The organism is Staphylococcus sp. AS1337 (genome assembly GCF_051408735.1).
GTDB classification, from domain to species: domain Bacteria; phylum Bacillota; class Bacilli; order Staphylococcales; family Staphylococcaceae; genus Staphylococcus; species Staphylococcus xylosus_B.
Genome location: NZ_JBOIHZ010000001.1, coordinates 1 through 57,671, shown reverse-complemented (window position 1 = coordinate 57,671; position 57,671 = coordinate 1). Strand labels below are relative to the sequence as shown.

Here is a 57,671-nt window from a genome sequence, read left to right as displayed (position 1 = left end):
TATGTATCAAAGGTTGAAATTAGCATTAACAGATAATAATCCAATCGTCCCATCATTCAATCAAGAGGAATGGGTAGAATTGGAAGATAGTTCAGCTCCCATTGAATATTCTCTTCACATGTTAGATGGGATTAATGCACGCATTGTAGCATTAGGGAATCATATTGATAAAGATCAATTAGAACGTAAATTCACGCTTAAAGGTAGTGGTGAAATCACAGTTGCTACAAAATTAGCTAAATTGGCATGGCATGAAAACCACCATTTAGCACATATTGAAATTGCGTTATCGAGATAAGTATCACTTTCAATTTCAGGCTAATCATCGGTGGATCAATTAATTAGTAACTAGTATTTATATTGTTACATTTAGCACGAAAAAGCGCTACGGAATCAATTAACTAAGTTGATTTCGTAGCTTTTTTGTGTGCATTTGTTTAAACACGATTAGATAAGTAGTTGTTACTTAATTGATTAGAACTATAGATGTTTATGATGTTATTTAAATCTTAATTGAAATTTTCGCTATATTTAAGAATGAGTTAAGAAACGTTAATAATCAGTTAATGTTAAATGATTTATTTTCGCCGTATTATAAAGCTATGAAAAAATAAATTGAAAGTAGGTATATATTATGAACATAAAAACATTATTTATTTCGGGCACGGTAGCGACATCATTATTACTAGGAGCATGTAATAATATGGACAATAAGAAAGAAGATATGAAAGAAGAAACAAAATCCGAGTCAAAAATGGATAACAAAGACATGAGTGAAAGTAAAAGTATGAAAGAAGGTATGTTTAAAGGAGAAAATAAAGAAAAAGTAGAAGGTAAGGCGATGATTCATGATAATAAATTGATGTTAAAAGACTTTAAATCATCTAAAGGTCCAGATTTACATGTATACCTCACTAAAGATAGCAATATTAAAAAAGGGAATAAAATAGATAAAGTTGATTATGATAAATCAGAGCAAACATTTGATTTGAAAAACATAAATACCGATGAATATAACACCGTAACAATATACTGCGACAAAGCTCATGTAATCTTTGGTTCAGCAGAACTAAAATAATAATCAATTAGCACGTGGATTGACTTCTAGATTATAAGTTGGGTCAATCCACATTATATTATAAAGGAGTGGATTAACAGGATGATATCGAAAATTATATTGCTGATTATTCGATTAGGGTCTGGTTTTTATATGCTATTTCAAGGTTATGAAAAATTAACAGGTGGTTTTGCGATAGATGGTTTAGTATCAGTAATTAAAGAAAACCAGGATTCCCCAGCTTGGTTTAAATTTTTCTTTGAAGCAGTTGTAGCGAATAATCTAGAAATATTTAAATGGATGGTGCAGCTTGGAGAGATCGCTATAGGACTTAGTTTGATTCTTGGTGTGCTTTCTTATACAGCAAGTTTTTTTGGTGTTTTTATAATGTTAAATTACATTCTTGCAGATATGATTTTCACATACCCAATTCAATTGTTTTTCTTTATAATTATATTAATGAATAAAGAGATAATAAATTCAATAAGCTTAAATCATTTTATAAAAAGAAAACAATTAAGGAATGATGAAAATGCCCCACATATTTATAGCGGATGATGAAAAAGATATTAGAGAAATCTGTAAAACCTATTTTGAATTTGAGGGTTATCAAGTAACCCTTGCCGAAAATGGTAAAGAAGCACTTGGGTTCTTAGATGAATCTATAGATTTAATGGTGTTAGACATCATGATGCCTGAAGTAGATGGCTATGACGTGGTCAAAGAAATGAAAGCACAGCAATTAGATATTCCATACATTTATTTAACGGCTAAAACAAGTGAATCAGACACAATTTTTGGGCTAATGTTAGGCGCAGATGATTATGTAAAAAAACCATTTAGCCCAAGAGAACTAGTGATACGAGCGAAAAATTTGTTGGATAGAGTAGCAAAGAAACCTAAAAATCATGAAGTTATCAGTTGTGGTAATCTTAAATTGAATAATATTACTAAAATAGTAGAAATTAACGGTGAAGCTGTACCATTTCGTATTAAAGAGTTTGAGTTACTTTGGTATTTTATGACGCATGAAGATGAAGCTATTTCAAAAACTTCATTAATAGAAGAAGTTTGGGGTTATGAATTTTACGAAGATGTCAATTCACTTAATGTCCACATTCATCGTATTAGAGAGAAATTGGAAAGTAATCATTTTAATGAATATACAATTTCGACAGTTTGGGGACTTGGTTATAAGTTTCAAAGAGGTGTTTAAATGACGATTCGTAAGCAATTAATTTATTCATTTATGGGGTCATTATTTATAACGACGCTTTTGGTTTTTATATTATACAAATTAATGTGGTTCGATGTTCATCAAACTATATTACTTACACTTTGTTCTTTTGTATCAAGCATGATGACAATGGCTATCGCGATATTTTTCTCTGTTCCAACGATTCATAAAATTGAGAGATTAAATGATCGCACTGACCAAATTGCTAAAGGGAATTATAAAGTAGAAGATTTAAATATTCAATCACCGAAAGAATTAAAAGAATTAAGTGATGCCTTTAACCAAATGACTATAAGAATCGATAACCAAATGAATCAAATTAAAGCAGAACAAGATGAAAAATTATATATGGTTCAGAATTTAGCGCATGACTTAAAAACACCGTTAGCTAGTATTAAGTCATATTCAGAAGGGCTTAATGATGGCATGATTTATACTGAATTAGCTAAGCAAGATGCCTATCAAGTGCTTATTAGACAAGCAGACCGTTTAAGTCAAATGTTTGATGATTTAACAGATGTCATGTCTGTAAATAATAAGCGTTCCGATACGCGAATAAATATCGATCAATTATTGATGCCTATTCTAGAATCATATCAACAGTGTTTGAAAAAGGACAAGAGACAATTAGAAGTTAATATTCCACTTAATATAAAGGCTTTCTATCAAGATAAGATCGCATTGGAACGAATTGTTACGAATTTTATAGATAATGCATTAAAATTTTCAGATGCTGATAAAATAGTGACAATTACAGTATTTGAAGATGAACGTAATATGTTAGGAATTTCAGTAAAAGATGGAGGCATAGGTATAAAGGGAGTACATTTAAGATATATTTTTGATAGAACTTATAGAGTAGATAACTCAAGAAATAAAGAAACTGGTGGATCTGGGTTAGGATTATATATTGCGTCGACATTAGCTAAACAAATAGGTGGTAAAATTTCTGTTGATAGCACATTTGGAGAAGGCACGACGATGACAGTGTATTTCCCGAAAAATTAAACGGTTTGATTCATATGATTATTGTATAAAAGGTATGTTGTTTGGGTAATCCAAATTAATGTACCTTTTATTACGTTTGTTTAAATTTAAATCAATAATTAGTAGATAAAGAGCAGAATTTTCGCACTAATTACATTAATGTTACAAAGATTTGAATTGATAGATAAACTATAGAGACTTTCATGACAGTTTTAAAAAAGGGTTTTGTAATAAAAATAACTAGATTGTATGTAATTGGGATGTAAAAAAGACGTCGGTTATTTTAATTTCATTGTAACCTACAAGAGTTTTATGAATGTTATAGTACTATTTGTGAATTAATTGAAGCAGTAAATTATCTATGTGTTTTAGATAATTGAAATTCAATAACAATTTAAAAATAAAATCGAAAATTATCTTCTGGGAGGATTATTAATAATGAAAAAAACAGTAGTAGCATCAACATTAGCAGTAGGATTAGGTGTAACAGGTTTCGCAGCAGGAAATTCAGCAGACGCTTCAGAGCAAGGTGTAGATAAAGCACAATTAGCTCAACAAGCACAAACTAATCCAGAATCATTAAACGAAGCGCCAGTACAAAAAGGTGCTTATAACATTAACTTTAATCATGATAATTTAAACTATAGCTTCCAATCAGACGGCCAATATTGGACTTGGAGCTATGGACAAGGTAATGCTTCAGCAGAGCAACCAACTCAAGAAGCTCAACCACAACAAACAGAGCAAGCATCAACTGAGCAACCAGCTCAACAAGCTGCTCCACAAACTGAACAAACTCAGCAACCAAAACAAGAAACAACTGAACAAACTCAACAACCAAAACAAGAAACAACTGAACAAACTCAACAACCAAAACAAGAAACAACTACAGAAGCTTCAACTTCTTCAAATGAATCAAGTTCAAGTGAAGCTTCAGAAGGTTCATCAGGTGTGAACGCACACTTACAACAAATCGCGCAACGTGAATCAGGTGGCGATATTCATGCTACAAACCCATCATCAGGCGCTTCAGGTAAGTTCCAATTCTTACAAAGCACATGGGATTCAGTAGCACCATCTGAATATCAAGGTCAACCAGCTGGTAATGCACCAGAAGCAGTACAAGACGCTGCAGCACAAAAATTATATGATGAAGTTGGCGCTTCACAATGGGTAACTGCATAATATAATAGAAATTCAAATTTTAATTATATGAATTTTAAGAGGCTAGGACATTAATAAATGTTCTAGCCTCTTATTTGTTATGTTTAATCCTTTTATGTGAACTTAATAAGTTAGCTAATATTAATATTGTTTAAATTGTGCGTAATAAGATTATTAACTATAAAATTTTTTTATTTGGAGTTTGGAAATTAGATAAAGGTATACTTTGTTAGATAGTAATATATAAATATAATTCTGTAATAGCTTAAATGGAATATTTTAGCTATTGATATATTCTAGGTTGCTCTTTTAAATGTGTGAAAAATAAGATCTATGTGTGTATTATTTTCACACTAATTACAAGCATGTTACACAACTAAAAAGTGTACAAATACACTTTTTGCCTCTGTGAAAGTTTTAAGTAGTAATATATGTATAGATAACGTACTTTTTAACGTAATGATGATGTAAAAAATCGATTGCTTTTTTAATTTGGCTGTAACCTACGAGCTTTTTATGGGTGTTATAGTAGTAATTACAAATTAGTTGTAAAAAGTAAACATCTTCGTTTGTTGGAATTGCAATCTAATTTTTAAATCTAAAATATGGAAATTATCTCTTAGGAGGATTATTAATAATGAAAAAAACAGTAATTGCATCAACATTAGCAGTAGGATTAGGTGTTACAGGATTAGCAGCAGGAAATTCAGCGGATGCCTCAGAACAAAATATTGATCAATCAAATTTAGCACAACAAGCTCAAAATAACCCAGAACAATTAAATGAATCAGCATTACATGATGGTTCATATAACTATAATTTTAATCAAAACGGAGTAAACTACAACTTTACTTCAGATGGTGAAAACTTTAGCTGGAACTATGGTGAAGGATCAGGAGAAGGTTCAACTAGCTCATCAGCACAAAATACAGATAATAGTGAACAACAAAGTGAACAAGCGGCACAAACTGAACAAGCTTCAAGTGGACAATCTGAACAAGCACAACAATCAACTCAACAAAGTGCACCACAACAAGAGTCAACTCAACAACCACAACAAGAAACAACTAAACAATCTTCAGCTAGCTCAAACGAATCAAGCTCAAATGAAGCTTCAGAAAGTTCATCAGGTGTGAACTCACACTTGCAACAAATCGCACAACGTGAATCAGGTGGCGATATTCATGCTACAAACGCGTCATCAGGCGCTTCAGGTAAGTTCCAATTCTTACAAAGCACATGGGATTCAGTAGCACCATCTGAATATCAAGGTCAACCAGCTGGTAATGCACCAGAAGCTGTACAAGACGCTGCAGCCCAAAAATTATATGATGAAGTTGGCCCTTCACAATGGGTGACTGCATAATATAGATATTCAGTATCAAAAAGATTATAAACTTTAATAATAAGATAACGGTTGGGGCATATACATGTCTCAGCCGTTATTTTTTATTTTGACAATTTCTTTAAACTCAATAAATTATCGATGTAAATATGGGTATACATAAAATAATACAACTCGTAGTTTTAATGAGAATTTTAAACGATAAACAAATTTGTGGAATATAGATAGGGGTAATTAGAATGAGAAAACTTGTAGTGTTCTTGCATAGTTCTTTGGACGGTTTTGTTGAAGGCTCTCAAGGTGCCATGGATATTGGATGGATTGCTTACAATCATGAATTGGAAGATTTTGCTAATGAAGTGTTGAAAACTGCAGACACAATTGTTTGGGGACGCAAAACATATGAAATGATGTATGATTATTGGCCAACAGTATCATCAAATGAAAATGCTTCTAAACATGAACTTAATCACGCTAAATGGATTGAAAATGTTGAAAAAGTCGTATTCTCAAAAGCTTTGAACAGTGTCGATTGGCATAACTCACGATTAGTTAAAAAGAATGTTAAAGATGAAATCATTCATATGAAGCAACAAGAAGGTAAAGATATTGTAGTATTGGGAAGCCCTCGGTTCGCACATTATTTGATGCAATTAGATGTAGTGGATGAATATAAAATTACTGTTTCTCCTACACTGATTGGTAAAGGATTGCCATTATTTCAAAATATACACGAACAAGTAGATTTGAAATTAATTGATAGCAAAACGTTTGAATCGGGTGCTTTAGGACTTATATATCAAAAAAATAAAGAGTAAACAGAAAGTAGAGGTTGGTTAAGTAACCGACTTCTATTTTTTGAACAGTACTTTAACATCATTTGTTGTAATATCGAACTTCTTCATTTTAAAAAACGCTTCTGTAACACGTTTGATTTGTTCAGGAGTTCCTTTACTAATCATTTCGTCCATTTGTTTAGGTGCAATTTGTCATGAAACATCAAATTGGTCCTGAACCCAACCATATTTTCACTGAAATCATATTGAGCTAAAGGCATAATAGCTCTGCCATTTTCTATTGATTTTTGATAAATATCTTCTAATAAATTTGTCTCAGATTGTTTAAATAATACTGTAAAAGAAATTGAAGGATTCTTTACAAAATAAGGTCCAACGTTAATTGCAATAAAACGGAATCCATAAATATAGAAAATGAGCTGATTAGCGTATCGAGACGGGGTGTCTTTCAACGTGACTTCTGTAATAAAATTTGTTTTTGGAAATATATTTTTATAAAAGTCAAAAGCTTTTTCTGCTTCGGTATCAAACCATAAATGTGGCACAATTTTTTGGTGAGTCATGACTTCATCTCCCATTTTTTAATTTAATACATGTTACATACCCGTTTTACATAGATTGAAGAAATAATGATGGAATAATTAATTTATAATAAAAAAGCTGAGACATTTGTATATCTCAGCTCAGACTGTCAAAAAAGTGTCTGACTTTGTAGGCAGCTTTTTTATGCACGCTTTCCGCAAGCACTTCCTTTTTGATCTGAAATGCCACTGCTAAAAATAACTATACAAATATAAATAGACAAACCTTAGGTGAACTATCACCTAAGGTTTGTCTCAGCTCTAAATATGATTTTAGAAATATCGATTAAGTTGAAATACACTTATAGTTAGTCTGTTAGTACAATCGATATTTTAATATGTGCTTAATGCGTTTATTGATTTACTAATTCTTTGAAATTTTCTAAGCGATTAGCTTTTTCTTCGTCACTAATATCATGTTTTTTTACGTAACGATTATTTTCATGAGTTGCACATTCATGAGAGCAAGCACCTAAGTAACGTGCTTCATTCTCTTCTGACACGAGAATTTGTTTATTACACTCAGGATTGCTACAGTTGATATAACGTTCACATGGCGTACCATCAAACCACTCTTTACCTACAACTGTCTTATCTACATGGTTCACTTCTACACTGATACGTTCATCAAAAACATACATTTTACCGTCCCAAAATTCACCTTTTGTTTCTGGATCTTTACCATAAGTAGCTATGCCACCTTCAAGTTGGCTCACATTTTCGAAGCCTTCTTTTAATAAATAACCTGAGAATTTTTCGCAACGAATACCGCCAGTACAGTAGGTTACAATTTTTTTATCCATAAATTGATCTTTGTTTTCTTTAATCCAATCAGGTAAATCTCTGAATCTTGTAATATCAGGACGAACTGCACCACGGAAATGACCAAGGTCATATTCATAATCATTTCTCGCGTCAATAACGATTGTATCGTCGTCTAGTAATGCTTCTCTAAATTCTTTTGGAGATAAATAATCACCAGTTAATTCTCTTGGATTTACATCGTCTTCAAGGTCTAAAGCTACGATTTCTTGTCTTGGGCGAACATGCATTTTCTTGAAAGCATGTCCTTCTGCTTCATCAACTTTAAAAGTAATATCTTGAAATCTTTCATCAGATTTTAATGCAGCCATATATTTATCGGTAGCTTCAATCGTACCTGAGACTGTACCATTAATGCCTTCTGTCGATACTAAAATACGCCCTTTAAGCTCTAGTTCTTTACAAAACTCTAAATGTTCTGTGGCAAAAGTTTCGGGGTCTTCAATAGTTGTATAATTATAATACAATAATACTCTGTAATCCATAATACTATTCTCCTCTAATTGATTTTTATAGTTATTCATTTATATTAATTTTAGGTTATAGTGGTTCGCGTAAAAAGTATGCATCAAGTTTTATTAAATATAAGAACAGTTTATACTTTGAATAAAAGCACAAAATTCTCCTTATTACATTGTAACAAAAAAGGGATAATATTCAATTTATAAATTTGGCTAAATTAAATATTTTAATTAAATGATTAATAGACTGACAGTATTATCTAATCGAAAATATGTTAAATACAAATATTAGCTGAAATTAATAACTCTTCCGTTGCTATTTGTAAAAATTTTGTTTTTAAATTATATAATATTAGTTGATTTTACTTTTCACAAAATGACAAGCCTAGTATAAATAGAAGTTATTGAGATATCCTGTGAGAATTACTATACTTTATTAAATATAAGAAGCAAAAGGAGTGATAATGATGGAAACAGTTTATTTAGCAGGTGGGTGTTTATGGGGCGTGCAAGCCTTTGTCAAAACACTTCCTGGTGTTGTTAATACTGAGGCGGGTAGAGCTAATGGTATTTCGAATATTTTAGAGGGCGAATATGACGGTTATGTGGAAGTTGTTAAGACAGACTTTGACCCTGAAAAAGTAACAATAACAAAGTTGATGGGATATTTATTTGAAATTATTGATCCATACAGTGTAAATAAGCAAGGGGAAGATATTGGTTTGAAATATAGAACTGGTTTATATAGTGAAAACCCTAAACACTTGAAAGAAGCTCAATCTTTTATAGATTTATGTGATAATCATCACCTTATTGCAACAGAAGTGTTACCTTTAACAAATTACGTTAAAAGTGCTAGAGAACATCAAGACCGATTATCCAAATTTCCAAATGATTATTGTCATATACCAAAAGAGCTTGTTAATAAATATAAATAGTAACAAACGATTTAAATGAATCTTAAATATATTAGTGAGGTGTGAATGTTATACTTCCTTTTTATCTTTTTGAATATTGGCGAATAATTGATACTTAAATAATAGTATTAAGACACTCTAACTATTGTGAATACGTGGAAAAACTGTTGAATGAAATACCATCTTATTATACAGAATGTTTTATAGTATGATATAAAATAGGAAAGTGATAAGGAAAAGCAATGATTGTGAATTTAAAGTTAGACATAATAAGTAAATGTTAAAGATAGTGAAGCAGGTTATTGATTTAATTCAATGCTTTTTGTAGAAGGGAAGATAAATTTGGAAAAGAAAAAAATTTCAGCAGAAGATGTAGCTAAACTTGCTAAAGTATCACAATCGACGGTTTCTAGAGTTTTTTCGCCAGGTAAAAGTGTTTCAGAAAACACAAGAAAAAGAGTAATGAAGGTAGCAGATGAATTGAATTATAAACCGAATGCTTTAGCTAGAGGTTTAATTACAAATAAATCAAAATTGATTGGGATAGCAATGAAAAATAAACAAAATCCATTTTATCATGAGGTGCTATCATTATTTACACAAAAATTGAAAACCTTTGGGTATTCTGTGCTTTTTGTATATACAGAAAATGAAGAAATTCAGCAGGAAGAAATTAACCAATTTATAGAATATAATGTTGAATCTATTATAATCACTGATGCTGTATTATCTTCAGAATTAGTAAAAAAATTAAAAAGTTCAAATATACCTGTAATTCTATTTAATAGATATGATGAAACTTTGAATTGTAATTCTGTATCAAGTGATAATTACTTTGCTGCAAAATCAATAGCTAAATATTTTTTTGATAAAGGTTATACAAATAATTTATATGTATCTGGGCCAAGTAACACTTCTACTAATAGAGATAGATTATACGGATTCAAAGATTATTTTAAAGGAAAAGGCCAAGATATAGACATTATTGAAGGAGATTTCAGTTTTGAAACAGCCTATCAAAAAGCTCTGAGTTACTTTAAGAAAGGCAAGAAGCCGGAAGGTGTGTTTGGAGCAAATGATATAACAGCTTTAGGGATTCTCGAAGCAGCAAAAAAGATGAATTTTGATATACCTAAAGATATGGAAATAATAGGGTTTGATGATATAAAAATGGCAGCATGGCCCAATAACCAATTAACTACTTGGGGCCAGCCTTTAGATCAAATGATAAACGAGACGATTAATATTTTAATTAATGGTGACTTTAAAAAGGTAGAACAAATAAAGTTAAAAGGAAAATTAAAGCTTAGAAATACAACAAAGTGATTGACAATTGGAAGCGCTTACTCTAAGATAGAACGAAATATTGCATACGTATGCAATGGTTTTTTATCTTTGTTTGCATACGTATGCAAAAGTGAAAGGGGACTTTAATATGTCTTATATATTAAAAAAAGGTAAAAATCAGGAAGATATAAAGCAGTCTGACGAAAAGGTAAGTAAAATTGTAAGTAACACAATAAAGACAATTGAAAATGAAGGTGATAAAGCATTACGTGATTTGTCTATTAAATTTGATAATTGGAACCCGGAGTCATTTAAATTAAATGAAAAGCAGATTCAAAAAATTATAAATAACATACCACAACAGGTTAAAGATGATATCGCTTTTGCCCAACAAAACATTGAAAATTTTGCAAAAGCTCAAAAAGAGTCATTGAAAGATTTTGAAGTAGAAAATTTACCTGGTGTTATTTTAGGTCAAAAAAATATACCAGTAGAAAGTGTGGGATGTTATATACCAGGGGGACGATACCCAATGATTGCTTCTTCCCATATGAGTATATTAACAGCTAAGGTTGCTGGAGTTAAACGAGTAATTGCATGTACACCGCCGATAAATGGAGAGATTCCAGAAACCACTGTATATGCAATGTATAAAGCTGGTGCTGATGAAATATATATTTTAGGTGGAATTCAAGCAATGGGTGGCATGGCAATAGGTACAGAGAGTATTGAGGCTGTTGATATGATTGTAGGTCCAGGCAACGCTTTTGTTGCAGAATCAAAACGTCAACTTTTTGGAAGAGTAGGGATTGATTTATTAGCAGGTCCTACTGAAACTTTAGTAATTGCGGATGAATCTTCTGAACCAGAAATGATTGCAACTGATATTTTAGGACAAGGTGAACATGGTCCTACTTCACCTGGTGCAATTATTTCTACGTCTGAAGAAGTTGCTAAAATTGCTATTGAAGAAATTGATAAACAATTACTAACCTTGCCCACTGCAGATGTAGCTAGAGAATCTTGGGATAAATATGGTCAGGTGATAATCGTAGAAAATGAACAAGAAGCAATAAATGAAGCAAATAAATTAGCATATGAACATGTTGAAGTTTTAACGAAAAACCCAAATTATTTTTTAGATAATTTAACGAATTATGGAGCATTATTCCTTGGGCCAGAAACAAACGTAGCATATGGAGATAAAGTGATAGGCACAAATCATACATTACCAACTAAAAAAGCAGCGCGCTATACAGGTGGTTTATGGGTAGGTAAATTCATCAAGACAGTAACTTATCAAAAAGTAACATCTGAAAATCAAAGCGCTTATATAGGTGAATACGCAGCGCGTTTATGTGAATATGAAAATTTTGCTGGACATGCAGAGCAAGCTTTACTACGAGTGAGAAAGTATGGAGATAAAGGAAATAATTAATTTCCTAAAGGGGGACATACTTATATGTGGGGTATATTAGGATTAATTGGTGGATTAGCTATATTGACTATTTTAGTTATGAGAGGGATGAATTTACTTATTGCTGCGCCTTTGTCTGCGTTAATTGTAGGAGTGTTTAATGGACTTCCTTTATTTTCTCAACTTGCAGTTGGTAAACAGACGGACTTCGTGACAAGTTATATGGATGGATTTTCTGGTTTTGTCACTTCTTGGTATCTTATGTTTCTAACAGGCGCGATATTTGGAAAAGTTATGGAAGATAGTGGCGCAGCAGAAAGTGTTTCTCATTGGATAATAAAAAAAATAGGGATGAAACGAGCAGTTTTAGCTATTGTATTAGCATGTGGCGTATTAACGTATGGTGGCGTTAGTTTATTTGTTGTAGCATTTGCAGTATATCCGATGGCAGTAAATTTGTTTAAAGAATCTGATTTTCCAAGAAGATTTATTCCTGCAACACTAGCGTTGGGGTCCACAACTTTTACGATGACTTCAGCAGGTTCTCCAGAGATACAAAACTGGATTCCTATACCATATTTACATACTAGTCCCTATGCTGGTTGGGGTGTTAGTTTAGTTACTGCATTATTTATGCTGATTGCTGGTTATTTATGGTTAATGCATATGATAAAAAAAGCCAAAAGAAAAGGAGAGCATTTTATTAGTAGGGAAAATGATGAGGTTGAATCTAGAAAAGGGTTACCTAATCCATTTTTAAGTATTATCCCTTTGTTAATAGTATTGGTTGTAGCTTTTGTTTTGCATGATGTACTTGAGCAATCTGCCTTAATAATTGCTCTTACAAGTGGTGTTATTGCTACTTGGATATTAAATAAATCTTATTTCAGAGATTTTTGGAAAGCTGTTGGTAATGGGACTGAAGGAGCATTAATTGCACTTGGTAATACTTCTGCTGTTGTTGGATTTGGTAGTGTTGCTCAAGTAACCCCTGCCTTTAAAAGCGCAATTGATTACGTGACCAGTTTACCTGGCTCCCCTTTAATAACTGGGGCATTTGCAGTAATGGTGATTGCTGGTCTAACAGGGTCATCTTCTGGTGGTCAATCGATAGCGCTTCCTATATTAGGTCCCCATTATTTAGATATGGGGGTTAATGCAGATGCCTTACACAGAACAGTTTCTATGTCATCTGGAACTTTAGACTCCTTACCACATGGCGGATATGCTGTTACTACTATTAGATCAATTGCGGGCGAATCTCATAAAGATGCCTATCCTGCCTTTGGAGCCATGACTGTTATAATTCCGCTTCTTGCAGTTATTATAGCAGTAACCTTATTTATGATAGGATTTTAAACATTATTAATAAAAAGAAGGGTGCTTATGGAAAATATAACAATTATCGGTAGCGGAACCATGGGACATTCAATCGCATTATCCACAGCATGGGCTGGCTATAAAACTCAAGTGTATAGTTTGAATGATAGTGATTTGGATTTAGCTAAAAAAGAAATAGAAAATAAATTAGATGACTTGTATAGTAACGAATTAATTACTGAAAAACAATTAAGAGAAACTAAAAAAGATATAATATTTTCTACAAATTTAGAAAAAACCTTAGAACATGCAACATTTGTAATTGAAGCTATTCCTGAAGATTTAGAAATGAAGAAAGAGTTATATACACGTTTGAACGGTTTATTAGATGAAGATGTCATATTGGCAAGTAATACCTCTGGGTTTACATTAAACCAATTATCACAGTTTTATACTTTTCCAGAAAATTTTATAATAACGCATTTTTGGAATCCCGCACATTTAATACCGCTAGTAGAAATTGTAAAAAATGATGTGACGCGTCAAAGTGTCGTCAACCATACTACAAACTTAATTGAAACCATCGGTAAAAAACCTATATTAATTCAAAAAGAAATACCAGGTTTTATTGGGAATAGATTACAATACGCACTTTTTAGAGAAGCCCAGTCCTTATTAGATAAAGGCGTTGCATCAAAAGAAGATATTGACGCAGCAGTTACTTATAGTGTTGGAAGAAGATATCCAATAATAGGACCATTAATGACAGCAGATTTAGGTGGATTAGATACTTTTAGTTCGATTTCCAATTATTTATTTGAAGATTTGAACACCGATAAATTTTCTGGAGAAACATTAGCACGACATGTTCAAAGTGGCGAATTGGGTTATAAAACAGGCAAAGGTTTCTACAATTGGGATGGAAACCCTACTCAAGAAATAATAAATAAAAGAGATGAAATATTAATGTATTTTTTGAAAAGAGATTTAGAAGAGAAATAAGGTGATTATTTTGTCAAAAAGTTTTAGCGATTTAAAAAATAAAAATGTAGTTATTACTGGTGGTAATAAAGGAATCGGCCAAAAGGTTGCAATAGATTTTGCTGAATTAGGAGCAAATGTAATTATAATAGGTAGAGATAATAATGCATTAAATCAAACATTAGATATACTGAATCGTTACGATGGAAATCATAATGCTTTTTCACTTGATATAACAAAACTTAATAAGGTTTCTGAGACTGTTGAGCAAATAATTGCAATTTATAAAAGCATAGATATATTGGTGAACAATGCTGGTATAAATATTAGTAAACCTGCATTTGAAATTGAAGAGGAAGATTGGGATAAAGTATTAGAATTAAATTTAAAATCTTTATTCTTTATTTCTAAATTTTTCGGACGCTATATGGCAGAAGAAGAAGGTGGAAAGATTATTAATGTAGCTTCTCAAGTTGGTTTTGTAGGGTACTATAATAGAGCGCCTTATTCTTCAAGTAAGGGGGGAGTAATACAATTAACTAAATCACTAGCTATAGAATGGGCAAAATATAATATAAATGTTAATGCGATCGCTCCAACGTTTGTTGAAACTAAATTGACAGAAGAAATGTTTAAAGATGAAAAATTTAAAGAAGACGTTTTAAATCGCGTATTATTTCATAAGTTGCCTAAATTAGATGATATTACTGGAGCAATATTATACTTAAGTTCTAATTTGTCAAACTTTATTACTGGTGAAACAATAAAAATTGATGGTGGGTGGACTTCAATTTAAAGAAACTAAGTTTTTTAAATTGATAAAGTAAGAGAAAATAATATATAACGAGGGCGTATTACTATGTAAACGTCCTCGTTATTTTTGTCAATTTATATTACATTTTATAAGTAGAAGCAATTTTTCAAAAAATTCATAAATAAAGTTGAAATTTAATAAAGAATTATTATAAACTAATTAAGTTATATAATTACGCTTATATTTTTATAGTTTAATTTTAATTATATATTGTTTTGTGTCAATTAGAGAAAGAGTGCATAAAAACTTGATAACAATGGCGGAGAGATTTATTAATTCAACATTTTCATGTTTTTATTCTAGTCTCAGTAACAAAATATGACGTATGCTATAATATACGTTATTACTAAATATTGGTGCGATTAGGAGATTTTCAATTATGAATAAGCCCAAATATCAAATTGTAGCGGATGAAATAAAAGAAAAAATTATAAATAAAACGTATCAAGTCGGCATGTTACTACCAACAGAAAAACAATTTCAGGATAGATATAATGTGAGTCGCTATACAATAAGACAGGCGATGGATGTACTTGTTAAAGAGGGATTTATTAAAAAGAAAAAAGGTTCAGGCTCTTATGTGAGCTATAGTTATTTGAACGCACGCCAAACGAATGAAACTAGAAAAATAGGTGTTATCGTGACATATTTATCGGATTATATTTTTCCGAGCATCATTAGAGGTATAGAAAATGTGTTGAGAAAAAATGGCTATTCCTTAATACTAGCAAGTACTAATAATAATCATGAAGAAGAACGTAAATGCTTAGAAATGATGTTGAATCAAGGTGTGACAGGATTAATTATAGAACCTACTAAAAGTAATGTTTATAATCCCAATCTATCTTATTATTCATTATTCAAACAACGCGATATTCCGATTTTAATGATAAATGCAAAATATGATGAATTGAGTTTACCTTATACAGCAATTGATGATGTGAAGTCTGGTTATTTAGCGACTAAATATTTGATTGATCATGGGCATGAGCACATTGCGTTGATTACGAAAATCGATGATAACCAAGGTAAGCTAAGGATGAAAGGTTATTTTAATGCTTTTGAAAATAATCATATTCTGTTTAAAGGTGAACATATCTATACATTTGATACTGAAAGTAAACCACAAGTAATCGAACAAATTGTAGAACATATTTGTAATAAAAAGATTAACATTACTGGCTTAGTTTGCTATAACGACGCTATTGCATATGAAGTCATGCAGGAATTGAAAAAAAGAAATATACAAATACCAAATGACTTATCGGTTGTAGGACAAGACAATTCAGTATTGAGTAAGTTAAGTGAGATGAATTTAACTACAACTTCTCATCCACAAGAATTACTAGGTAGTAGAGCAGCTGAATGGATGATTAGTGCAATAGATACAGATAAACAGCAAACCTCACAACTCATAGATACATATATTATAGAACGTAATTCAGTGAAAAAAATATAAATACTGACTCAAGCCAATAAATATGTTGGTTTGAGTCTTTTTTTATCTCTTTACATGTACGGACATAATATATTATATATTGACATGTACGGACAAATAATATAAGGTTTACTTGAAAACGGTTTCAAAGGGGCGTTAAAACATGTATAACTTGAATCGGAATTTAAAGAGTGAAGATATTTCAATAGGTATTGAGCTAGGATCTACAAGAATTAAAACCGTAGCTATAGATCAGAATTTAAACACTGTTGCTTCTGGTCATTTTGAGTGGGAGAACCAATTCATTGATGGGTATTGGACATATTCTATTAATGACATTTGGGTGGGTTTGCAGAAGAGTTATAGTGCAATGATGGTAGAAATCAAAGAAAAGTATGATTTAACCCTAAAAAAAGTAAGATCTATTGGGGTTAGTGGTATGATGCACGGCTATCTGGCATTTGATCAAAACGAAGACTTACTCGTGCCATTTAGGACTTGGAGGAATGGGAATACAGCTAAAGCAGCGAAGTTACTTAGTGAATCATTTCAATTTAACATACCTGAACGTTGGAGTATTGCGCATTTGTATCAGGCTATATTGGATAAAGAGTCCCATATAAATCGAATAACGTATTTAACCACATTAGCTGGATATGTACATTGGTACTTAACTGACGAGAAGGTGTTAGGTATAGGTGATGCTTCAGGTATGTTTCCTATAGACATTCATACAAAAAGTTATAGGAAAGATTTGTTAGAGGAAGCAAATCATATTTTTAAAACAAAGTATTTTGAAAAGCCAGTTGAAGAGATATTACCTGAAATTAAATTAGCTGGTGAAAGTGGAGGGCTACTTACAGAAGAAGGAGCGACGTTACTAGACCCTTCCGGTAATCTTGAAGCTGGCATTTTGATGTGCCCACCAGAAGGGGACGCTGGCACAGGTATGGTTGCAACAAATACAGTTGCTCAGAATACAGGTAATATATCTGCTGGCACAAGTGCGTTTGCCATGGTCGTACTATCAAATGCTTTGAAAGATATGTATCCAGAGATTGATGTTGTGACAACTCCTGATGGTAGTGAAGTGGCTATGATTCATACTAATAATTGTACTTCAGACATTAATGATTGGATGAATTTATTTGGTGAAGTGCTAAGCGTCATGGGTGTTGATTTTTCATCGGATGAGTTGTACGGACACATTCTTGAATGTTCATTAAGTAGTAATAATAATATAGGCGGTTTACTATCATATAATTATGTCTCTGGGGAGAATATCACAGATGTAGAAACAGGCTATCCGTTATTTATACGAGAGCAAAATTATCAGTTCAATTTAGCAAATTTTATGAAAATGCATTTATTTAGTGCTTTTAGTACTTTGAAAATTGGCATGGATTTACTAAAAGAAAATGAATCTATCAATATAGATAAGTTGATTGCTCATGGAGGAATATTTAAAACGAAAGAAATCGCTCAACAAGTACTAGCTTCTGCACTTGAACAGCCTATAACGGTTATGGAAACCGCAAGTGAAGGAGGTGCTTGGGGGATTAGTGTTTTAGCGTATTATGTCACATTAGATACTGAAGTACCGCTAGATGTATTCCTTAATGAATCAGTATTTATAAATACGAAAGAAAGGACATTACAACCAGTAGAACAAGAAGTTATTAATTTTAATAATTATGTAGAAAAAATGAAAAAAGGATTATCGATTGAACAATCCGTAGCTAAATATTTAGGAGGCGATACGAATGCTCGAAGCGTTAAAAGCTGAAGTTTATCAAGCGAATTTAGAATTACCTGACCGAGGACTAATTAAGTATACCTGGGGTAATGTCAGTGCGTTTGATTCAGAAACACAGTTATTTGTTATTAAACCAAGTGGTGTTGATTACGATGAAATGAAGCCTGAGGATATGGTTGTTTGTAATTTAGATTGTGAAGTTGTTGAAGGGAATCTGAAACCATCATCAGATATGCCAACACATGCAGTACTGTATAAAAAATTTGGCGATATTGGTAGTGTGGTCCATACACATTCACCATGGGCAACTACTTGGGCACAATCTGGGTTGCCTGTTCCTGCAATGGGTACCACACATGCAGATACATTTTATGGTGATATTCCATGCGCAAGATTTTTAACAACAGAAGAAATAAACAAGGATTATGAGTATGAAACAGGCAATGTCATTGTTGAAACATTTGATAAAAAGGGGATAAACCCACAAGAAATGCCTGCGGTTTTACTACATGGACATGCACCGTTTATATGGGGAGAAAACTGCGACGAGGCCGTCATGAATGCAGTTGTTTTAGAAGAAATATGCAAAATGAATATATTTACGCGCCAGTTAAATCCATTTGCTGAAACATTGCCTAAAGCAATACTTGATAAGCATTTTGAAAGAAAACACGGAAAGAATGCCTACTATGGTCAAAAATAAGGGGGAAGCAAAATGACAAATATTAAGAAGTTCTGGTTTGTAGTTGGTTCACAAGCACTTTATGGTGAACAGGCTTTAGATCAAGTTAAGCAAAACGCCAAAAACATCGTTGAAGGGTTGAATGAAAGCGGTCGATTACCTTTTGAAATTGAATTACAGCCTAAATTGGCGGTCTCAGCAGATGTGATAACTGAAATTATGAAAGAAGCCAATTATCATGATGATATTTTAGGTGTTATTACTTGGATGCACACATTTTCACCAGCAAAAATGTGGATAAGAGGTACTAAATTATTACAAAAACCACTATTACATTTAGCGACACAATACAACGAAGATATTTCCTGGGAAAACATTGATATGGATTATATGAACCTACATCAATCGGCACATGGGGATAGAGAATATGGTTATATTAACCGCCGCTTGAATAAAAATAATGAAGTTATATTTGGTCATTGGAAAGACACAAATTTGCAACAGCAATTAAGAGATTGGATGCTTATAGCTAATGCTTATAGTGAAAGTTTTAATTTAAAAGTTGCTAGATTTGGGGACAATATGCGTAATGTGGCAGTAACAGAAGGAGATAAGATAGAAGCACAAATTCAATATGGTTGGACTGTTGATTATTATGGTATCGGTGATTTAGTAGAATACATTAATCAAGTTTCTGATGAAGATGTAGATGAATTATTCAAAACATACGAAAATTTATACGAATTTGACTATAGAAATTATAGCGATGCGGCATTTAACAGTTCTGTAAAAGTACAAATTAAGTACGAAATAGCGATTAAGCAATTCTTAGATGAAGGTGGGTATACTGCTTTCACTTCAAACTTTGAAGATTTACATGGTATGCAACAGTTACCAGGTTTAGCAGTACAAAGGTTAAATGTACAAGGGTATGGATTTGCTGGCGAAGGTGACTGGAAGACGGCAGCGTTAGACCGTTTATTGAAAATTGCTGCAGAAAATGAATCAACAGGATTTATGGAAGATTATACGTATGATTTAAGAAGTAGTCATTCACATATTCTAGGGTCACATATGTTAGAGGTCGATCCGACACTTGCCGAAACGAAACCGAAACTTGTTGTGAATCCACTAGGTATAGGTGATAAGAATGACCCAGCAAGATTAGTGTTCGATGGTAAATCAGGTGAGGGCGTTGTCGTAACTATGCTTGACTTAGGAACACATTATAAATTTATTGTTAATGAAATAGAAGCTAAAAAACTCGATGAACCTGCACCTCATTTGCCGGTAGCTAGAGTACTTTGGGAAGTGAAACCATCATTAGAAAAAGGCGTGAAAAGTTGGATAGAAGAAGGTGGAGGACACCACACGGTACTTTCCCTAAAATTAACTCGGTCACAAATAGAAATATTGTTGAAAATGTTTGATGCCGAATACACGCTAATTAATTAAATATCAAAAATGTTTGTCGTGAATTGATGCATATGTAATTAAGTTTTTCATTAAAAAGAGGGTGAATGGGATGAAGGTTAACAGTAAGGTTTCAAATAGTTTTATCTATTTCTTCGGGGCATTTGGTGGTATATTATTCGGTTATGATATAGGGGTTATGACTGGAGCTCTACCATTTTTAAGAGAAGATTGGGGTATCGAAAGTGGATTTATTATAGGTTTAATTACATCTTCAGTTATGCTAGGCGCAATATTTGGAGGTATTTTAGCTGGTAAACTATCGGATAAACTAGGCAGAAGAAAAATGATATTAATTTCAGCAATTATTTTTGTTATTGGTTCAATATTGTCTGGTATTGCACCACATGATGGTAATTACTTTTTGATTTTATCTAGAGTTATACTTGGTTTGGCAGTGGGTGCAGCGTCAGCGTTAGTGCCTGCTTATATGTCTGAAATGGCTCCAGCGAAATATCGTGGTCAATTATCTGGAATGAACCAGACTATGATAGTATCAGGAATGTTATTATCGTATATTGTTAATTATTATTTAAGAGAGCTACCTATAGAAGTTGGTTGGAGATTAATGTTGAGCATTGCGGCTATTCCGGCACTTATTTTGTTCTTAGGTGTCTTAAAACTTCCAGAATCTCCAAGGTTCTTAATTAAAAATAGTAGGTTTGAAGAAGCTAAACTTGTATTAAGTAACCTTAGAAATAATCATAAAGTCGATGAAGAATTTGAAGAAATTAAAAAAACGATTCAAAAAGAGAATAATGTGAAAAATAATCAGTCATTAGCCACATTATTTAATGGTAAATATAAATATTTAGTAGTTGCAGGATTAGGTGTAGCAGCATTTCAACAGTTTCAAGGGGCGAATGCAATATTTTATTATATTCCTTTAATTGTAGAACAAGCAACTGGAAATTCTGCGAGTGATGCACTTATGTGGCCTATTATTCAAGGTATCATACTTGTATTAGGATCATTACTCTTTATTTGGATAGCAGATAAATTTAACAGAAGAACATTACTTATGCTAGGTGGTACGGTAATGGGATTATCGTTTATATTGCCTGCTATTATTCATATATTTTTACCAAATGCGAATCCGATATTGATAGTAATCTTTTTAAGTATTTATGTAGCCTTCTATTCCTTTACATGGGCGCCACTTACATGGGTTATTGTGGGTGAAATATTCCCCTTAGCAATTAGAGGTTTTGCTTCGGGTAGTGCATCATCATTGAATTGGATTGGTTCTTTCTTAGTTGGGCTTTTATTCCCAATTATGACAGCTTATTTTTCACAACAAATTGTTTTTGCTATCTTTGGTGTTATCTGTATACTCGGTGTATTATTTGTGAAAAAATTTGTTCCGGAATCAAGAGGTCTTACGCTTGAAGAGATTGAAGCAATTGGAGAGTCACATAATTCGAATAAGGTTAATGCGCAGGTGGAAAAAATATAGTAATTTAAGTAGAAAATAATACGGTAGATAATAAAAGGCCTTTTCTATGAAACTCCTCAATTAAGAAGGGTTTCTAGAAAAGGCCTTTTTTAATGCATATGTTTATTTAAAGAAACCTAAAATGAAGTCTACACCTTTACCTAAAACCTCTGCGATGCTTACGCCCATTGTAGCCCAGTCATGTGCTAAACCTGCATTTACTGCGTTACCAATTGCTTCTACGATTCCTGCCATGTGAAACACTCCTTTTTTTAGAAATTTAAAATTAAAACATTTGCTTTAATTTATTAAATACAATATAACTTGTTTTCTTAATTAATTGCATGAAAATGCCTAATTAAACATTTTTTATGCCTAAGTGTAATAATAGTTTTTTTATAGGAATTGTAAGTATAGTATGAAAATTTTAATTCTTTGTAAATTATTTAATGTTGTGTAGTTACTTTATAGGAATTGTGGCATGATGGTAAGTTATGCAGCTGAATTTATTGTGAATAAGGTTGAGGTTAATGAAGTGAAAAATAAAAGAGGAGAGGACAATGAAATCATATTTGCAAAAATCGATTCCATTACCTCTTTTTGTTTTTGTGAAAAGTGGTGGGAGAATTTTTAACATTGTTGTTAGTGAACATATGGTTAGTATTAAATATGCGTGGTTGAATATGATGATTTGATTAAATAAAGGTCTACATAGCAATAAGGAAGGAGGGCGGAAAACTTTCAGCCCAACAACGAATCGGGGGTAATCTTATTAATAATAGTTGATAATTCCTCTGTAGTTTCTGGTTTTCCGTTATCTACCCAGTCTTGAATGATACCAAAAATCGCATTGCTCAAAAAAATTACAAAATAATGTTGTTCTCTTTCACTTAAATTAATCGTTTTTACTGAAGGCAGAATATTTTTTTCTGCATTTATTTGTAACATTGATTTTACTTGGTTTTGAATTTCAGTAGAACCATTTTTAGAGATGAGCAATAATAAAAGTTCGGCTTCATTATTCCAAAAATTAAGCATGTGATAAAAGAATAAATGACGGTCTGAGTTTAAAAATTCATGAACTTTCTTACTGCCACTTTTTATAATTTCTTGCTGATATTGATGTACTAAATCATATTTATCTTTGTAATGTAAATAAAAAGTTCCTCTACTTACATTAGCTTCATTACATATATCTTTTACCGAGATATCATCGAATCTTTTAGTTTTTAAGAGCGTTATTAAAGCTTTTCGGGTATTTCTTTTCGTCTTCAATATACGGATATCGGTAAATAATTCTTCAGTCATTCGTTTCACTCCTAATATTATTAGACATATTTTTTAAATGTGTCCAGTAACGATAACCTTTTTATTGTTTTTATATTTTATAGGTATATAATCGCATTATGAATGATAATTGACGCTGTGTCTAATAAGGGGGCTAAACATGTCTGAAGTTGCAGCTAAACTAACAAGTGCGACAAAACATTATGGCAAAAAGAAAGTTTTAGATCATATTGATATTGAATTACCATTTGGAAAGATTTTAGGGTTAATTGGTCCAAGTGGTTCGGGTAAAACGACAACGATTAAGTGCCTTATGGGTATGGAGGAATTGGATGAAGGTCATGCTCAAATATTCGATACAAGTATACCCAACCGTAAAATTCTTAATGAAATTGGTTATATGGGGCAAAGTGATGCGCTATATGAATCGTTAACTGCTCGAGAAAATTTAGTGTTCTTCGGTAATTTGATGGGTTTAGACGGTGATAAGCTACAACAAGCGATTGATAAGAATATGAAGCTAGTTAATTTAGATAATGAATTACATCAAATTGTGAATACATTTTCAGGGGGTATGAAGCGCAGATTGTCTTTAGCGATTACGTTACTGTCAAATCCTAATTTAATTATATTAGATGAGCCAACAGTGGGTATTGATCCGAGCCTTAGAAAAGATATATGGAAACAACTTAACCTACTCACAGAGGAAAATAAGTCAGTAATTGTGACAACGCACGTCATGGGAGAAGCGGAACGCTGTGATTATATTGGATTGATTATGGAAGGCCGTTTATTCACTATGGGAACACCAAAAGAACTGAAAGAAAAATTTGGCGTAAATTCTATAGAAGAAGCGTTTATAAAGGCTGAAACGGAGGTGTAATCATGAGATTTAAAGCCGTTTTTATAAGAGTTGTTAAGGAATTGTTGAGAGATAAAAGAACGTTGGCTTTAATGTTGTTCGCACCGATTTTAGTATTAACATTGCTGTATTTCGTTTTTGATACAAATTCAGAGACAAATATGAAAATTGGTGTTACTGACAATGTACCTAACGAAATTGTAAATGAATTATCTTCAGATAAAGTGGATATAGCGAAGGTTGACTCATCAGATTCTGTAAAAGATACGATGGTAGATTCAGAGCTGGATAGTTATATTACGAAAGATGGGCCTAAAATAGAAGTAACTTATGCTAATGAAGACCCTAGTAAAACTGATGCTACGAAACAGTTACTTGCTAGTGCACTTCAGAAAAATAAAATGCAAGATATGATGAAAATTGTAGAAAAAATTCCAGATAATATCCAGCAAGGAAATAAGCAATCCTCAGAGAATGTAGAGTTGAATAATCATTACCTATATGGTGATGCGGATAGTACGTACTTTGATAAAATGTTCCCAATTTTAATTGGTTTCTTTGTTTTCCTCTTCGTATTTTTAATATCTGGTATTGGATTACTTAGAGAGCGTACTAAAGGTACACTTGAACGTTTATTAGCAACGTCGATTAAAAGAAGTGATATTGTGTTTGGCTATTTAGCAGGTTATGGTTTGTTTGCTATATTACAAACGTTACTCATCGTGTTTTATGCGATTATTATCTTGAATATAGAACTTGCAGGTAGTATATGGTGGGTATTATTAGTTAATATTTTAATCGCATTGGCCGCATTGGCTATGGGAATATTTGTTTCAACCTTTGCTAATTCTGAGTTCCAAATGATTCAGTTTATACCTATTGTAGCAATTCCTCAAATCTTTTTCTCAGGTATTATTCCTTTAGAGAATATTGCTAATTGGGTAAGTTTCATAGGTTATCTATTTCCCTTAAGATATGCAGGTGATGCATTGACGCACATTATGATAAAAGGGCAAGGACTTGAATATATTTGGTTTGATATTTGTATATTATTCGTCTTTATTATCGTGTTTACCATTTTAAATATTATTGGGCTTAAACGTTATAGAAAAGTTTGATTTTATATTAACTTGAAAAATCAAAAGCTCCTTTCTTAACAGTGTTACTGTTTAGAAAGGAGCTTTTTTAATGCTTAAAATTTTGGTGACAAGATTTCAACCAATTGATATTATGTGCTTCTCTTTCAATAGCATAATCTAATACAAGATAATGCCCATAATGTTGTTTTTGAGATGCTTCATTGTTAAATAATGCTTTACGTCGTTCTTTTAAATGTTCTAACTTTAATTCATGTAAATGAATTTGCTCGTCGAACATTACTGGCAATATAGGATCATTTCTATCATTGATAAAATACAATTTTAAATTGAATTCATTTTTGTGTACTGACAACTCAGGTGTTGGGGAAACAAGCCATTCATTCAGTAGTTGTCGTCCTGTATCTGTAATAGCGTATACTTTTTTTTCTAACTTTTCTCCTGTTATTTCAATCGTTTTATCAATTAAAAGACGACCATGCAATTTTTTTAATTCAGGATAAATTTGGCTGTGATTTGCTTGCCAAAATTCACCAATATCGCGTTCAAAAGCCTTTTTTATATCATAACCAGACATACGTTCATTTTTCAAAAGGCCTAGTAATACATATTGTAATATGTTTTTTTGTGCCATAACATCCTCCTTGACGTTTTATCGAATAAAGTATAGCATTTATATGTAATCAAAAACATGTAATTAATTACATGTTTGGAAGGAGCTTTTTTATGACTAATAATTTTGAAACATTAGAAGATTTTTTAGGTACACATCTTATTTATACTTATGATAATGGTTGGGAATATGAGATGTATGTGAAAAATGAGAATACAATTGATTATCGTATACATGGTGGTATGGTAGCTGGTAGATGGGTTAGAGATCAAGAAGCTAATATCGTAAAATTAACTGCGGGTGTTTTCAAAATAACTTGGACTGAACCAACAGGTACAGATGTAGCATTAGATTTTTTACCTAATAATCAGCTTATGCACGGTACAATTTTCTTCCCTAAATGGGTTGAAGAGCATCCAGAAATTACAGTGACTTATCAAAATGATCACATTGATTTAATGGAAGCATCTCGTGAAAAATACGATACTTATCCTAAATTAGTTGTACCTGAATTTGCGAAGATTTCATATATTGGTAACGCAGGACAAAATAATGAAACGGTTGTTAATGTCGCGCCATATGAAGGTATCTTAGAAGATATTAGAAGTGGTAAGTTTTTTGATGAAAATTATCAACATACAAAATAGTAATTACGTTAATTAAATAAATTCATAGTATAAAAATATTAATTACTGATTCTGTTTTTTTAAAGGGAAGAATCAGTATTTTTTATTAAAACATAACATTATAATGTTATAATGATTGCGTTTACAAACATTATAATGTTATGATGTTTTTCGAGAGGTGATATACATTGAAAAGTACAGGTATTATTAAAAATATTGAAACTTTAAATAAAAGAAGAATCGATATATTACTTGAAAAAGGTGTCATTAAAGAAATTTCAGATGGAAATACATTACAAGGAAATGTAATTTTCAATGGTTCGAATTCTTTTGTTTCAACTGGTTGGATTGATTTACATGTTCATGCTTTCTCTGATTTTAGTCCTTATGGAGATGAAATAGATGAAATAGGCGTTAAACAAGGGGTTACTACAATCGTAGATGCAGGGAGTTGTGGCGCTGATAGAGTTAATGAGTTACATGAAAGAGCGCAACAAAGCTTAACTAATGTATATTCATTTTTAAATATATCTAAAATAGGACTTGAAAGAATCGATGAATTATCAAATTTGGATTGGATAAATCAACAAGCGTGTATTAAAGCTGCTCAACAATTCGAAGATATGATTATCGGATTAAAGGCGCGTATTAGCAGTAGTGTAGTTAAAGATAATGGTGTAGTGCCTTTGAAAAAAGCTATAAAGATTAGTGAGCAATTAAAATTACCGATTATGACCCATATTGGATCAGCACCTCCTAAAATACAAGATGTAATTCCATTACTTAGAAAAGGCGATGTTATTACACATTTTTTAAACGGTAAGTCTAATAACCTATTTGACCAAGATGGAGTACCTTTGACAGTTTTAAGAGAAGCAATAAGTCGAGGAGTGAAGTTAGATGTTGGTCATGGTAATGCAAGTTTCTCATTTGAAGTAGCACAACAAGCACAACGTAACCATATTCAATTTAATAGTATAAGTTCAGACATTTATAAAAAAAATAGAATAGAAGGCCCAGTATTCAGCTTATCGAATGTACTTACTAAATTCTTGTATCTCGGTTATACATTAGAAGAAATTATTAAAGGTGTCACAGAAAATCCAGCTCAAATTATAAATAAACCTGATTTAGCAAAATTTAAAGAGGGCATGACAGCTAACTTAACCTTATTCGATGTTATAGATTCACAGCAAAATCTTATAGATTCACATGGACACGAAATTACAATTAAAAAAGTAATTAAAGAAAGAGGCGTGGTAACAAATGGAAAATTCATTGAATTATAAATACGGCTTAAAACAAGTTATAAATGCAAGTGGGAGAATGAGTATTCTGGGTGTGTCTTCTCCAACTAATTCTGTAATGAATGCTATGAAATTTGGAGGACAAAACTATGTAGAAATTGCAGATTTAGTTGATAAATCTGGGGCATATATTGCTAATAAAATTAATGCTGAAGATGCTGTCGTTGTAAATTCAGCGTCTAGTGGAATCGCATTATCGATTGCAGGTGTTGTTACCGAAGGAAATGAACGTAAAAGTCAAAAGCTTCACAATGAAAGCATAGAAAAAAATGAAATCATATTATTTAAAGGACACAACGTTCAATATGGTGCTCCTATTGAGACAATGGTTTACTTAGGTGGCGGTCGCACAGTTGAAGTAGGGTATGCAAACGAAGGTAAAGAAAACCATATACAAGAAGCAATAAATGAAAATACAGCAGCCATTCTTTATGTGAAATCGCATCATACGGTGCAAAAAAATATGGCATCTGTTGAAGAAATATATCAAGTAGCTCAAAAATATAATATACCGTTAATTGTGGATGCTGCTGCAGAAGAAGAGTTGACGAAATATATCCAGTGCTCAGACTTAGCTATTTATAGCGGTTCAAAAGCAATTCAAGGTCCAACTACTGGTATAGTCGCTGGTAAAAAGTCATTGATTGAATCTGTGAAAACTCAATTACATTTTATCGGGCGAAGTATGAAAGTAGGAAAAGAATCAACTTTTGGGTTATTACAAGCATTAGATGAATACTTCGATAAAGTTGATAATTCAGAATCAGAAAAAAGTGAATTAGAGAAATTATCACCCATTAACAACTATGAAGGTATTCGATTAGAAATTGTTCAAGATGAAGCAGGAAGAGAAATTTATAGAACACGCGTACATGTAGATTCATCTATTTTAAATATGTCTGCAGAACAATTTGTTGGAAAATTAAAAAATGCTGATGTTGCAATTTATACACGCGATTATGGAGTGAAACAAGGATTCTTTGATATTGATCCAAGACCATTAAAACAAGGTGAAATTGAGATTATTTATGAAACAATTATTCAAATTGTACAGGGGGAAATTTAATGAAAATACATGATAGATTTTATAAAGATAGAGTTGCTTTGAATGTTTTAGCTAAAGGGGAAGAGAATATCAAAGCAGTATATCAAGCAGCTGATAAAAATATCGTTATAGGTGTGTTATCGAAAGATTATGACGATGTAAATAGTGCGGTGACAGCGATGTCACAATTTGGAAAGGATGTTGACGACGCTATTTCGATTGGCTTAGGTGCTGGAGATAACCGACAAGCTAAAGTAGTAGCTGAAATCGCAAGATACTATCAAGGTGCACATATTAACCAAGTATTTACCGATGTAGGACAAACAACTGCTAAAAGCGATGAACAATCTTGGGTCAATGCATTAGTCTCTCCCACAGGTAAACCAGGCTTCGTAAATATTTCTACTGGACCTATTAGTAGTGAAGGAGAAGAGAAAGCAATTATACCTATTGAAGCAGCAATTAATTTAATTAAAGATATGGGAGGATCTTCAATCAAGTTTTTCCCTATGAAGGGCTTAGAAACAGTTGAAGAATATAAAGCAGTAGCCGAAGCTTGTGGAAGAGCAGAATTTGGGTTAGAGCCAACGGGTGGCATCACTAAAGATAATTTTGAAGAAATCGTGAAAATTGCTTTAGATTGTAAAGTTCCCAAAATTATACCGCATGTTTATTCATCAATTATTGATAAAGAAACAGGTCTTACAAATATAAATGATGTAGAATGGCTTACTTCTAAAATTAAGAAATTAGTGGATTTATATGAATAAGCACATTGCAGCTTATGGGGAAATTATGATGCGGTTAGAAGTACCCGACAATCTTTTATTGAGACAGGCGGAAAATTTGAAATACTCTTTTACTGGAACAGGCGTTAATGTTACGGGATTATTGTCACAATTTGGCTATGACACGAGCCTAATCAGTGCGGTACCAGAAAATTCAATTGGTACAGCTGCTATTGGTGCGATAAGAAGATTAGGTATTCACAGTGATTTTATTATCAAAAATAATGATAACTTGGGTATGTATTTCTTAGAGCAAGGGTTTGGTAATCGCCCTAGTAATGTGACCTATACAAATAGACAGCAAAGTAGCTTTAACACAACAGATATCTCAGAATATGATATTGTTCAATCCATGAAAGGCGTTGATGTGTTGCATATTTGTGGTATATCTTTAGCTATGAATAACCTAACTCAGAACAATATTCTTACTATTGTTAAAGTGGCAAAAGAGCAAGGTATTAAAATTGTTTTTGATTGTAATTTTAGGCCTTCTTTATGGGGTGAGAATGGAAATCAGCGTGCAAAACCATACTATGAAACCATTTTAAGAGAAGCGGATATTGTAATTATGAATGAAAAAGATGCAATTAACACACTCAATTTAACAACTACTAAGGAGAGTAAAGAAGAACAATTAGAAGAATTATTACTTGTTGTAGCTGAAAAATTTAATATAGATATTATTGCTGGTACTATCAGAACAATTCAAGGAAGTAATCAAAACAACATCAAAGGGTATTTATTTAAAAATGGAACAATGTATTATTCGGAAGCTTTTGAAGTGAATATCTTAGACAGAATTGGTACTGGAGATGCATATACATGTGGCGTAATCCACGGTGAATTATCAAATATGGATCCTCAAGAAATGGTTACATTTTCAACCGCATCTTGTGTATTGGCACATACAATTTCCGGGGATACACCATTATTTGATACTGATGATATAATAAAAATCGTAAATGAAGAAAAAAATGATATTGAGAGGTAATTGATTTATGACGAAATTATCATCAGATAAAGGTCCATTATATATACAAATAAAAGAAATTATTGAAGACCGTATTATTCATGGTATCTATACTATTGGAAACTATATACCAACTGAAATTGAATTTGAAGAAGAGTTTAATGTAAGCAAAGTAACAGTCAGAGCGGCTATTAAAGAATTAGTTACACTAGGATACTTGGAGAGAAAAAGCGGTAAAGGTACAACAGTCATTAACCATAAACAAGTGAGTAATGAAACCAATAATAAAAATTTTACAGAAAAACTTGTAGAACAAGGAAATAAAATTCATAAACTTATAAAAGACATTGTAGTAGAGACGCATGAAAAAAATAGTGAGTTATTTCAAATGTTTGGCGAGAAATCTTATAAAATTACAAGAGTCTATTTATTAAATGATAAACCATACATTCTATTTAATCATTATTTACCCTACCCATTAAGTAGTTTGGATGAGTATGGAGAATTAAAGCAAAATAATGATCTTTCTATATATAAAATTTTAGAAGATGAGCAAATAGAAATAAAAGATATTGAGGATAACTTCTCTGTAGATTTCAATGAACAAGCCACAGCGTACTTGAATCTTCAAACCTCAGATCCTTTACTTGTAAGGGAGAGAATATCGTATTCAGTAAATTACCAAATTGTTGAATATAGTATAGGTTATTACAATAGTAAATTGAAAAAATATAGTATCAGTCTGAAAGGATAAGCAATCTCTTGTGATTTGTTGGTAGCGCTAACATAATTGGGGGAAAAAGATGGATTCTAATATATATTTATTAATCATTACGCTACTTTCAATCGTTATTGTCATATTAGGCGTTGCATGGTGGAAATGGCATGCATTTATCAGTTTAACAGTGGCAGGTTTATTTTTAGCTATCATGGCAGGATTGTCTCCGGAAAAGATAGTTACAGCGTATGAAACGGGTGTAGGGGATGTTTTAGGCCACTTAGTAGGTATCTTAGCGTTAGGAACAATTTTAGGAAAACTAATGTCTGATTCTGGAGCAGGTATGCAAATATCTGATTATCTTGTTAAAGTCTTAGGTTATAAAAAATTACCATGGGCTATGATGCTATCCGGTTTTATAATCGGAATACCTGTATTTTTTGAAGTGGGGATTGTAATTTTATTACCACTTGTGATTTCAATTCATAAAACGACTAAGACGAATATATTACTTATTGCTATACCACTATTAGCAGGATTATCAATTGTGCATGGTATTGTACCACCACATCCTGGAGCTATGACAGCAATTGGCATATATGAAGCAAACATAGGTAAAGTGTTGTTATACTCGCTGCTGATTGCATTACCTACAGCAATTATAGCAGGACCTGTTTTTGGCAAGTTTATAAGTAAAAGGGTAATACCAGAAAAAGAACCGAATATTATTAAGGTAAACAATAAAACAAATGGTTTGCCAAGCGTTATTGTTTCATTTTTAGTAATTATTTTACCAGTACTTTTAATGTTGTTATCTATCGTGACACCTTATTTAGGGGATATTCCTAGCATATTAAAAAATACATTGTTATTCATAGGTAATCCAGTAATAGCATTATTAATATCTTGCTTTGCTGCATTCTATTTATTAGGATTCAAACAAGGTATGACGAAAAATGTAATTAAAGATTTGGTGGAAGAGTGTATCTTACCGATTGGTTCTATTATTTTAATTATAGGTGCTGGCGGAGGTTTTAAACAAATACTTATTGAAACAGGTGTGGGAGATTCAATTGCACAGATGACAGAACATCTTTCACTATCGCCATTACTATTAGCCTTTTTAGTAGCAGGCTTAATACGTGTCGCTACAGGTTCTGCCACTGTTGCTTTAACCACAGCTGCGGGAATAGTGTCACCAATTATCCAACATATGTCTGGCGTGAATTTAGAATTGTTGGTAATAGCTACTGGAGCAGGGTCATTAATGCTCTCTCATGTAAACGATGCTGGATTCTGGATGGTTAAAGAGTATTTAGGTTTAAATGTAAAAGAAACTTTTAAAACGTGGACAGCCATGGAAACTTTATTGTCATTTGTGGCATTTGCAATTGCTTTTGTAATAGATGGTATTATTTAGGTAGAAATCGTTTATAACATAAATATAAAAAGTCAGCCACCGGTAAGAATGGCTGACTTTTTTGATTTACAGTAAAATTAGCATGTTATAAAACTGGGGTTCAATTTTTAGCTTGTTTAGTTAGATTGACTTTGAATTTTTTCTGAATTACTTTGAACTTTTTCATCTTGATTTGAAACAGATGTCACGCTTTCCTTTTTCCAAACGCTTTCTAGTTCTTCAAGTGTTTTACCTTTGGTTTCAGGAATGAATTTCCACACGAATAGTCCTGATAAAATACTCATCAGTGCATAAAAACCATAAGTCATGGCGCCGCTAACATCCATCATAGTTGGATAAGTGGAAGTAATCGTAAAGTTAGCTAACCATTGAACTGCCACGGCTATTGCCATAGCACTACTTCTAATTCTATTAGGGAATATTTCTGATAATAATACCCAAATGATAGGTCCCCAACTCATCATAAATGAAGCAGTATAAAGTACTAGAAATATTAAAGTTATAATACCGAATGCACCGTTTGCAGCTAAGATACTCATACCAATCATGCCGATTGCCATACCAGTTGATCCAATTATTAGTAAAGGTTTCCGTCCAAATTTGTCTACATATAATATAGCAATGATTGTGAAGATTACGTTTACTAAGCCCATGACAACAGTTTGTATCATAGATGTGTTGCTACCTGAACCTAAATTTTCAAAAATACGAGGTGCATAATATAAAGCAACATTGATTCCAATAAATTGTTGGAAAACAGATAATAAAATACCTACTATAATAACAGTCTTACCAAAACTGAAAAGTGGTGCTTTTACATCTGTTAACTTATTTTTAGTAGCTAAAATGTCATTTAGTACATTTTGAGCATGATTCTTTGAAGAATAAATTCTATTAAGAACCGAGAGGGCTTCTGTATTTTTATTACTTAATGATAAGAACCTAGGTGTTTCAGGTACTAAAAATAATAAAAAGAAAAATGCTATTGCGGGAATCGCTTCAGTAATAAACATATAACGCCATCCAATATCTTGAATCCAGTTTTGGGATTGGCCATATGTAATACCGTAATTTACAAAATACACTACTAACATACCGAATATAATGGCAAATTGATTCCATGAAACGAGTTTACCTCTAATTGACGAAGGGGCTATTTCACTAATGTACATAGGAGAAATTGCAGAAGCTAATCCTACGCCGATACCACCAATAACACGGTACAGATTAAATGCAATGAGTAGGCCAAGGTTAGATCCAGTTGAATCAAAAAATAAAAATTCGGGATAGCCTGACAAAATTGCAGAAATGATAAATAGGATAGCAGCTACTTGTAATGACTTTTTTCTACCTAAGCGACTTGAAAAACTTGAAGACAATATACCACCAATAATACAACCTATTAGCGCACTAGAAACTGTGATGCCATGAATGAAACTGCCATAATCTTTCGTCAAATATTGCTGTAGAGATTGTTCAGCTCCAGAAATAACTGCTGTGTCATAGCCGAATAATAAACCACCGAGCGTTGCGATTAAAGCTATTTTAAAAATAAATTTCTTATTATTATAAGTTGACATATATCCATCCCCTTGATAGATCACTTAAATTTATTAAGTTTTTGAGTTACTGGCTGCGTAGCGTCATAAATTGTTTTATATATATTAAATAAGTCTTGATAAGATTTTGTGTTTGCTTCAATGGGGTATACTTTTTGATGGTATGCTATCCATGCTTCGCTCATGTCATTGAAAGTATTAAACCATTGTTCTCCCATAGCGGCTAACATTGCTGCACCATAAGCTGGACCTTGTTCTTCTGTTCGTGTAGAAATAGTTGAATTGAAAATATCTGCTTGAATTTGCAACCATTGATTATTTTTAGCTCCACCACCGATTGATACAATTTCATTAATGTTAATAGCGTTGTTTTTCATAATTTGAATACTTTCATTAATAGAGTAAGTAATGCCTTCTAGAACAGCGCGTTTCATATCGATCTGTGTCGTATTTGCATCTAAACCGATGAAACTACCTCGTACTGAAGCATCATTGTGTGGCGTACGTTCACCTAATAAATAAGGCGTGTACATTAATCCATTAGCACCAACTTCTGAGTGATTAAGATCTTTTAAGAAAGTAGTAAAATTTTCATCAGGAGAGATAAGTTGCTTAAGCCATTCCAAGCTATACCCAGCAGATAAAGTCACGCCCATAATGTATTTCTGGTTTGGAACACAATGATTAAAGTAATGTACGCTCCCATCATTTTTATAATCAATACGATTTTCAATAGACAATGCTACTCCTGAAGTTCCGATACTGACAAGTTGCTTTTGTTCGTTGGTAATACCTGAACCTAAAGCACCACAAGCATTATCTGCGCCACCTTGGTACACGTTAATGTTCCAATCAATACCTAAAGTATTTTTTACTTTTTCAGTTAATTGGCCACTTTTTTGGTGTGAAGCAATAATTTCAGGGCAAATGGATGGATCAATATTTAAATGATGCAATAATTCTGTAGACCAATTTTCATCTTTTACACTAAACATAATTGTACCTGCAGCGTCTGAAGGTTCTGTGTAAATATTACCTGTCAATTTATACACGATGTAGTCTTTAGGAAGCATAAACTTAGCGATACGCCTATAGTTGTTTTGCTCGTTATTCTTTAACCACATAAGCTTAGGTAAAGTGAACCCTTCTAATACTGTGTTTTGTGTTAATTCTAATAACGAATTAAGGCTTAGCTTTTGTTTAATGTCTTCAACTTCTTGAGATGTTCTTGTATCATTCCATAAAATGGCTGGTCTAATTGGATTGCCCTCTTGATCAATTATTACTAAGCCATGCATTTGTCCAGAAAAACTGATGCCAGTAATGTCACCCTGAGTATAATGATTTAAAATATGTTTTAGACTCTCCAACGTTGCTTCATACCAAATTTCAGGTTCAATTTCGCTGTATCCTGACTTAGGATGTGCCGTGTTATAAGAGACGCTGTAAGATTCTACAACGTCGCCACTTTTATTTACCACAAGAGTTTTTAAAGCACTCGTGCCAATATCCATACCAATTACATAGGCCATTTTTATCAATCCTTATTATTAATATTTAAGATATATTGGTTAATTTGTGATTTAATGACTTCTAAATGATCAGAAGCGTTATTAATCGTATTAATATTGAAAGCATAATCTTCTAACTCATTAAATGAAGTCTTTCCTTCAACTATTTTTTTACCAATGCCTTCATTAAATGATTTATATTTTTCATCCATAATGTTTTCAAAGAAATTATCTTCAATCATCTTATAAGCAACACGTAGGCCTAATGCGAAAGTATCCATACCTGCAATGTGAGTTAAAATTAAGTCTTCTTGTTTAAATGATGTTCTTCTAGGTTTAGCATCAAAGTTTAATCCGCCTGGAGCCAACCCACCATTTTTAAGTATTTCGTACATTGCTAACGTAGTATCATATACATCAGTTGGAAATTCATCTGTATCCCATCCTAAAAGAGGATGTCCTTGGTTAGCATCGACTGAACCCAACATATTATTATCACGTGCATATCTTAATTCGTGTTGGAATGTATGGCCAGCAAGTGTCGCGTGGTTAGCTTCAATATTAAATTTAAAGTCTTTATCTAAACCATATTTTTGTAAGAAAGCATGTGCGGTTGCCACATCAGTGTCATATTGATGTGTGGTAGGTTCTTTAGGTTTTGGTTCTATTAAAAATTGCCCTGTATAACCAATTTCATCTGCGTAACTTTTGGCCATCTTAAAGAAAGTAGCTAAGTTATCTAACTCTAATTTCATATTAGTATTTAATAAACTTTCATATCCTTCACGACCGCCCCAAAAAACAAAGTTTTCAGAACCAAGTTTTTTAGCAATTTCTAATGATTTTTTAACTTTTGCAGCTGCATATGCAAATACTTCAGCATTTGAAGACGTGGCTGCACCATGAACAAAACGCTCATGAGTAAAGTTGTTGGTTGTATTCCAAAGTAATTTCTTACCGGTTTGATCCATTTTTTCTTTAATAAGTTCTACGATGATGTCTAAATTTTCATTAGATTCTTTTAAAGATGCACCTTCTGGAGCAATGTCTACATCGTGAAAACAAAAGTAATCAATACGTGTTTTTTCCATAAATTCAAAAATTGCTTCTACTCTTGCTTTTGCTTTTTCCATCTCGTCTAATGAATCCCAATCACGTTCTGCAGCACCTACACCGAATGGATCAGAAAGGTCAGCAGTAAATGTGTGCCAATAAGCAACACTAAACCTTAAAAGTTCTGACATGGAGTGATTACCAAATTTTTCTTCGGGATTGTAATACTTAAAACTAAAAGCGTTATTTGACTTAGGACCTTCGTAATTTACTTTATTGATATCAAAATAAGACATAATATTCCTCCTATATTTTAGTTAGTTGATTTAACAAACAAACTAACTTTAGAGGTAATATAGCACATCGTTTATTTTTTGTAAACGCTTACTAAAAATAAAAAAAGAGTAGGACAAAAATCAATTTAGTTTGAAAGATTTTGTTGACCCACTCAAGTAAGGAGGAATAAACAGTCCGAGACATCTACTGTATGCCTCGGATTGCTGTGATTATTTAATATTCATTTGAATGTTATTTATATTTAAAGTCTTTTGCATTATTGCTAAGGTACCACCCAACAAAGTAGCTTGTTTTACATTAGTGGTCAGATGTATTTGAATTGAACTAGCTTGAGAAAAATACGAGAATTGTTTTTTAATTTCATTTAAAATATTAGGTAATTCATTAATTAAAGGACAGTTAATGTAAATAGCGTCTGGATTAAATTGTGTATTCAAATTATGAATAAGAACTGCCATTCTGTTTATAAATTGTTCAATTTCCTGAGCAACAATTGAATTTCCCGCATTATAATATTGGATTAGTTCTGTAAACGTAAGTGTGGCTCCCAACCTATTATTTATTTTCTGTATTAAAGCATCTTGAGAGCATATATCTTCGATTTTATAATATTTGTTGCCATTATCATTTATAGATCCCAAAACCAATGTTTTACCTATCTCTCCAGCCTCTCCATTTGAGCCACGATAAAGTTTTTTATTTATTATGATACCAGCACCTATACCTTTGTGAATACTTAAAGTAATCAAATTATCTATGTTTGAATTTATATATAGACTTTTTTCATATAGGGCTGATAAATTTGCTTCATTTTCTATAATGACAGGAACATTTGTGAATGACTTTAATTCATCAGTAAATGTGCTGCGTTCATTTTTATGAAAAGGAAGGTTGATAATGTTTTGCTCATCATCGACGATACCATGTATGGATATAGATATGCCTAGTAACCCATGTAACGTATCATATTTTTCTGACACATTTATATTAGATTTTAAAATTTGTAATATACTGCTTACATTTTTATCTTTTAATTCGTAGGAATCTTGCTTTAATATAGTGGCATCAAAGTAGTTGTACATTAATTCAACAGAATCATATGTTAAATCCATGGAAATATAGTAGCCATATTTTTGGTTGATTTCAAGTAAAATAGGCTTACGTCCACCACTTTTAGTACTATTACCTTCTCCTACTTCATTAACTAAACTCTTGTGTTTTAGGTTGTTCAGAATGTTAGAAATAGTAGCTTTATTAAGTTCTAAATTCTTCGATATTTGTGTTCGTGAAATATTACTATTATTGAATATTTGTTTTAATACACGCTTCTCATTTTCATTTACTATAAAATTATTTTCCATTTATTATTACCTCTTATCTAATTTGGACAGGGGAAGTTCGGTTAATATTACCAAGTGTAACATAGTGTAATGTGAGTACGTTGGCAAACGATATAAGCAACATTATTCTATAATCGATTATATATTATAAAGTGGAAAATATAAATTTAAGTTATAGACGTAGAATATTGAGTGAGAATAGATTGATTAATATACGTTACACTTTAATAATGAAAATTAATTTCGTATATTTCATTTATTGATTTTGCAATAATAGAATTTATATAATTATAATAAATTCGATTGACAACTGTTTTTGAAGCGAGTATTATATAAAAATGTATAAGGGGTGTACTGTTTTGGAGGTTTATATATCCCCATAAATTTGAATAGCTATAAACGCCCCGGAATAAGCATTTTAGCATGTTTCGGTTTTTAAAACTCTAATAGTACATACGGTGTACAATTATAAAAAGGAAGGTAAAAAAGATGTTTAATGAATTTAAATTTATTTTTAGAAACAAAATGTTAATAATAGCACTTATAGCGATAGCAGCTATCCCATTGCTATATGTAGCATTATTTGTAGGTTCTATGTGGAGCCCATATGATAAGACAGACCAATTAAAGATTTCCATTGTTAACCAAGACAAGACTGCAAAATTGAATGATGAAAAAGTTACAATCGGTGATGATGTAGTCGATAAATTAAAAGATAATGATAAATTTGACTTCCAAGAAGTTTCTAAAAAAGAAGCATATGACCAACTTGAAAGAGGGAAAAGTGTTGGTACAATTATTATTCCTAAAGATGCATCAAGTAATGCAACAACATTATTAGATAAAAATCCTAAAAAAATAAATTTAGAAACACAAGTAAATCCAGGATCAAGTTACACTGGTAGTCAATCAGCTCAAAAAGCCATTAATACAGTGACAGACTCAATCAAAGACAATATTCGTTCTAATTATTTAGACCAATTATTTGATAGTGCTAAAAAATCAAAATCTGGTTTCCAAGATACTTCTGAATCTTTAGGCGAAATGTCAGACGCCGAATCTCAACTTATTGATGGAAATCAACAAGTTACAGATGGTTTGAAACAGTTAGAACCTGCAGTAGGACAGCCTGCACAACAATTGATTTCAGGAAATCAACAAGTTACAGATGGTTTAACTCAATTACAACAAAATAATAATCAATTAAAAGAAAAAATTGACCAATCAGTTTCTCAACAAGAGGGTGTCGCATTTGAAGGAGATAACGAAAAAGCTCTAAATAATGTGACGAAAGTGAACGAAAATAACGCTACAGAAGCTGATAAATATGGTGAGACAATTGTTCCATATATGGCAAGTGTTAGTTTATTTGTAGGTGCAGTTTCATTTAGCGCAATTTATCCTTTAAGAAAAGTATTAAGTAAAGAGATTAAATCGATTAAACAAGCATTTGGCAAACTATTATTATATCTTGCACAAGGTACAATATCAGCACTTTTAATGAGTAGTTGGGCGATATTTGCACTGAATATGTCTATCGATAATATCGGTAAATTTATCTTAGTAGGATTATTGTGGGCTATCGCAGCAATTACCATTACAACATTCTTAAGTCTGTTGCTAGATAGAATCGGACTCTTTATATCAATGGTCTTATTGATACTACAGTTAAGTTCCAGTGAAGGGATGTTCCCAATAGAATTATCTGCACAATTCTTCAGATGGATTCACCCATTCTCACCAATGTCATACGCAATACAAGGTTATAGAGAAGCAATCTTTACTCATGCAGGACATTTTAACTTTGGTTTTGTTGTAGCCTTACTCATTGGTATTATTGTAGTAATGATGATTTTACAATATATAGTAATATTATGGTTTAACAAAAGACAAAGAGTACCATTCTCATTAGAGTTTAAATAAGTGTTATTCGGAGGTGGCTTATTTGGAAAATGTAGATAAGACAATTGAAGAAGCGATTATTAAATTTCAAATAGTAATGTTGCATTTAAATAAAGAAATTGTAGATATCGTTAAAGAGACCGGGTTAAGTAATTTGCTTTCAAGAGAACAAATTGAGGCAATGAGAATTATAAAAACTGAAGGCAAAGTAACGATTAATGAATTAGCTGGTTTACAAAATATTTTTAAAACGGCTGCATCAAAGCGTATAGCGAAATTAGAAGATATGGGCTATGTGCAACGTGCGCATTCAGATAATAAACGTATCAAACTCATTAAATTGAGTGATGAAGGTGAAGCATTTTTGAAGAAAGCAACAGCTGTTATGACAGAAGCAGTGAAAGATCGCCTTGGAAATAAATTTACAGCCGAAGAAGTTCATCATTTCGTAGATCAACTTACACATATTGATAATGCTTTTAGAGAACACAAATAAATTACAAAAAATGGCCCGAGACATACAGTGGTGTTTCGGGTCGTTTTTTATGTAGACATTCTTGTTGAAGATAAATTAATACAATGAAATCATTTTAGGTAAGTAGATTTTCTGTCTGGTTCACTTAATTTTCTGATTCAATATTATTAATAATAAATAATGAGTAACTATAATTAAAAAATATTAATACCTATAAAATATGGACTTAAATATTCGCAATTAGTATAATTAACATTGCAATTAAGTATTTTTTATATTATGTTGGTAAAGATTATTGTCTTAATAAATTTAATTTTATAAACAGGGGGAACATTGTTATGAAAAGAACAACAGAACGCGTACTAACATGGATCGGTATTGCGCTACAATTAATTGCTGTAATACTATTGGCTGTTTTAATTCCGATGTTTGGAAATAGTGAGCTCAAAGATACTTTTATTAATCAAATGATGCAAGAAGAGACTAGCGTTACATATGAAGATGCTAATGCATTCTTTAGTACATTAAGCGGACTTGTAACTGCAGGTTTAGTAATAGGTATTGTAATTTTAATTATTGCATTAATAGCAGCATTCTTAATTGGTAAAAAAGCTAAAATAGCAGGCGTTTTACTAATTATTGCAGGTGTAATTTCTTTATTAGGTAATTGGATTAATGCCGTACTGTGGATTGTTGCTGGTATCATGTTATTAGTGAGAAAGCCAAAAGCGCCTGTTTATAGTAAAGACAATGATGAGGATGTAAATCCATATATTAAAGATGGTTCACAAGTCAACGAACACAATAATTCGTTTGTTTTATCAGAAGAACAAAAAGAAAACGAAAAAGAAGCTATAAAAGATGAATATACAAAATCAGATGAAGAGAACAAATATAAGTATTAAATAGCAAGTGTAATAACATAATTTTAAGCACCAAGTCGGCCTTAATGTATGAGGGACTTGGTGTTTTTTATATATAAAAATTATGTGAAATTATTCATATTTTATTAAATGCAATATTTGTTGTAAATATTCGTATAACTCATGATGCTCAATTTTTTTATTTACTTGATTAATAGGATTTTGATTGATAAATTTTTTGGGTGACATGTGCATTATATTTTTAAAATCACGCAAATAAGTATTGTAAGAACGAAATCCGTATTGTCTCCAGATAGATTCCAAATTACCATGTAATAAAAGTTCCCTCGACAAATTATAAATCTTTACTTTTTTAATATACTTTAATAAAGATATATTCATTTTCTTTGAAAATTCACGTGATAGGTAACTACTGTTTACATAAAATTTCTTTGAAATGTAAGATAAAGTTAAAGGCTCTTTATAATTTGTATTAATATACTCAACTACATTTTTAACCAGTTTACTTGAATATGACATATTCACATATAAATTATCTTTTGAATGATTAAGATAATTAATAAGTTTTATCACTCCAATATCTGCATTGAAAAAATCTTCCTCTAGAATTACTTTTAAAATGTCAATATAAGTTTCAGTTATAACTTTGGGTGGCGGATAATTGTCTGAAGCTCCTTCTCGATATGCTAATGAAAAACGGTGATAGGTTATGTTATTTACAGAAATACAAGAAATTATAGCATGTCTACTAATTATTAAATTTTCTTCGAAGTCATAAACTATAAAAATTTCACCTTGTTGGAAAGTATATGTAGAGGTGAATTTTTGAAAGGAAATTTTACCTTCTATTACTAAATATATATTCGCAAAGTTAGGCGTATTTAGATAGTCGAGTTTGTCATGTTGTTTATAAATAACTAGGTTGTAATTCACTATGTTACCTCCGTCTTTTTATATTGGAATGTAATTCTCGAATTAAATTCAGCTACGAAAGCATATATTATATTGAAAATATTACAGGTAATTTATATTATGGTCAATTATTAAAATATAGATAAATAAAAACTACTTGATAATATAAAATGTTTATTTTAGGTGGGTATTCAACATGACTCTTAAAATATTTTCGTTTAGAAATACTATTATTTTACTATGGTTTTTAGATTTGAATTCACCATAGAAGTTTTGGATACTCATGCTCAATTCATTGAGGGAGTAATATAAATAACCTTTAGATTATCAAGATGTTCATTGCTTATTAAAAAATATTTCTATATAGTCATACGCTTGTATTGTTTTTGATTTATTAAATATAAAGTATTGAATAAACTAAATTGTTTTATTGAGGAAGATGTATAAAAGGTGTAAATTAATATTATAAGGATACTATTTGATTTATTATCTATACTTAAAATTTATTTTTCAAAATATCAAATAATGAGGTGAAGTAAATGTTAATAATGGTTGCAGTTCTTACACCAATATTACTTGTCGGCTTTATCGTGATGTCGATTTTAGAAGAAAAGAAAACCAATAAGAAAAAAGGAAAGAAAAAGTAAGCTTATTACTATAAATTAATAAGCAAAATTTGATTTCCTAATATCGAGACAAGTTGTTTAACGTGAAACATAACTTAACAGTCTTGTGGGTATGCTCCAGTTCTTGCATTGCGTAAAAGAATTTGCAATGAATAGTTTCATACGCAGTTAGCTTTAACGTGAACAATGTGTGATTTATTTTCAAGGGGGATACTTATGTAAATTTCTTATTTTTTCATAAGTACAAAAAGTAAGTGGAATTAGGCAAAGGGGGCAAAATTAAAATGCACGAAATGTTAGTTATTTTAGAGACTGTATTGTTGCCTATTTTTATTATGATTGTAATAGGGTATGTACTGCAGAAAAAATTTACATTAGATTTAAAAACATTGGCAAAGTTAAACATATACATATTTGTACCTGGATTCATATTTGTAAAATTTTATAAGACGAATTTTGAAATAAAGCTATTATTGTACATCGTATTATTCTTTATCATATACATAATTATCCTTTATGGTATTGGTAAGTTATTGGCATATTTTGGTACAAAGGATAAAGGGGAAGCAACAACATTAACGAATAGCGTATTATTTTTTAATTCTGGTAATTACGGCGTCCCGGTAAATGATTTAGTATTTAAAGGAGATCCTTTGGCGATGTCTGTTCAAGTCATTGTGCTTTCCTTACAAAATATTTTCACTTTTTCATATGGTATATTTTCAATACAAGCTGTGCATATTGGGAAACTTAAAGCGATATTAGGTTACTTTAAGATGCCTGTTTTATACGCTTTAATATTCGCGATTGTTTTGAATTATGGTAATGTCGCTATACCTAAGTTTATATGGACACCGGCAAACTATATTGCAGATGCAATGATAGCAATTGCCTTATTATTATTAGGTGCCCAAATTGCTAATATTAAATTTAGCTTTAAATGGTCAAGTTCATATGTGTTTATATTTGTGAGGCTGATTGTCGGCCCGGTAATAGCCCTTGGTATTATCAAACTGATGGGGCTTGAAGGTATCATAGCACAAGCGTTATTTATTACTTCAGCTATGCCTACATCCGTTAATAGTTCTGTTATTGCCCAGGAATATGATAATCATCCAGAACTTGCGGCCGAATTAGTCTTTTTATCAACATTACTGAGTGCGATAACCGTAGTCATCGTCATTTATATGTCGAAAATATTATTCTAACTTCAGTTTCATTATAATGTCATATTATTGGAAATTTGAAAGTTATTTCAATATGATACAGTTGTTGAATATTTAAAATCTAACAAAAGGAATCGATGATATTGAATGAAGCAGTGTTAGGTATAGATGTAGGAACAAGTTCAGTTAAAGTTATAGCCGTGAGTAAAGAAGGAGAAGTTCTAGCTAAGGTTAGCGAAGAGCTTGATATTATACAACTTCAATCTGGATATAATGAACAACAACCAGATGAATGGTTTGAGGCAACAAAGTCATGTATTAGACAAATATTAAGTAACAACGCGTTAAATGATATCTATATTCGTGCCTTATCGTTATCTGGTCAAATGCATAGTTTAGTGGCATTAGATAGCAATAATAAACCGATTCGAAATGCAATATTGTGGAATGATACTCGATCAACACATCAGTGCGCAACAATTGAACAACAATTTGGTAATTATGTGTTATCAAATCCAGTATTAGAAGGCTTTACACTAACGAAATTGCTATGGATAAAAGATAATGAGCCTAATAATTGGAACAAGATAGCAACATTCTTATTACCTAAAGATTATGTGCGGTTTAAGCTTACCGGTAAAATAAATATGGAATATTCAGATGCTTCAAGCACACTATTAATGGATCCAAAACAGAAAAATTGGTCGAAGGCAATTGGCTCACAATTTGGTATTCACGATATTTATCCTTCACTCGTATCATCCGGAGATTTTGTTGGATATGTAGAAAGTAGCCTAGCTAAATCATTAGGATTAAAAGAGGAGGTAGCTGTTTTTGCTGGTGGTGGTGATAATGCATGTGGTGCACTTGGTGCTGGCGTTATCAAATCCAACGATACATTATGCAGTATTGGGACTTCTGGTACGTTATTAACTTGTGAAGAAGGTGAAGGAAAGATGTATCGCCATAATTTGCACTATTTCAATCATGTTGTCGAAGATAAATCATATGTAATGGGTGTGACGCTTGCCGCTGGAGATAGTTTGAATTGGTTAAAAAAGCATGTATTTCCTGACTTAACTTTCAATCAAATTTTAAGTTTAGCAAGTGAATCTACAATTGGCAGTGAAGGATTGTTATTTGCACCTTATCTTTCAGGTGAGCGTACACCACATGGCGATTCCAAAATTAGAGGTAGCTTTATCGGGTTAAGTACTTTACATACAAATGCAGATATAGCTAGATCAGTAATTGAAGGTATTACTTTTTCATTGTATGAAACATTGGTATATTTACGTGGAAAAGGGAAGGACATAACGCATATTACCTCGATTGGCGGAGGTGCGAAGAATGATTTTTGGTTACAATTACAAGCTGATATATTTAATGCGAAAGTCAGTAAATTGAAATATGAGGAAGGGCCTTGCATGGGGGCTGCAATGCTAGCTATTGTCGGTTTGGGTTGGTATGAAAACATAGAAGATATAGTTAATCAATTTATTGTCTATGATAGAACCTTTTTTCCAAATAAAGCTCATCACGAACGCTATGTTGAATATTTTGAAATATATCAAGAAGTCTATCGTCAGACCAGACCTATAACAGCACGTTTGTTAGAGTTGTCTTTATAAGTGGGAAATTGCATAATAATGTCAGCTAACATTAGAAACATTTGCTACCAATGTCAAAGTGATACTTGAAAAGTAAATCATTATAAGTTAGATTGTAAGTAATCGTTAAAACATGTGAAATGAACATTTAATTTGAAAATTTAATAGATAGAAACCACTGGAAGTGCCTTTGATAAAGGCTGAGACCGAAGTAATAACTGAGGGATTCCTAGAACCTGATCCAGTTCGCACTGGCGTAGGAAAGTGGCGTTTTCTATGATAGAAGTAATCATATAACGTTATTTTTCCACCAGGGAAAATAACGTTTTTTTATTTTGGGGTGAATATATTGTTTATTGCTATTACACCATATCAAGATTTGTCTAAATCACATATTAAGCATTACTGTAAAATCGAAGGTGTTATTGATTACTTATTAATAAGAGTGCCAATGAATACTGAAGAACTAATTCAGTGGGTTCATGAATTACTAAAAAATGAGTTTCCTAAGGATAAGATTATTATTCATAGCGATATCAACGTAATCATACGATGTGACTTGTCGGCAATTCATTTTAGAGAAAGTGACCGTTCTATTGTGGAAATACAAACTCGTTATCCTAATTTACAAGTGAGTATGTCTACGCATCGTAAAGATGCTATTGCTAACGCTAAATATTTAGGGCTAGATTTTGTGTTGTTCGGACACGTATTTGAAACACCTTCTAAACCTAAACAAAAGCCTAGAGCAAAGACGGAAGTTGAAGAAGCGCTACAAATTGATATTCCGATTATTGCAATTGGAGGTATTAATCAACATACTTTATCTTCTTTACCTAATGGATTTTCAGGAATAGCCGGGATTTCTATTTTTAATAAATACTCGAAACAAAAACTCATGAATATGAAGGAAGTGTGGGAGGAACATGTATGATGTCATTATTATTGGTTCAGGAGTCATGGGCATGTCAATAGCACGTGGGTTAAGTCAGTCCTTTGCGAATATAGCTGTGATAGATAGAGACGAAGCAGGTAAGCATGCATCTTATAAAGCAGGTGGGATGTTAGGCGCGCAAAATGAATTTACCGAAAACAGTGCTTTATTTAGTTTGGCAACAACTTCTCAAAAGATGTTCAAACCTCTAAGAGACAGTTTGTTTGAAGAGGTTGGCGTGGATATTGAGTATTTAAATAGTGGATTAATAAAATTGGCTACGAATCATTATGATAATAAAAAAATCGAACAACAATATCAATTCTTGAGACAACATTTTACATCTGTAGAACATCTTAGCCCGACTGATGTTCAGCATATGTCCAACGGGGTCATTACTTCAAAACACACAAATGGTATTTATATGGCTGAAGATAATCAAATTAATGCAAACCGCTATACCAAAGCGTTGTTGAAGTCGCTATCATATCGACATATAGATAGAATATACCAAACAACTGTAACCCATATTGAAGCCGAAAAAGGCGGCTACCGTGTGGAGACACAAAGTGGAACTTATTATACTGAAAAGTTAATTGTCACGGGTGGTGCTTGGACAAGCACACTTTTACCGCAATATTTACCTTGTGAAGCGGTTAGTGGTGTAAAGGGAGAAGTACTATTGATAGAACAACCCGATTTGAATTTGGGCGTTACCATGTTCCTGACAAATGGTTGCTATGTCGTCCCTAAATTAAAGAATAGATATTTAGTCGGTGCAACAAGTTACTTTGATGACTACTCAGTTGGGGTGTCTAATGCAGGGAAATCATGGCTTAAGTCACAAGCTTTGCGCTATATACCTGATTTGAAAAATGGAAAAATCATAAACCAATGGTCAGGTATACGACCTTATTGTCAAAATGAACAGCCTATTATGGATGAAGTGGATAAAGACTTATTTGTCATTACTGGCCATTATCGCAATGGAATTCTACTATCACCTTTAATAGGCGAGTTGATGAGTCAATGGGTTATTAATGGCCATAGGCCAAAACAATTATATGATTTTCAGATTAGGAGAGGTGAAAGAAATGAAATGTAAGATTAATGGCGATGTATTTAACTTTGAACAACCAATTAATATACAAGAAATAATTCAATCATTAGGACTGGATGAAACACGTATTATTGTAGAGCATAATGAGACACTAATTAAACGTGAACAATTTGCAACAAGGTTAGTCAATGATGAGGATAAATTAGAATTACTAGAATTTGTAGGAGGCGGATAATATGTTTAAAATAGGAAATTTCACATTAAATTCAAGGTTGTTGTTGGGGACAGGTAAATTTGAAAGTGAGCAAATACAGACAGAATCAATTCAAGCTTCAGAAACTGAAGTATTAACATTTGCTGTCAGAAGAATGAATTTATATGACAAAAATTTACCTAACCCATTGGCCAAAGTAGATTTATCAAAATTTGTTACTTTCCCTAATACTGCAGGTGCTAAAAATGCTAGTGAAGCTGTAAGGATTGCCGAAATAGCAAATCATGCAGGAGTCTGTGACATGATTAAAGTAGAGGTCATTGGTGATGACGAAACATTATTGCCAGACCCATTAGAAACATATGAAGCATGTAAAGTGTTGTTGGAAAAAGGTTATACGGTCTGTCCATATATTTCAAATGATGTCGTATTAGCTAAGCGCTTAGAATCACTTGGTGTACACGCGATAATGCCACTTGCATCACCTATAGGGACAGGTAGAGGTATTAACAACCCATTAAATTTACGCTATATCATAGAACGCACAAATGTGCCCATCATAGTTGATGCGGGTATTGGTTCCCCTAAAGATGCTTGTCATGCGATGGAATTAGGTGCTGATGGTATTTTACTTAATACGGCAATATCAAGTGCAGCGGATCCTGTGAAAATGGCAGAAGCAATGAATAAAGGGATTACTGCCGGAAGATTGAGTTATGAAGCAGGAAGAATACCTGTGAAGTATACGGCACAAGCATCGAGTCCAACTAAAGGTATTGGATTCTTATGATAGAACGGTACAATCGACAGGTAAGATATCATCAGTTTGGTGAGCAAGGTCAAAGCCAACTTCAAAAAACTCATGTCATGATTATGGGTGCAGGTGCACTTGGTAGTCACAGTGCAGAAATGTTAGTAAGGATGGGGGTAGGATCACTTACTGTAATCGATATGGATATTGTTGAATTATCCAATTTACATAGACAGGCGTTATATGATGAGTTGGATGCGGAACAAATGTTACCTAAAGTTGAAGCATTAAAGCATAAGTTGAATCAAATCAATAGCAACGTACAAGTAACAACAATAGATCGAGAAATAACAAATTTAAATATAGAAAATCTATTAACGGCATATCATCCGGATATTGTTATAGATGGTATGGACCATTTTAAAATAAGATATTTAATCAATGAATCTTGTAATAAGCAAAGTATACCTTGGATTTATGGTGCTGCAGTTGGTAGTAAAGGTACTGTTTATGGTATCGATAATCAAGGACCATGTTTGAAATGTCTACTTGAAACAATGCCAAGTACTGGTGAAAGTTGTGCAATAAATGGTGTGCTACCACCAGTGATTTATCAAGTAGCTAGTATGCAAATTTCCGAGCTAATGAGATGGGTCTCTGGCGAAGCATTTTCAAAAAAACTTATAACTATAGATTGTTTTAATATGCAATATAAGTCAATGGATATTAGTGCTTTAACACAAAGTGATTGTAATGTTTGTGTGAAGCATGAGTATGAATTATTAAATGATAAATACGACACCAAGATAGAGAAGCAATGCGGAGATATGTTCTTGTTACGCTTTAACGCCGACATTTTTAACCATATTGATTATTTACCAGTTACTGTGAAAAAAACTAATGACTTTGTGAAACTATTGGCGTATGAGGCTCATGAAATCACACTGTTCAAAGATGGAAGAATGCATGTCTATGGTACTGAAAATGAGGAGGAAGCTAAGAAAATTTATAGAGAAATTGTAAAGAGTTTGAGTTGAATATAAAATAATTTAAAACACTGATTAGACAATAGGATGATTAACTATTGTGTAGTCAGTGTTTTTTATATTTTTAGATTGTTAATATAGATGTTTTGAAAATGTAATTAAAGTTCACAAATACTTTGAAAAGATTTTACAAATTTGTGAACTGCTTATTTATACATTGAAACACTATATATTGTGTTATAAATTTAAATAAAACACAACATATAGAAAAGAGGGGTAAAATGAATAAACTCGAACAAGATTTAAAGAATTTAATAACTAAAGATCCTACAGTGATAAATGAAAATGCCAATAAGGATAGCGCTACATTTTCGACGATGAGAGATTTAACAGCCGGTGTAGTATCTAAATCATATGCGTTAAATCATTTATTACCAGAACATATCGCAACAGCTCATAAAGAAGGGGACATACATTTTCATGATTTAGATTATCATCCATTTCAACCGCTTACGAATTGTTGCTTAATAGATGCAGAAAGTATGCTCAAGAATGGTTTTCAAATTGGTAACGCAACTGTGACTTCACCTAAATCAATTCAAACAGCTTCTGCCCAACTTGTACAAATCATTGCCAATGTTTCTAGTAGCCAATATGGAGGGTGTACAATTGATCGGGTTGATGAATTACTGAGCCATTACGTTCAATATAATGAAGCTAAGCATCGAGAATTGGCTGAAAAATTTGTGACACCACAAGACATAGAAACTTATGTTGATTATCGAGTTTCACAAGATATCGAAGATGCTATAGAAAGTTTAGAATATGAAATTAACACATTGTATACATCAAATGGTCAAACACCTTTTGTAACATTAGGATTTGGATTAGGAACAGATACATATAGCCGTAAAATCCAACAAGCAATTCTTAACACTAGAATCAAAGGTTTGGGTAAAGATCGTATTACTGCCATCTTCCCAAAACTTGTATTTTCAATTAAAAAAGGTGTGAATTTTAGTTCGAAAGATCCGAATTATGATATAAAACAATTAGCATTAGAGTGCTCTACTAAAAGAATGTATCCTGATATTTTGAATTATGATAAAACGGTCGAAATATTAGGTGATTTTAAAGCTCCGATGGGTTGTCGTTCATTTTTGCCAGCTTGGAAGAACGAAATTGGAGAATTTGAGAATAATGGAAGATGTAATTTAGGTGTTGTGACATTAAATGTGCCTAGAATAGCAATTGAATCTAATGATGACATTGAAATGTTTTGGAAGATATTCCATGAACGAATGGCACTAATGCATGATGCTCTCGTCTATCGAATTCAACGCATTTCCGAAGTAACACCTAATAATGCACCTATTTTATATAAAAATGGTGCATTTAAACATCGTTTAACGGATAAAGAAGATATTATGACATTGTTAAAAGGAAAACGAGCTACTTTATCTATGGGATATATCGGTTTGTATGAAGCGGCTACAGTGTTTTATGGTCCTAATTGGGAAACACAGTCTATAGCTAAAAAATTTACATTAGATATATTAAAAGCAATGAAAGTTTACCAACTGAAATGGACTGAACAATATGATGTTTGGTTCAGCGTTTATAGCACACCAAGTGAGTCTCTAACCGATCGTTTTTGTAGACTCGATATGGAAAAATATGGTGAAATACCGAACGTCACTGACAAAGGATATTATCAGAATTCATTCCACTATGATGTAAGAAAAGATATTACACCATTTGAGAAAATTGATTTTGAAAAGGAATATCCTTTTTATGCAAGTGGTGGTTACATCCATTACTGTGAATATCCGAAATTAAATCATAATTTAAAAGCATTAGAAGCGGTATGGGATTATTCATATGATAAGGTAAGTTATTTAGGCACGAATATTCCGATTGATCATTGTAGGGAATGTGACTTTAAAGGTGATTTTAAAACTACAACAACAGGCTATCAATGTTCTGAGTGTGGTAATTATGATCCTACTACAGTTGATGTAGTGAAACGTACATGTGGGTATCTTGGTAATCCAGTCCAACGTCCTACGATTGAAGGAAGACATAAAGAAATGTGTGCTCGAGTGAAACATCTGAAAGAACAAACACTATGACAATATTAAATATTAAAAGAGGACAAGGTTACATTGCCAAAATTGAGTCACAAAGTTTTGTTGATGGAGAAGGTGTCAGATGTAGTTTATATGTCTCAGGATGTCCATTTGCCTGTGAAAATTGTTATAACAAAGTGGCGCAAAACTTTAGATATGGTGAAAGATTTAACGATTTAATCTTGGAAGAAATATTAGGAAACTGTGAACCTGATTATATTTCTGGGTTAAGTATCTTAGGTGGAGAACCATTTTGTAATTTAGACATTACATTAAAGTGCGCCCAAGCATTTAGGGAAAAATTTGGGTGTTCAAAAACATTATGGGTTTGGACAGGCTTTTTATTTGAATATTTAATGGAAGATAAAGGTGAAAGAAATGAGTTACTTAATCATATAGATGTGCTCGTAGACGGTCCTTTTATTAACCATTTATATCAACCTAACCTACCATATAAAGGTTCTTTGAATCAACGAGTAATTGACGTAAAAGCATCTTTATCACAAACACGAGTACGAGAACTGCAATTAACATAATTTAAAGTAGAAAAAAGGTTGATATAAATAATCTCATAACTAAGACTACCAACCTAACAAAGCAGTTCATTATTATCAAAGCGTGTCTATTAGTTCATTAAAGTATATTTAGAGCGAAAATGTATCGGACTTTTCACTTATATTCAGACTTAAAGGGATGGGACAACAAATTATTTTTGAAAAAAGGTGATTTCTGTCTCGTCCCTAATATTATCATTTTAGTGAAAGCCGTTACACAGTGAAAGTTTGTTTTAAGTATTAGCTTTTCATAAGTGCATGTATATCACAAGCGAATTACTATTAATATAAAGCATAATTAACTAAAATGAATATTGATGAAAGATACAAAGTAATTAATTTCTGACATAGAGAAGGTTGAAAGGAGCGGATTAATCATGTGCACTGGTTTTTCATATTTATCGAAAAGTAACCAGGTGATATTAGGACGTACTATGGATTTTGTTTATCAATTAAAAGGAAACCCTGCTGTACAACCACGTCATTTTTATTGGGAATCACGCGTAGCATATAAAGGTAAAACAAAGTATGGTTTTGTTGGATCGGGTAGTGATATGGAAGGATTCTTATTTGCAGACGGTGTCAATGAACATGGTCTCGGTGCTTCAATACAGTATTTTAGAGGATATGCAACATATGCCACAGATGTACGAGAGGGGTATATGAATATTGCTCAAAGTGAAGTAATTACGTGGGTGTTGGGTTACAATCGAAATATTGAAGATTTAATAGAAAATGCTAAATCCGTAAATGTTGTCGCACACACACTCAATGATATAGCTGAAGTTCCTCCATTACATTATCATATTACTGATGATTCAGGTAGAACGATTGAACTAACTTTTAAAGATGGTACTATGATCGTAAATGAAAATCCAGTAGGAGTCTTAACTAACAATCCAGATTTGAATTGGCACTATGAAAATTTGAGGAATTATATAAATATTACGCCACAACGCCCTCAAGCAAGCCAACTAATGAATACTATTTTCCCAACGCTAGGAAATGAAGGTGGAACGTACGGATTACCTGGTGGATACACTTCGGCGGAACGTTTTGTTCGAATGGCTTACTTAAAAAATAATTTAGAAGAAACAAGTAATGCAGAAGAAGATGTACTCAATGCATTTAAACTTTTAGAAATTGTTAGTATACCTAAAGGTGCAGTTAGAGACGAAGAAGCGGCACTACATTATACTTTGTATCAAACAGTCCTAAATTTAACTACACGCACAATGTACATTAAATGGTATGAGTCAAATCAGATTACAGAATTACAACTCACAGAAAATTTATTAAATAAAGAAGAGTTAACGATATTCGAACCAGTTTCGGGTTTAGTAACAAATAAATTAATCGACTAATATAATTTAGAATAAAGCTGATATATTAGCATGGAAAGCACATTCCAATTTAATTGGGGTGTGTTTTGTTGTTTAATTCCATATTTTTACTTTAAAGTTCCAAATTTTTACTGAATTCTTAACAAGTATAGTGCTCCTTTTTAAAAATAAATATTATTGTTAATAGCATGGATATTATCAACAAAGGAGAATAAGACATCTATGAGATTACTCAAAGAATATATTGCTAAAAGAAATAATAAGTATTCTATTCGAAAATTCACTGTGGGAACTGCGTCGGTTTTAGTAGGATCAGTTCTTTTTATCAATCAAGACAGTGAGGCAGAAGCAGATATGGTAAATGACAAAGAAACCATTGAAGCACAAAATAACGTTGAAGAGCAAGTTGTTTCAGAAGAAAAACATTTTGATTTAGAGAAAATTGGAGAAAAACATTCTAAAGAAGCTCAAATTGACGAAAATAATTCAAATGTTGTAAATCAAAAAAAATCGAAAATTGAAGAGACAAATAAAGCAATACAAGAAGATGAGCAAATCCCTTTTAATAATGAAGTGAAAGCAGAAGAAGGACAAAAGCAAAATGAAATTTCAAATAAAGTAGATGAGATAACAGACTATAATTTTGAAAAAGAGCATATAAATAAGCAAGAAAATAAAATAACTGAACAAAATAAAACAACTATGTCATCACATGAAAAATCTTCTGACACAAATATAGATAATTCTACATCTATAAAAGAAAAGCAATCTACATTAGAGCAAAAAGTTGGAAACGTTAACCAAATTAAAAACAATAGTGTTGAAGAACAAAAATTTGTTGATAATGACAAACAAAACAAAGCTCCTGTAGTTACAAAGAAAGTAGAAAGTAACAGGGATACTATTCAAAGTAATAGCTTAAATATAATAGATTTAAATAATGAAACAAAAGAGTCAACTAATAATAAGCCTAAATCAAGAGTGGCAAGGAGCTTGAATAGTTCATCTTACAATAATCGTTTCAAAGATAGACGTTACAGTGCGAGATTGAGTTATAATTCTGTACATGCAGGTGACTATATTACAAAAGCTATAAGAGAAGTTGAAAAAAATAGAAACGAATTAACTGAAGAAGAAAGAAAATTATTCATGAGAAATATCATTCGACAAACTTCACTTAAGAATAATAAGAGCGTTTATAATAATGTCTATAGAGGCATATACTCAGAACTTGGAAATAGAACAATTAATGCTTCTCAAGCAGACAAAATCAATGAATTATTATCTAAAATGAAAGATTTAACTTTTAATAGAGACAATAATGATTATCGCGCTGTTTATACATTTACGGACCAATCAGATGTAACTAAAAACCATTTTGGTATCGTAGAAGATGATATTTTTTATAATGACGGTGAGGTACTAATTGCAACAATGGTTTTATCGAAAGAAAAAGGTAGAGGTACCTATCGATTTGAGAATTATGCTATAAGACCTAACGCAAGTCTTAGTAAAAAAATAAAAAAAGTTTTCGCTGTATATAATGGTAGACAAAGAGTGTTATTACAACAAGACCATCTGGGATACTATTCATATACTCGTCCAGATAGCGGATCCAACGGTAATCCAAACACTGGAGGTGGTTCTGGCGGTCGAGTTGAATTTGTTATATCGTTTGACGCTAGTTACTATATAGATGTTAAACAAGATAAATTATTTGGATATATATTAAGTGATACATTAGATACAAATGTCTTTAGAGGAGTCAATATTACGAATCAATCTGTGGATATTGATGATGTAGCAAGAAGAATTAATGGAGCTCTAGTTAAAGCTAAAAAACAAAAGGCAGAAGAAGCAATCCAATCTGCAGAACAAGCAAAAAAATACGCTGAACAACAGATAGCAGAAGTAACAGCTGATGGAGCGGTAAATCCTGCTGAAAAACAAAAAATTGATGAAGCAATTACAGCTTTGGAAGAAGCAAAAAAAATAGCTATAACCAAACTTGATAGCGTGTTAGAGGGCACAGCAGATAAAGGTGATCTTCAAAGTAGGATAGATGAAATCCCTACATTAATTTCCCCAGAAGTGAATGATTTAGATAGTAATGGTGTAGTAGATACTGTTCAATTGGCTGAAGCTGCTCAAGCTGTACAGGCTGCTGAAGAAGCAAAACGAATTTTAGATCAAAAGTTTGAAGAAGCAACAAGTGATGGTTTAGTAAATCCAAATGAACAAACTGCTATTAATCAACTAAATAAAGCGTTCAAAGTGGCTAAAAGCATAGCGAGTGACAAACTTAAAAATGTACCTAATGGTATAAAAGGTAAAAACGAGCTTCAAAATAAATTAGATCAAATGAATGAAGTGACAATACCTGAAATCAACGACCAAGATAGCAATGGCGTGTTAGATACAGAGCAATTAAATGAAGCGCAACAAGCCATCGAAGCAGCCGAACAAGCTAAACAAGCCGTAGATAACAAGTTATCTGAGATCACAGCAGATGGATTAGTCAACCCAACTGAAAAAGCAGAGCTAGATAAATTAGTTGAGGCGCTAGAAACAGCTAAGACAAACGCAACAGAGAAATTGAATAACGTACCGAATGGTACAGCAGGTAAGGATACGTTACAAAGTCGCCTAGAACAAATCGGTTCAGTAACGTCGCCAGAAGTGAACGACCAAGATAGCAATGGTGTCTTAGATACAATCCAATTATCAGATGCGGAGCAAGCGATCGAAGCAGTAGAACAAGCTAAAGTAGCTGCGAATAACAAGTTGTCTGAGATTACAGCAGATGGGTTAGTCAATCCAACTGAAAAAGCAGAGCTAGATAAATTAGTTGAGGCTCTAGAAACAGCTAAGACAAACGCAACAGAGAAATTGAATAACGTACCGAATGGTACAACAGGAAAAGACGCGTTACAAAGTCGCTTAGATCAAATAGGATCAGTTACATCACCAGAAGTAAATGACCAAGATAGCAACGGGGTCTTAGATACAGAACAATTATCAGATGCGCAACAAGCGATTGAAGCAGCCGAACAAGCTAAAGTAGCTGCGAATAACAAGCTATCTGAGATCACATCGGATGGCTTAATCAATCCACCTGAAAAAGCAGAATTAGATAAATTAATTGAGGCGCTAGAAACAGCTAAGGCAAACGCAACAGAGAAATTGAATAATGTACCGAATGGTACAACAGGAAAAGATGCGTTACAAAGTCGCTTAAATCAAATCGGTTCAGTTACATCACCAGAAGTAAATGACCAAGATAGCAACGGGGTCTTAGATACAGAACAATTATCGGAAGCGCAACAAGCCATCGAGGCATTAGAACAAGCTAAACAAGCCGCAGATAACAAGTTATCTGAGATCACATCGGATGGCTTAATCAACCCAACTGAAAAAACAGAGTTAGATAAATTAATTGAGGCGCTAGAAACAGCTAAAACAAACGCAGCAGAGAAATTGAATAACGTACCGAATGGTACAGCAGGTAAGGATGCGTTACAAAGCCGTTTAGATCAAATAGGTTCAGTAATGTCGCCAGAAGTGAACGATCAAGATAGCAACGGGGTCTTAGATACAGAACAATTATCGGAAGCGCAACAAGCCATCGAGGCATTAGAACAAGCTAAACAAGCCGCAGATA

53 protein-coding genes and 1 riboswitch (1 of these 54 running past the window's edge) are annotated in these 57,671 nt (G+C 32.2%); of the genes, 43 read left to right on the top strand and 10 right to left on the bottom strand.

Annotated features, from left to right (window positions below):
* The 8 genes from ACSUE0_RS00265 to ACSUE0_RS00230 form a co-directional block, all read left to right on the top strand.
* On the top strand, positions 1-298 hold the 3' portion of the coding sequence (locus tag ACSUE0_RS00265) for a YfiT family bacillithiol transferase (RefSeq protein WP_119613946.1). The gene continues 212 nt to the left of window position 1, outside the view; only the last 298 of its 510 coding nucleotides appear in the window; its start codon lies beyond the left edge, outside the window; it ends in the stop codon at positions 296-298.
* Positions 299-634: 336 nt separating this feature from the next.
* Positions 635-1,078 carry a DM13 domain-containing protein gene (locus ACSUE0_RS00260; RefSeq protein ID WP_119613947.1) on the top strand — a complete coding sequence of 148 codons (444 nt, stop codon included), beginning with the start codon at positions 635-637 and terminating at the stop codon, positions 1,076-1,078.
* A gap of 84 nt (positions 1,079-1,162) precedes the next feature.
* On the top strand, positions 1,163-1,615 hold the full coding sequence (locus ACSUE0_RS00255; protein ID WP_436955977.1) for a DoxX family membrane protein: 453 nt from the start codon (positions 1,163-1,165) through the stop codon (positions 1,613-1,615).
* On the top strand, positions 1,590-2,273 hold the full coding sequence (locus tag ACSUE0_RS00250) for a response regulator transcription factor (RefSeq protein WP_436955486.1): 684 nt from the start codon (positions 1,590-1,592) through the stop codon (positions 2,271-2,273). The genes ACSUE0_RS00255 and ACSUE0_RS00250 overlap by 26 nt, the downstream gene beginning before the upstream one ends.
* Positions 2,274-3,302, top strand: a complete 1,029-nt coding sequence (locus ACSUE0_RS00245; protein WP_119613950.1) for a sensor histidine kinase — start codon at positions 2,274-2,276, stop codon at positions 3,300-3,302.
* A 417-nt stretch (positions 3,303-3,719) separates the two neighbouring features.
* Positions 3,720-4,466, top strand: a complete 747-nt coding sequence (locus tag ACSUE0_RS00240) for a transglycosylase family protein (protein WP_436955483.1) — start codon at positions 3,720-3,722, stop codon at positions 4,464-4,466.
* A 616-nt stretch (positions 4,467-5,082) separates the two neighbouring features.
* Positions 5,083-5,811 carry a transglycosylase family protein gene (locus ACSUE0_RS00235; protein ID WP_119614860.1) on the top strand — a complete coding sequence of 243 codons (729 nt, stop codon included), beginning with the start codon at positions 5,083-5,085 and terminating at the stop codon, positions 5,809-5,811.
* Between the two features lie 218 nt (positions 5,812-6,029).
* Complete coding sequence (locus ACSUE0_RS00230; protein ID WP_119614859.1) at positions 6,030-6,608, top strand: dihydrofolate reductase family protein; 579 nt, start codon at positions 6,030-6,032, stop codon at positions 6,606-6,608.
* A 140-nt stretch (positions 6,609-6,748) separates the two neighbouring features.
* Here the strand turns inward: ACSUE0_RS00230 and ACSUE0_RS00225 are convergent, their stop codons facing one another.
* Both ACSUE0_RS00225 and trhO read right to left on the bottom strand, forming a co-directional pair.
* The gene (locus ACSUE0_RS00225; protein ID WP_436955481.1) at positions 6,749-7,150 is read right to left on the bottom strand and encodes a VOC family protein; all 402 of its coding nucleotides are present in this window, start codon (positions 7,148-7,150) and stop codon (positions 6,749-6,751) included.
* 371 nt (positions 7,151-7,521) lie between these two features.
* A complete protein-coding gene (trhO, locus tag ACSUE0_RS00220) occupies positions 7,522-8,475 on the bottom strand; it encodes an oxygen-dependent tRNA uridine(34) hydroxylase TrhO (protein WP_436955479.1) in 954 nt (317 codons plus the stop codon).
* Positions 8,476-8,918: 443 nt separating this feature from the next.
* Here trhO and ACSUE0_RS00215 point away from each other — a divergent pair, with 443 nt between their 5' ends.
* The 11 genes from ACSUE0_RS00215 (at position 8,919) to ACSUE0_RS00165 (ending at position 21,992) form a co-directional block, all read left to right on the top strand.
* Positions 8,919-9,389: a peptide-methionine (S)-S-oxide reductase gene (locus ACSUE0_RS00215; RefSeq protein ID WP_119614857.1), complete on the top strand. Its 471-nt coding sequence runs from the start codon at positions 8,919-8,921 to the stop codon at positions 9,387-9,389.
* A gap of 294 nt (positions 9,390-9,683) precedes the next feature.
* Positions 9,684-10,694: a LacI family DNA-binding transcriptional regulator gene (locus ACSUE0_RS00210; RefSeq protein WP_436955477.1), complete on the top strand. Its 1,011-nt coding sequence runs from the start codon at positions 9,684-9,686 to the stop codon at positions 10,692-10,694.
* A 109-nt stretch (positions 10,695-10,803) separates the two neighbouring features.
* Complete coding sequence (gene hisD / locus ACSUE0_RS00205) at positions 10,804-12,093, top strand: histidinol dehydrogenase (RefSeq protein ID WP_119614855.1); 1,290 nt, start codon at positions 10,804-10,806, stop codon at positions 12,091-12,093.
* 24 nt (positions 12,094-12,117) lie between these two features.
* On the top strand, positions 12,118-13,431 hold the full coding sequence (locus tag ACSUE0_RS00200; RefSeq protein ID WP_119614854.1) for a GntP family permease: 1,314 nt from the start codon (positions 12,118-12,120) through the stop codon (positions 13,429-13,431).
* Positions 13,432-13,458: 27 nt separating this feature from the next.
* The gene (locus tag ACSUE0_RS00195; RefSeq protein ID WP_119614853.1) at positions 13,459-14,394 is read left to right on the top strand and encodes a 3-hydroxyacyl-CoA dehydrogenase family protein; all 936 of its coding nucleotides are present in this window, start codon (positions 13,459-13,461) and stop codon (positions 14,392-14,394) included.
* A gap of 10 nt (positions 14,395-14,404) precedes the next feature.
* Entirely contained in the window at positions 14,405-15,169 is a 765-nt protein-coding gene (locus tag ACSUE0_RS00190; RefSeq protein ID WP_119614861.1) for an SDR family NAD(P)-dependent oxidoreductase, read from the top strand.
* Positions 15,170-15,566: 397 nt separating this feature from the next.
* Positions 15,567-16,646 (top strand): GntR family transcriptional regulator, encoded by a 1,080-nt coding sequence (locus tag ACSUE0_RS00185; RefSeq protein WP_119614111.1) that lies wholly within the window; start codon positions 15,567-15,569, stop codon positions 16,644-16,646.
* A gap of 142 nt (positions 16,647-16,788) precedes the next feature.
* On the top strand, positions 16,789-18,411 hold the full coding sequence (locus ACSUE0_RS00180) for a xylulokinase (protein ID WP_436955474.1): 1,623 nt from the start codon (positions 16,789-16,791) through the stop codon (positions 18,409-18,411).
* Entirely contained in the window at positions 18,389-19,084 is a 696-nt protein-coding gene (locus ACSUE0_RS00175; RefSeq protein ID WP_119614113.1) for an L-ribulose-5-phosphate 4-epimerase, read from the top strand. Before ACSUE0_RS00180 ends, ACSUE0_RS00175 begins: the two co-directional genes overlap by 23 nt.
* 12 nt (positions 19,085-19,096) lie before the next feature.
* On the top strand, positions 19,097-20,518 hold the full coding sequence (gene araA, locus ACSUE0_RS00170; protein WP_119614114.1) for an L-arabinose isomerase: 1,422 nt from the start codon (positions 19,097-19,099) through the stop codon (positions 20,516-20,518).
* A 70-nt stretch (positions 20,519-20,588) separates the two neighbouring features.
* On the top strand, positions 20,589-21,992 hold the full coding sequence (locus tag ACSUE0_RS00165; protein ID WP_436955471.1) for a sugar porter family MFS transporter: 1,404 nt from the start codon (positions 20,589-20,591) through the stop codon (positions 21,990-21,992).
* A 102-nt stretch (positions 21,993-22,094) separates the two neighbouring features.
* On the opposite strand, the gene ACSUE0_RS00160 is transcribed toward ACSUE0_RS00165, so the two are convergent.
* Positions 22,095-22,226 (bottom strand): beta-class phenol-soluble modulin, encoded by a 132-nt coding sequence (locus ACSUE0_RS00160; RefSeq protein ID WP_017723991.1) that lies wholly within the window; start codon positions 22,224-22,226, stop codon positions 22,095-22,097.
* Positions 22,227-22,531: 305 nt separating this feature from the next.
* On the opposite strand from ACSUE0_RS00160, the gene ACSUE0_RS00155 reads away from it, so the two are divergent.
* On the top strand, positions 22,532-22,666 hold the full coding sequence (locus tag ACSUE0_RS00155) for a hypothetical protein (RefSeq protein WP_259338051.1): 135 nt from the start codon (positions 22,532-22,534) through the stop codon (positions 22,664-22,666).
* A 46-nt stretch (positions 22,667-22,712) separates the two neighbouring features.
* Here the strand turns inward: ACSUE0_RS00155 and ACSUE0_RS00150 are convergent, their stop codons facing one another.
* Positions 22,713-23,279: a TetR/AcrR family transcriptional regulator gene (locus ACSUE0_RS00150; protein WP_119614116.1), complete on the bottom strand. Its 567-nt coding sequence runs from the start codon at positions 23,277-23,279 to the stop codon at positions 22,713-22,715.
* 139 nt (positions 23,280-23,418) lie between these two features.
* Here ACSUE0_RS00150 and ACSUE0_RS00145 point away from each other — a divergent pair, with 139 nt between their 5' ends.
* Both ACSUE0_RS00145 and ACSUE0_RS00140 read left to right on the top strand, forming a co-directional pair.
* A complete protein-coding gene (locus tag ACSUE0_RS00145) occupies positions 23,419-24,141 on the top strand; it encodes an ABC transporter ATP-binding protein (RefSeq protein ID WP_436955469.1) in 723 nt (240 codons plus the stop codon).
* 2 nt (positions 24,142-24,143) lie between these two features.
* Entirely contained in the window at positions 24,144-25,238 is a 1,095-nt protein-coding gene (locus ACSUE0_RS00140) for an ABC transporter permease (protein WP_436955468.1), read from the top strand.
* Positions 25,239-25,305: 67 nt separating this feature from the next.
* On the opposite strand, the gene ACSUE0_RS00135 is transcribed toward ACSUE0_RS00140, so the two are convergent.
* Positions 25,306-25,851, bottom strand: a complete 546-nt coding sequence (locus tag ACSUE0_RS00135) for a PadR family transcriptional regulator (RefSeq protein ID WP_119614119.1) — start codon at positions 25,849-25,851, stop codon at positions 25,306-25,308.
* Between the two features lie 92 nt (positions 25,852-25,943).
* Between ACSUE0_RS00135 and ACSUE0_RS00130 the strand changes: the two genes are divergently transcribed.
* The 7 genes from ACSUE0_RS00130 (at position 25,944) to ACSUE0_RS00100 (ending at position 32,704) form a co-directional block, all read left to right on the top strand.
* Entirely contained in the window at positions 25,944-26,477 is a 534-nt protein-coding gene (locus ACSUE0_RS00130) for a phenolic acid decarboxylase (RefSeq protein ID WP_436955466.1), read from the top strand.
* A gap of 167 nt (positions 26,478-26,644) precedes the next feature.
* Positions 26,645-27,745: an amidohydrolase/deacetylase family metallohydrolase gene (locus ACSUE0_RS00125; RefSeq protein ID WP_119614121.1), complete on the top strand. Its 1,101-nt coding sequence runs from the start codon at positions 26,645-26,647 to the stop codon at positions 27,743-27,745.
* Positions 27,723-28,829, top strand: coding sequence for a DgaE family pyridoxal phosphate-dependent ammonia lyase (locus ACSUE0_RS00120; protein ID WP_119614122.1), 1,107 nt, complete (start codon positions 27,723-27,725; stop codon positions 28,827-28,829). The genes ACSUE0_RS00125 and ACSUE0_RS00120 overlap by 23 nt, the downstream gene beginning before the upstream one ends.
* Complete coding sequence (dagF, locus tag ACSUE0_RS00115) at positions 28,829-29,578, top strand: 2-dehydro-3-deoxy-phosphogluconate aldolase (RefSeq protein ID WP_436955464.1); 750 nt, start codon at positions 28,829-28,831, stop codon at positions 29,576-29,578. Before ACSUE0_RS00120 ends, dagF begins: the two co-directional genes overlap by 1 nt.
* The gene (locus tag ACSUE0_RS00110) at positions 29,571-30,587 is read left to right on the top strand and encodes a sugar kinase (protein ID WP_436955462.1); all 1,017 of its coding nucleotides are present in this window, start codon (positions 29,571-29,573) and stop codon (positions 30,585-30,587) included. Before dagF ends, ACSUE0_RS00110 begins: the two co-directional genes overlap by 8 nt.
* Before the next feature lie 7 nt (positions 30,588-30,594).
* Entirely contained in the window at positions 30,595-31,320 is a 726-nt protein-coding gene (locus ACSUE0_RS00105; RefSeq protein ID WP_119614125.1) for a GntR family transcriptional regulator, read from the top strand.
* 49 nt (positions 31,321-31,369) lie between these two features.
* Complete coding sequence (locus ACSUE0_RS00100; RefSeq protein WP_119614126.1) at positions 31,370-32,704, top strand: GntT/GntP/DsdX family permease; 1,335 nt, start codon at positions 31,370-31,372, stop codon at positions 32,702-32,704.
* A gap of 116 nt (positions 32,705-32,820) precedes the next feature.
* Here the strand turns inward: ACSUE0_RS00100 and xylE are convergent, their stop codons facing one another.
* The 4 genes from xylE to xylR form a co-directional block, all read right to left on the bottom strand.
* Positions 32,821-34,284 carry a D-xylose transporter XylE gene (gene xylE / locus ACSUE0_RS00095; RefSeq protein WP_436955459.1) on the bottom strand — a complete coding sequence of 488 codons (1,464 nt, stop codon included), beginning with the start codon at positions 34,282-34,284 and terminating at the stop codon, positions 32,821-32,823.
* A 20-nt stretch (positions 34,285-34,304) separates the two neighbouring features.
* Complete coding sequence (gene xylB / locus ACSUE0_RS00090; protein ID WP_436955457.1) at positions 34,305-35,795, bottom strand: xylulokinase; 1,491 nt, start codon at positions 35,793-35,795, stop codon at positions 34,305-34,307.
* Between the two features lie 5 nt (positions 35,796-35,800).
* A complete protein-coding gene (gene xylA / locus ACSUE0_RS00085) occupies positions 35,801-37,123 on the bottom strand; it encodes a xylose isomerase (RefSeq protein ID WP_119614129.1) in 1,323 nt (440 codons plus the stop codon).
* A 210-nt stretch (positions 37,124-37,333) separates the two neighbouring features.
* Positions 37,334-38,485, bottom strand: a complete 1,152-nt coding sequence (gene xylR / locus ACSUE0_RS00080; protein ID WP_107551954.1) for a transcriptional repressor XylR — start codon at positions 38,483-38,485, stop codon at positions 37,334-37,336.
* Positions 38,486-38,953: 468 nt separating this feature from the next.
* Between xylR and ACSUE0_RS00075 the strand changes: the two genes are divergently transcribed.
* The 3 genes from ACSUE0_RS00075 to ACSUE0_RS00065 all read left to right on the top strand — a co-directional run bounded on the left by ACSUE0_RS00075 (position 38,954) and on the right by ACSUE0_RS00065 (position 41,746).
* Positions 38,954-40,387, top strand: a complete 1,434-nt coding sequence (locus tag ACSUE0_RS00075; RefSeq protein WP_119614131.1) for a YhgE/Pip family protein — start codon at positions 38,954-38,956, stop codon at positions 40,385-40,387.
* A 22-nt stretch (positions 40,388-40,409) separates the two neighbouring features.
* Positions 40,410-40,862, top strand: coding sequence for a MarR family winged helix-turn-helix transcriptional regulator (locus ACSUE0_RS00070; RefSeq protein ID WP_017723972.1), 453 nt, complete (start codon positions 40,410-40,412; stop codon positions 40,860-40,862).
* A gap of 317 nt (positions 40,863-41,179) precedes the next feature.
* Positions 41,180-41,746, top strand: coding sequence for a DUF4064 domain-containing protein (locus ACSUE0_RS00065; RefSeq protein ID WP_119614132.1), 567 nt, complete (start codon positions 41,180-41,182; stop codon positions 41,744-41,746).
* Positions 41,747-41,836: 90 nt separating this feature from the next.
* On the opposite strand, the gene ACSUE0_RS00060 is transcribed toward ACSUE0_RS00065, so the two are convergent.
* On the bottom strand, positions 41,837-42,658 hold the full coding sequence (locus ACSUE0_RS00060) for a helix-turn-helix domain-containing protein (RefSeq protein WP_436955453.1): 822 nt from the start codon (positions 42,656-42,658) through the stop codon (positions 41,837-41,839).
* 889 nt (positions 42,659-43,547) lie between these two features.
* On the opposite strand from ACSUE0_RS00060, the gene ACSUE0_RS00055 reads away from it, so the two are divergent.
* The 11 genes from ACSUE0_RS00055 to ACSUE0_RS00005 all read left to right on the top strand — a co-directional run.
* Positions 43,548-44,471: an AEC family transporter gene (locus ACSUE0_RS00055; protein WP_119613764.1), complete on the top strand. Its 924-nt coding sequence runs from the start codon at positions 43,548-43,550 to the stop codon at positions 44,469-44,471.
* A gap of 101 nt (positions 44,472-44,572) precedes the next feature.
* Positions 44,573-46,060 carry a xylulokinase gene (gene xylB / locus ACSUE0_RS00050; protein ID WP_119613763.1) on the top strand — a complete coding sequence of 496 codons (1,488 nt, stop codon included), beginning with the start codon at positions 44,573-44,575 and terminating at the stop codon, positions 46,058-46,060.
* 149 nt (positions 46,061-46,209) lie between these two features.
* A riboswitch (TPP riboswitch) is annotated at positions 46,210-46,319 on the top strand.
* A 69-nt stretch (positions 46,320-46,388) separates the two neighbouring features.
* Positions 46,389-46,973: a thiamine phosphate synthase gene (locus ACSUE0_RS00045; RefSeq protein ID WP_119613762.1), complete on the top strand. Its 585-nt coding sequence runs from the start codon at positions 46,389-46,391 to the stop codon at positions 46,971-46,973.
* The gene (locus ACSUE0_RS00040) at positions 46,966-48,078 is read left to right on the top strand and encodes an NAD(P)/FAD-dependent oxidoreductase (RefSeq protein ID WP_119613761.1); all 1,113 of its coding nucleotides are present in this window, start codon (positions 46,966-46,968) and stop codon (positions 48,076-48,078) included. The genes ACSUE0_RS00045 and ACSUE0_RS00040 overlap by 8 nt, the downstream gene beginning before the upstream one ends.
* Complete coding sequence (gene thiS, locus ACSUE0_RS00035) at positions 48,068-48,268, top strand: sulfur carrier protein ThiS (RefSeq protein ID WP_119613760.1); 201 nt, start codon at positions 48,068-48,070, stop codon at positions 48,266-48,268. The genes ACSUE0_RS00040 and thiS overlap by 11 nt, the downstream gene beginning before the upstream one ends.
* A gap of 1 nt (position 48,269) precedes the next feature.
* Positions 48,270-49,037 (top strand): thiazole synthase, encoded by a 768-nt coding sequence (locus ACSUE0_RS00030; protein WP_107552039.1) that lies wholly within the window; start codon positions 48,270-48,272, stop codon positions 49,035-49,037.
* Positions 49,037-50,035 (top strand): ThiF family adenylyltransferase, encoded by a 999-nt coding sequence (locus tag ACSUE0_RS00025; RefSeq protein WP_182475147.1) that lies wholly within the window; start codon positions 49,037-49,039, stop codon positions 50,033-50,035. Before ACSUE0_RS00030 ends, ACSUE0_RS00025 begins: the two co-directional genes overlap by 1 nt.
* 212 nt (positions 50,036-50,247) lie before the next feature.
* Positions 50,248-52,116 carry an anaerobic ribonucleoside-triphosphate reductase gene (nrdD, locus tag ACSUE0_RS00020; protein WP_436955975.1) on the top strand — a complete coding sequence of 623 codons (1,869 nt, stop codon included), beginning with the start codon at positions 50,248-50,250 and terminating at the stop codon, positions 52,114-52,116.
* Complete coding sequence (gene nrdG / locus ACSUE0_RS00015; RefSeq protein ID WP_436955450.1) at positions 52,113-52,649, top strand: anaerobic ribonucleoside-triphosphate reductase activating protein; 537 nt, start codon at positions 52,113-52,115, stop codon at positions 52,647-52,649. Before nrdD ends, nrdG begins: the two co-directional genes overlap by 4 nt.
* Before the next feature lie 395 nt (positions 52,650-53,044).
* Positions 53,045-54,031 carry a choloylglycine hydrolase family protein gene (locus ACSUE0_RS00010; protein ID WP_119613757.1) on the top strand — a complete coding sequence of 329 codons (987 nt, stop codon included), beginning with the start codon at positions 53,045-53,047 and terminating at the stop codon, positions 54,029-54,031.
* 201 nt (positions 54,032-54,232) lie between these two features.
* Positions 54,233-57,671, top strand: a 3,439-nt coding sequence (locus tag ACSUE0_RS00005) for a GA-like domain-containing protein (RefSeq protein WP_436955448.1), incomplete at its 3' end; no start/stop codon positions are given.

Coding starts and splice junctions, on each gene's coding strand:
- ACSUE0_RS00260 (WP_119613947.1), top strand. CDS start 635: ATGAACATAAAAACATTATTTATTTCGGGCACGGTAGCGACATCATTA.
- ACSUE0_RS00250 (WP_436955486.1), top strand. CDS start 1,590: ATGCCCCACATATTTATAGCGGATGATGAAAAAGATATTAGAGAAATC.
- ACSUE0_RS00245 (WP_119613950.1), top strand. CDS start 2,274: ATGACGATTCGTAAGCAATTAATTTATTCATTTATGGGGTCATTATTT.
- ACSUE0_RS00240 (WP_436955483.1), top strand. CDS start 3,720: ATGAAAAAAACAGTAGTAGCATCAACATTAGCAGTAGGATTAGGTGTA.
- ACSUE0_RS00235 (WP_119614860.1), top strand. CDS start 5,083: ATGAAAAAAACAGTAATTGCATCAACATTAGCAGTAGGATTAGGTGTT.
- ACSUE0_RS00230 (WP_119614859.1), top strand. CDS start 6,030: ATGAGAAAACTTGTAGTGTTCTTGCATAGTTCTTTGGACGGTTTTGTT.
- ACSUE0_RS00225 (WP_436955481.1), bottom strand. CDS start 7,150: ATGACTCACCAAAAAATTGTGCCACATTTATGGTTTGATACCGAAGCA.
- trhO (WP_436955479.1), bottom strand. CDS start 8,475: ATGGATTACAGAGTATTATTGTATTATAATTATACAACTATTGAAGAC.
- ACSUE0_RS00215 (WP_119614857.1), top strand. CDS start 8,919: ATGGAAACAGTTTATTTAGCAGGTGGGTGTTTATGGGGCGTGCAAGCC.
- ACSUE0_RS00210 (WP_436955477.1), top strand. CDS start 9,684: ATGCTTTTTGTAGAAGGGAAGATAAATTTGGAAAAGAAAAAAATTTCA.
- hisD (WP_119614855.1), top strand. CDS start 10,804: ATGTCTTATATATTAAAAAAAGGTAAAAATCAGGAAGATATAAAGCAG.
- ACSUE0_RS00200 (WP_119614854.1), top strand. CDS start 12,118: ATGTGGGGTATATTAGGATTAATTGGTGGATTAGCTATATTGACTATT.
- ACSUE0_RS00195 (WP_119614853.1), top strand. CDS start 13,459: ATGGAAAATATAACAATTATCGGTAGCGGAACCATGGGACATTCAATC.
- ACSUE0_RS00185 (WP_119614111.1), top strand. CDS start 15,567: ATGAATAAGCCCAAATATCAAATTGTAGCGGATGAAATAAAAGAAAAA.
- ACSUE0_RS00180 (WP_436955474.1), top strand. CDS start 16,789: ATGTATAACTTGAATCGGAATTTAAAGAGTGAAGATATTTCAATAGGT.
- ACSUE0_RS00175 (WP_119614113.1), top strand. CDS start 18,389: ATGCTCGAAGCGTTAAAAGCTGAAGTTTATCAAGCGAATTTAGAATTA.
- araA (WP_119614114.1), top strand. CDS start 19,097: ATGACAAATATTAAGAAGTTCTGGTTTGTAGTTGGTTCACAAGCACTT.
- ACSUE0_RS00165 (WP_436955471.1), top strand. CDS start 20,589: ATGAAGGTTAACAGTAAGGTTTCAAATAGTTTTATCTATTTCTTCGGG.
- ACSUE0_RS00160 (WP_017723991.1), bottom strand. CDS start 22,226: ATGGCAGGAATCGTAGAAGCAATTGGTAACGCAGTAAATGCAGGTTTA.
- ACSUE0_RS00155 (WP_259338051.1), top strand. CDS start 22,532: ATGAAATCATATTTGCAAAAATCGATTCCATTACCTCTTTTTGTTTTT.
- ACSUE0_RS00150 (WP_119614116.1), bottom strand. CDS start 23,279: ATGACTGAAGAATTATTTACCGATATCCGTATATTGAAGACGAAAAGA.
- ACSUE0_RS00145 (WP_436955469.1), top strand. CDS start 23,419: ATGTCTGAAGTTGCAGCTAAACTAACAAGTGCGACAAAACATTATGGC.
- ACSUE0_RS00140 (WP_436955468.1), top strand. CDS start 24,144: ATGAGATTTAAAGCCGTTTTTATAAGAGTTGTTAAGGAATTGTTGAGA.
- ACSUE0_RS00135 (WP_119614119.1), bottom strand. CDS start 25,851: ATGGCACAAAAAAACATATTACAATATGTATTACTAGGCCTTTTGAAA.
- ACSUE0_RS00130 (WP_436955466.1), top strand. CDS start 25,944: ATGACTAATAATTTTGAAACATTAGAAGATTTTTTAGGTACACATCTT.
- ACSUE0_RS00120 (WP_119614122.1), top strand. CDS start 27,723: ATGGAAAATTCATTGAATTATAAATACGGCTTAAAACAAGTTATAAAT.
- dagF (WP_436955464.1), top strand. CDS start 28,829: ATGAAAATACATGATAGATTTTATAAAGATAGAGTTGCTTTGAATGTT.
- ACSUE0_RS00110 (WP_436955462.1), top strand. CDS start 29,571: ATGAATAAGCACATTGCAGCTTATGGGGAAATTATGATGCGGTTAGAA.
- ACSUE0_RS00105 (WP_119614125.1), top strand. CDS start 30,595: ATGACGAAATTATCATCAGATAAAGGTCCATTATATATACAAATAAAA.
- ACSUE0_RS00100 (WP_119614126.1), top strand. CDS start 31,370: ATGGATTCTAATATATATTTATTAATCATTACGCTACTTTCAATCGTT.
- xylE (WP_436955459.1), bottom strand. CDS start 34,284: ATGTCAACTTATAATAATAAGAAATTTATTTTTAAAATAGCTTTAATC.
- xylB (WP_436955457.1), bottom strand. CDS start 35,795: ATGGCCTATGTAATTGGTATGGATATTGGCACGAGTGCTTTAAAAACT.
- xylA (WP_119614129.1), bottom strand. CDS start 37,123: ATGTCTTATTTTGATATCAATAAAGTAAATTACGAAGGTCCTAAGTCA.
- xylR (WP_107551954.1), bottom strand. CDS start 38,485: ATGGAAAATAATTTTATAGTAAATGAAAATGAGAAGCGTGTATTAAAA.
- ACSUE0_RS00075 (WP_119614131.1), top strand. CDS start 38,954: ATGTTTAATGAATTTAAATTTATTTTTAGAAACAAAATGTTAATAATA.
- ACSUE0_RS00065 (WP_119614132.1), top strand. CDS start 41,180: ATGAAAAGAACAACAGAACGCGTACTAACATGGATCGGTATTGCGCTA.
- ACSUE0_RS00055 (WP_119613764.1), top strand. CDS start 43,548: ATGCACGAAATGTTAGTTATTTTAGAGACTGTATTGTTGCCTATTTTT.
- ACSUE0_RS00040 (WP_119613761.1), top strand. CDS start 46,966: ATGTATGATGTCATTATTATTGGTTCAGGAGTCATGGGCATGTCAATA.
- thiS (WP_119613760.1), top strand. CDS start 48,068: ATGAAATGTAAGATTAATGGCGATGTATTTAACTTTGAACAACCAATT.
- ACSUE0_RS00030 (WP_107552039.1), top strand. CDS start 48,270: ATGTTTAAAATAGGAAATTTCACATTAAATTCAAGGTTGTTGTTGGGG.
- nrdG (WP_436955450.1), top strand. CDS start 52,113: ATGACAATATTAAATATTAAAAGAGGACAAGGTTACATTGCCAAAATT.
- ACSUE0_RS00010 (WP_119613757.1), top strand. CDS start 53,045: ATGTGCACTGGTTTTTCATATTTATCGAAAAGTAACCAGGTGATATTA.